Here is a 57,671-nt window from a genome sequence, read left to right as displayed (position 1 = left end):
CTCCGTCACTTCACGGTTGTCTGCCGGATCATAAGGTACACGGATATCATTTTCTGACAGTTTGGTCAATTCGGCCTCATAAGCAGTTTTTGCCATTGTACGTACCGCTTCTACCGGATATTTACCATAAGCTGTTTCACCACTCAACATCACGGCATCGGTACGATAATAGATCGCATTGGCAATATCAGTGATCTCAGCCCGTGTAGGACGGGGATTATTGATCATGGAGTGCAGCATCTGAGTAGCTACAATAACCGGTTTCTTATGATGGATGGCTTTTCTGATCAGTACACGTTGTATACCGGGAATTTTCTCCTGTGCGACCTCTATTCCCAGGTCACCCCGGGCAATCATGATACCATAAGCTGCTTCCAGTATTTCATCGGCATTATCCACACCTTCCTGGTTTTCAATCTTGGCTATGATTTTGATATGGCTTCCCAACTCGTCCAGGATCTCCTGTACGGCTTCAACATCTTCCCTGCTTCTCACAAATGAATGAGCCACAAAATCCACATCATTTTTGGCGGCTAATTCAAGGAATTTCTTATCCCGTTCAGTAATCGCAGGAAGATTGATACGTACACCGGGGATATTCACACTCTTACGGCTTCCGATCACACCATCATTCTTAGCACAACAAAGAAGAGAATCATTCGTGACCCCAATCACTTCCAAATCTACCTCTCCGTCATCAATCAGGATATCATCTCCTATATGCATCTCATCGGTGATATTCCGGTAGGTGATATATAAGGTCTCCCTTGACGATATCTTATCAGGATTCCCTACAATTTTTATTTTGTCTCCTATTTTCAATTCAATAGGATCTTCCAGGACGGTAGTACGAATCTCCGGGCCTTTGGTATCTACCAATATAGCAATCTGGTCGGAGACTGTCCGTACATTGTTAATAATATTGAGGAACCCTTCTTCATCGAGATGGGCCGAGTTAAGCCTTACAACATTCATTCCTGCATCATAGAGTTGTTCCAAAAAGGGTATGTCACAACGCTTATCGGAAATCGTAGCAATAATTTTAGTATGTTTATACATATATATTTATTTATATTCCAGATTCAAAATTCAAGATTCTGAACTTCTAACTTCTTATCTCTTATTTCTTATTTGACTTCGTCCATTTTCTGTCGTCACTCGGCAAAATGCAAACAAGTTTGCTTCTGTCCTCGTTCCTAAGAAAATTCTAACTTTACCAGCGCACTCAGTGCCAGGCGATAGGAGTCCATTCCAAAGCCGGCGATCACTCCAAGGCAGACGGCCGATATCATAGAGTGATGCCGGAACTCTTCCCGGGCATGTACATTGGAAATATGCACCTCTACTACCGGAGCAGGAATCGCTTTAATGGCGTCACGAATAGCCACGGAAGTATGGGTGTAACCACCCGCATTAAGAATAATACCATCACTCTCAAATCCAGCTTCTTGTATCTTGTTGATAATCTCTCCTTCCACGTTTGATTGAAAGTAATCGATCTCTATTCCTGCATGATCGCTTCTCAACTGATCCAGATAATCTCCAAAAGTCCGGCCTCCGTAGACTTCCGGCTCACGAACACCCAATAAGTTGAGGTTTGGTCCATTGATGATTTGAATTTTCATAACTGTATATCTATTTAGAGCACAAAGGTACATACAATCGGGGGCATTACAATAAGTAATACCCCCGAAAATATAACAGTTATGTCGTTACTTAGTTCGCTTCATCATCGATCGTCCCAGCGACCGGTCCTTCTGCTACCGGTGTAGCAAATGATGCTTCAGCCATACGTTTGTAAGAGCGATACCTCCACTGTGCATTCTCCTTTGCAGCAGCAAAAAGTTCATCTGCCTCCCTGGGGAATGATTTCATCAATTGGGTATAACGCACTTCACCGAGCAGGAAGTCTTTAAAGCGACTCCAGTCAGGTTCCTTACTATCGAGTTGGAAAGGATTCTTGCCTTCATCTTCAAGACGGGGATCATAGCGCCACAGATGCCAATATCCGCACTGTACCGCATCCTTCTGTTCAGACTGTGCATACCCCATTCCTCTTCTCAATCCGTGGCTGATACAGGGTGAATAAGCGATCACAATTGAAGGTCCATTATAAGACTCCGCCTCTTTGATTGCTTTCAGGGTTTGTGCCTGATTAGCCCCCATGGCCACCTGAGCTACATATACATATCCGTAGGTAGCAGCAATCATTCCGAGATCTTTTTTACGTATCCGCTTCCCGGCAGCGGCAAATTTAGCGACCGCAGCAGTAGGAGTAGATTTGGATGATTGACCTCCGGTATTGGAATACACCTCTGTATCAAGCACTAATATATTGATATTCTGCCCACTCGCCAATACATGGTCGAGTCCTCCGAATCCGATATCGTATGCCCAACCGTCTCCACCAAATACCCAGATCGATTTTTTGGAGAGGTATTTCTTTAATGAAATAATCTCAGTTGCGATGTGGTTATCCACACTGGCAAGAGAAGCAACGATTTTCGGTGCCAGTTCTTTTGATAATTCAGCATCCTCACCATTTTCGATCCATTCACGGAACAGCCCTTGTTGCTCTTCGTTAAATTCTCCAGAGACAAGCCCTTGTTGCATCAAGCTCCGGATACGATTACGCATGCTCATGTGGGCAATTGCAAAACCATATCCATATTCGGCATTATCCTCGAAAAGCGAGTTAGCCCATGCCGGTCCTTTTCCCTCTTCATTTTTCCTATAAGGGGTAGCCGGGGCAGAAGCACCATAGATAGAAGAACAACCTGTGGCATTGGCGATCATCATCCGGTCGCCATAGAGCTGGGTGATCAGTTTCACATAAGGTGTTTCACCACAACCAGAGCAAGCGCCGGAGAATTCAAACAACGGCGTGGCAAACTGGGTATTTTTCACATTCAGCTTCACGTCTACCAGATGGGCTTTACTGGTCACATGATTTATCATGTAATCCCAGTTCTTCTGGTTGTCATACTGTGTACCGATCGGTACCATTTGAAGCGCCTTTTGTCCTTTCTTGCCGGGACATACATCCACACAATTCTCGCAACCAAGACAATCAAGCACATCGACCTGAATACGATAACCCATATCCGGGAATTGTTTACCCTGCGCTTTCAATATTTCCACATCAGCACCCAATCCCTTCTGTTCTTCCTCAGTGAGTACGAACGGACGGATAGTAGCGTGAGGACAAATATAAGCACATTGGTTGCACTGGATACATGCTTCGGGGTTCCATACCGGCACTTTTGCTGCTACTCCACGTTTCTCGTAAGCAGTCGTGCCCATCTCCCAAGTACCATCCTCACGGCCACTGAATGCAGAAACAGGGAGGTCGTAACCGCGCTGGGCGTTCACCGGGCGAACCACTTTGCGGACAAATTCGGGAGCATCATCGGAAATATCGGCAGTGGTCTGGATGGATGCCCATTCAATAGGTACTTCCACCTGTTCAACGTCTCCCCCACGATCGACAGCAGCATAATTCATTTTCACCACCTCTTCCCCTTTTCTTCCGTAGGATTTCACAATGAATTTCTTCATTTGCTCCACAGCGAGTTCATAAGGAATTACATTGGATATCTTGAAGAATGCCGATTGCAGGATGGTATTGGTACGATTGCCCAAGCCGATTTCATTGGCAATTTTCGTCGCATTGATGATGTAGAACCTGACATTGTTCTCGGCAAAATATTTCTTGATATGGTCGGGGAGATGATTACCTACCTCTTCTTTAGGCCATACCGAGTTGAGCAGGAACGTACCGTTCTTTTTCAATCCGCGGGTTACATCATACAGGTGCAGGTAGGCCGGTACGTGGCATGCCACAAAATTGGGTGTATTCACCAAATAGGTTGAACGGATAGGATTGTCTCCAAAACGAAGGTGCGAGCAGGTAAATCCACCCGATTTCTTGGAGTCGTAGGCGAAATAGGCCTGCACATATTTATTGGTATTATCACCGATGATTTTGATAGAGTTCTTATTGGCTCCTACCGTACCATCCGATCCCAGTCCGTAGAATTTGGCTTCATAAGTAGTCTCATCTATCGTGATTTCCTCTTTCAAAGGAAGTGATTTGAATGTCACATCATCTACAATACCGATGGTGAAATCGTTCTTTGGTATATTCATCGAAAGATTTTCAAATACCGATACGATCTGTGCGGGGGTTGTATCTTTAGAAGAAAGGCCGTAAATACCACCTACAATCCCTGGAGCTCCTTCTTTTCCATAGAAGCAATCCTTGACATCGAGATAGAGCGGTTGTCCGGCAGCACCGGGTTCCTTGGTACGATCTAGAACTGCGATACGTTTCGCCGTTTCAGGAATGGCCGACAGGAATGCTTCGGCTTTAAAGGGGCGATAGAGATGGACTGCCACCATTCCCACTTTCTCACCTCTTTCGTTGAGATAATCCACCGCTTCACGGATGGTTTCCGTTACAGACCCCATGGCGATCACTACTCTTTCAGCTTGTGGATCACCGTAATAATCGAACAGGCCGTATTTACGGCCAGTCACTGCAGCCAGCTTTTCGAGGTATTTTTCCACAACACCTGGTACTGCATCGTAGAACGGGTTGGAAGCTTCACGCGCCTGGAAATAGATATCGTCATTCTGTGCCGTTCCCCTTGTAACAGGATTATCGGGATTCAGTGCACGGTCGCGGAAAGCCTTCAGTGCGTCCTGATTGATGAGCGGTGCAAGATCGTCATTCGTCAAAGCTTCTATCTTCTGGATCTCGTGTGATGTGCGGAATCCATCGAAGAAATGGAGAAAAGGAACACGGCTTTCTATTGCGGAGAGATGGGCTACTGCTGCCAAATCCATCACCTCCTGTACCGATCCGGTGGCGAAGAGTGCGAAACCGGTAGGTCTTGCAGCCATCGCATCCTGATGATCACCAAAAATAGAAAGGGCATGTGATGCCAATGCACGTGCCGAAACATGAAATACTCCGGGAAGTAATTCTCCCGCTATTTTGTACATGTTGGGGAGCATCAACAATAAGCCCTGTGAAGCAGTGAATGTGGATGTAAGTGCACCCGCCTGCAAAGAACCATGTACTGCTCCGGCAGCCCCGGCCTCCGATTGCATCTCCTGTACCAACACAGGCTGTCCGAAAATATTTTTTCTTCCGGATGCTGCCCATTCATCCACATATTCGGCCATGGTGGAGGAAGGGGTTATCGGATAGATCGCAGCTACTTCGCTGAACATGTAAGCGATGTGAGCGGCGGCCTGATTACCGTCGCAGGTTAAGTAAGTTTTTTGTTTTGCCATAATTATATGATGATATTACTAAATAATCTTAATTTCAATTAATATAGTATTAATTACTTGCCATCTGAGCTACGAAATTACTATAAAAAAGTGGAAACAACAAACCATACTCTTTTTTTGTTCACACGGGATCATGTAAAAAAAGAGCCCAAATAGCAAAAACAAGTTAAAATTTAATCTTTTATGGAAATAGGATGTTTCAGAGACCGATCCACTGTCCCCCGTCGACGTGCAGTACCGTGCCGTTGATGAACGCGTTTTCTTCCCGGCAGAGAAAAGCGACAGCGGCAGCCACATCCCGCGGTTCCCCCATCTTCGCCATGGCATTGGATTGATTAATTTTGTCTTTGGCAATATGGGCCAGGAGCTTTAATGTTCCTGAATTGATGCATCCCGGTGCCACGCAGTTGCAACGCACTCCTTTCCGACCATACTCGGCAGCAATTCCTTTCGAGAATGCCTCCGAGAACGCTTTCGTCCCGGCGTAAACACTTTGTCCCCGATAGACCTTCGATGCTGCTACCGAGGTGATGTTGACGATGACACCCGACCTTTTGGCACACATGGGTGGAATAATTGCCTTGCAGATTTTTACCAGTGCGGCAATGTTGACGGCAATCATCTTGTCGATCGACTCGTCCCTGGTTTGCGGAAGTAGTTCGGTAATCGTGCAGGCTGCCGCATTGACTAAAATATCTACATCGGTCAACCGGGAGATAAAGTGTTCCAGCGCGGCAGGCGAGGAAAAATCGGCCATCACGAACTCCGCGTTTGCCGACAGTTCATTCAACGGCAGTTCGTGCTTTCGGGTCCCCTGTAAAAGCATGGGTTTCCCGATTGTCGACAACTCTTCAGCGATTGCCCATCCAATTGCGGAGCTCGCGCCGGTAATGACAATTTGTCCCATAATCAGCCGGTAATATATCTCTTATTGGTATTTCTCAATGATGATGGCTGTGTTGTGCCCGCCAAACGACGAGTTCAACTTCAGCACGTATCTTATTGGCAAGGAAAGTGGTTTTCCGCGCACTACAAACAGCGGTGCTTCCGGATCACTCTCCGTGAAGTTCAGCGTGGGTGGTACCTCCTGCTCCCTGATGGAATGCATTACAGCAAGCATCTCAACGGCAGTGCACGAACCAACCAGGTGACCGGTCTGTCCTTTCATGGAATAGACAGGCAGCTCGGCCACACGCTCTCCAAACACCTGGCGAAGAGCCAGGTACTCGGCAGGAGCATTTTTCGGCGTTCCGGTACCGTGGAGATGAACACAATCGATCAACCCGGGTGCGAGGGCCGCGTCCTCCAGCGCCAAGCGGATGGCTTTTGCCAATTGCCGTGCCGACGGGTCAGGGTCGGTGATGGCATAGGCATCCATGGTGCAGCCGTAACCGACAATTTTGGCCAGTATCTCCTCTTCCCGTGCCAAGCTGCTCTCTTCAAGCAACAGCATGGCGGCACCCTCGCCCAGCACGGTGCCGCTTCTCCGGCGATCGAAAGGCTTGCAGGCGGTGGCCGGGTTGGGATCGGTGGACATGGCGCCAAGCAGATAAAAACCCATGTAGTTCACGTACGAGATCATCGAATCGCTGCCACCAGTCAGGATGGCGCGTTTCATCCCGCGCTTGATCATCCGGTAGGACAGCCCGATGGCTTGGGCTGATGCCACGCAAGCAGCTGTAAAGATGTTACAGCCTCCGGATACCTGCTTTTCGAAGGCCATTTTTTTAATTTGTGCCGCCGTTTTGTAGTACGTGGTTTCCGATCCCGGCGGTTGCCGGTATTCCCGATGGTTGAAAAAGGAAGCGATATCGATATAATCAATCCCGGTACCAATGTTCATGATCCGTTCGGCTGAGGTGTAGCGTGCATCGAGGGTGGTGTTTTCGATGAGCTGACTGAGTGCCCGCTCCAAAAAATAGACTTTCCTGTCAATATTCGACGGCGTTGCAACCACCTGCCCGTTTTCTCTCACCTCTCCGGCAGCCTTGAAGGGAAATCCTTCGGCATCGAAGCTTTGGATGTTTCCCACGCGGGAAAGACCGGCCTGGAGGCTGGCAAAGCTTTCTTCGCACGTACATCCCAACGGCGATTGTATTTCGTACCCGGTGATTACGACGGCCATACAGCGGGTGATTTTGAAGGTTGAAAAATTTCGATGGCATCTCCGGGGCTGTCGAGTAACGGGTGTGTCGCAAATTCGGCGGGCAATCCTTCGGCAAACCCGCATTCCACCGTTCCGTCAGCATACAATTTTCCGGCGCCAATAAGTACGGTACCCTCCGTTTCGGTGAACATTGCCGAATAAAGTAATCCGGACGCCGAGGCTAACAACACGCCATTATCCCCTTTCAATCCGTTTTCGATGGCCACTAAACAGGCGGTGGTGTTGCGCATCGTTTTGAACCGTTCCAGCGGAGAGATCAACACGGCCACATTCTCGACAAACCAGGTTGACCTGAAATCCTTTTCCACGCTGGTAATCCTGTCACCAATGCCGCGATAGAGATCAATCATTTCGGTTTCACCCGATGAGTAGAAAAAGGGCATGCAGGGGTCAGGAGCGCGCCCTTCAAACAGGCAGGCGACAGACACGACTGCAGCCATGGTCTCGCGGGTATAATATTTTACCAATTTCCGGTTTCGAGCGTAGTCATAAACCGGTATCTCCTCCTTGGGCAAATATTTCTTATATATCACTCTCATTTCTCCGAAATTACCCGCGCGTTACGGAAAGCCAGTGTCATCAGCCGATCGGTTGTTTTTTGCATTTCTTCATCCATGATGTCGTTTAAGAAACTGAAAAACAGTTCGCCTTCAGCGTATCGTTTCCCTTCGCACGTGGCTTTTACGGTTACCGTCGCGTACGCATCCGGGTAAAATGCTTTCACATCGGCACGGTAATGCAGGCAGTCTCCCGGGATAACAAGGCGACGGTATTTCATCCGGTTGACCAATGTCAACACGGCCCGTTTACCGGTTACCCCCTCTTGCTTGAGGCAGTATTCAAAAAATAATCCACTCATTTGGGCAAGGCCTTCCAGGATTAAGGAACCGGGAAAAACCGGGTATCCGGGAAAATGTTCGTCAAAAACATCGTCGCTCATCGAGATGAGCTTCAATCCCTCTACATATTTTGCCGGAGCAACTTCCGTAATCCGGTCGATTAAATAAAACCTCATGCTTCCTGTTTTGGCTTCTCTGTTTTCAACGCGATGATAGTGGACAAATCACCTACCGTGAAATTTTCGTAAATATCGCGTACGGATTGCCCTTCATGGAACTTATCGGTCTTGAAGTCGCGATTCAGTTTCTCGGCGATCACCTGGGTTACCTTGCCATCGACGGACGTATCCACCGAAGCATAGTCAACCATGGTGATTTCCTGTATCTGTATTTTCACCCCGAAATGGGTTTCAATAAGGTAAAGTATTTCAACAAAGTCGATGCTTTCGGCTCCCAGGTCGTTCACAAGCGCATGTGAAGGTTGTATCTCCTCGATGTTAGCAATGCCCAGCACCGGCATCAGTAATTCCCTTAATTTATATTCGATCTCCATGTTGCTTACAATTGTGATTCAACAAAACAGAAAGGAGCCGTTTTCAGAATAAAAACAACCCCTTCTTTCCGTTGTTTTTTTAGAAGAAGATGCTTACTCCGAGATTGACACCAAATTGGTTGTATTTAATTTTGGAGTCCATTTTTTCACCGCCGACTTTTATTTCACCTCCCGTAAGTTTGCCTCCATAACTGACCGATGGTTCAAGGGCAACCGACGGAGTCAGGAATATGGCATATCCTGCCTCAGCACGATATCCGATAATGGTTGTGCTGAGGTCATCTCCGCTCACCTCCATATCGTCAAAGTCGTCAAAATAGCCACCAATGTTTATCTTACCGTTATTTGCAAGCACACCTCCGCCCAGGAAAAATTTACCAATGTAATAACGGGCGCCAGCACCGATAGTGAAAAAAGAGACTTTGGTTGCATCATCACTTCCCAATTGTAATGACTGTCCGGCTACCTGAGCAAGAATAAACAGGTTGTCGGCAATGGCATAACCACCTGAGACGGATAAACCCAGTTGCGATAACTTCTCCCCATCGCTGGCATCACTATCGGAGCTGTTGATTTTCATGCTCTGATATGACACATTAAGCAACTGAGGATTAAGTAAGATTGCACCTCTTTTGGCAAAATCGCCACCCTCTGATTGTGCCTGGACACCTGCTACTGTAAAAAGTAATAAAGCGACAATTAATAAACTTAGCTTTTTCATTTTGTTGAATTTAAATTGATGAAATGATATTTGTAAAGTCAGATTTGTAAAATTCATTAGTCGAGAGCATTGGCCGTGACCGTTAGATAAAACTTCAATCTTACCGTGAAACTGACGGGAGTTGATGAGAGCGTTCCTTGGAGTGTTATCTGCTCTTGCTTGTTTTCAAGTAACGATTTACAGAGTTCGGAGATACCACTATTGTCGGTTGTCAGATTGGTTTCAGAGGTATTCGACAGGTCGATGGTGGCAGCACTTGCGATAGTTTTTCCGTTACCGGTCGCAACTTTTCCGTCGGTTAGCTTTATCGTGGCCGGATTGGCACCCGAGATGGAGTAAGTAACCTTATTCACCTTAAATTTTTTAATTTTTTTGGCATATTTCAACACGTCGGGGTCATTGGCTACGCTCAGCGTTTCGGAATCGGAATAAGACTTGCCCGATGGGGAACTGGCCGTTTCAATCACCGTGAAAGTAACCGGCATCGTGACGTCGAAATCAACGTCGTCAAGTTTTTCGATTAGGCTACATGATACTGCCAATAAGATCACAGGTATTAACCATAAAAATTTAATAATCGTTGTTCTCATAGTTTGCTTTATCTAAATTATGAAGTTAATAAATATTGTTCTCAAAAAACAAAAGTAAGGATGCAAAGCTAAATCCAACGGGCAAATTGTAAAAACATTCGGACAAAAGGTAAAACATCCGGACAAAAGATAAAAAAATAATTTATTATATTATTTTTTTGTAATTTTGCCTTGGGCTATTAGATATTATCAATATGTTCAAACTATTTCTCTTATTAAGTCCTCTCTATACCACCCTGTTTTGGGCGGTGGTGCTTAATATTGTGGAAAGGCGAGGAAACGAGCCGAAATGGTTCCTAGGTAAGTTTATGATCGTGTCGCTCATCATCTTCATATCTCACACATTGTACTATCTGCCCTTGCCTGAATTATATATCTATGCCGACTCTCTCTACTACCTTGCCCATTTACTGACCTTTCCTCTCTATTATATCTACGTACGGTTGCTGGCAATTGATCCCAGATTTTCGTTGAGGCAACACTACAAATTCCTGATACTACCGGTTGTTATTTTTCTACTCTATGGCATCGGGACACTTTTCATGTCGAAAGCGGATTACATCGGTTTCTTGTATCCTACTCTATCGGAACCCCCTGTCACCGGAATTTTCCTATACCAGAAAATTATGAGACATCTCGTCAATGTGGTATTTGTCACGCAAGGTATGGCATACATGTCGCTGTCGATCATAGCGGTAAGACGTAATAGCGAAAAGGTTGCCAATTTTTATTCCAACTCTGAATATTCGTTGCGTAAAGTGCAGTGGTTGAACGTTACTTTGCTGGTTACGATCTTCACCTGTATCGTTATGGAGATAATCAGCAAGGAGAATTTTGCCGGGAACAGTTCTTTTCTGATCGCGCCGTCGGTGATTTTGACAGGCATGCTGTTCTGGATCGGCTTGCTCGGAAACAGCCAGCGGCAAGTATTGCTTACCTGTGGAAAGGATGATGAGATGGACGAAGAGCCTCCGGCCAAAGGAATTACGGCACAGCAGCGTTCATTACAAATGAAGATAGAAACTCTTTTCACGGATAAGCAGATTTATCTGAATGAAAATCTTACCATTTGGGATTTAGTGCGGGAAATAGGTACAAACCGCACCTATATTTCACGGGTGATCAACAACGATATCGGCGTTAACTTCTCGCAATTCGTCAACGGCCACCGTCTTGCACACGCTCGTCGTCTTACCGCCGAACAGCCCGGTTTATCGAAAGAAGAGGTTGCGCTACAGAGCGGCTTTGGTAGTGCAAAGTCAATGAGACGGGCAGAGAAAAGAGAATGATCTACTTTATTGATATTACTTTTTCCGATTCATCCGATGGAAAAAGGGGTTCGTCTGTTTCTCTTCAGCCAGCGTGGAAGAGGGTCCGTGGCCGTAAAGGATGATCGTCTCATCCGGAAGCGGGTAGATCTTTTTTTGGAGATGGGCCAGCACCTCGCCATAACTGTTATTGACAAAGCCCAGGCTGCCTTTCACCAGCGCATCACCCGCGAACAGGTAAGGACCGCCCGGCACAAACAGGCAGACAGAACCATCGGTATGCCCCGGAATATGGATGACTCTCAGGCAGATTCCACCAAAAGAGAGTTGGGTGCTGTCGTCGTAATGATGATCTACTTGAAACTCTTCAACTGTCTCAAACTCATACATCGGTGCCAACGTCCGGGATAGCTGGAGTTCTTTTTCTTCAGCAGAGTGCATCCAACATTCACAACCATATTCTTGAATCAGGAATGGTACTCCGGCAACATGGTCAAAATGGCCATGCGTAAGCAATAGTCTCTTCGGATAGAGATTGTTCCGGGAGAGGAATCCGGTAAGCAATTCCTGCTCGTAGGGTGTAGAGCAGCCCGGGTCAACCAGCAAACACTCTCCTGCCCGGTTCCACAGCAGATAGCTGTTCTCTTTCTTGTTGTTGAAAACAAAGGAGTGGACAAATAATTCCATCGACATGATCATTTTAACGGGTAACCAATTGGAATGATAGCGCCGATTTCTTGTCCGGCAGAGAGTCCGGTAATCTGTGCTAACTCCTCACCGGCGATGAGCGGGCCGGTCATGTAACATGCACCCAATCCCAGGCTCTCGGCAGCCAGCAGAATAAGCATGGCTACACACGAAATCGACTTCACGGCATTGTCGCGCTCCCAACATTGCAGGGAGGGTGTCAGCCTGTCGCGCAAGAGAGATCGCATTACGGGTGCGACCCGGAATATGGGGAGCAATAAAGCGGAGACATCTGCGAACTGCGTGAAGTTTGAGACATAACGCCTGAACATCGACGCCATCTCCGGCTCCATGTCGGCCGCCATTTGTTCGGTTTGCCGTCGGATCGCCTCCACCATCTCCCGGCACACATCTCTATCTCTGATAACCAATATTTTCCAGTTCTTCCTGCCTGAAGCAAACGGTGACGTAGCGGCGGTCTCCAATATTTGCGCGATCATCTCTTCGGGTACCGGCTCGGGGCTGAATTTCCGGTGGCTTCTTCTACTTTGGCATAAGGCATGAAATGTTTCGTAACTGTTTCTCATTTTAATTTATATTATTTATCACTATTTTGTCCGTTCCATCCGCCGGAAGATCAAGACCGATAGCACCGCACCCTGGATGCACAGTGCCGCGAACTGCGACCACACATCGGCAAGCGAGAACCCTTTCAACGCTACCAGCCGCGAAGCATCGAGCATGAAATAGAGCGGGTTGACGAACCGCGTCGCCCTGGCCCAGCCAGGCATAGCATTCAGAAAGGAGAACATGCTGCTCATCAGGATAATCGTCAGGAGCACGAAGACCAGCAAGTATATCGCCTGCACCTGGTTCTTGGATATCGATGCAATACCAATACCAATCATGAGCATTGGCCACAGGAACGCTAATGCCAACAGCCAGAAAACATACCACCGTCCCGCCAAGGCAAAGCCAAAAAAAGAGTGGCATAGAAGTAGGCCGACACCCAGGACAAACAGGCCGGCCACCGCGAATACAACCATCTTCGAGACGATATAAACGGTAAGAGAAAGCGGCGTTGCCTGTAACTGCTCCCATATACCCGACTCTTTTTCGCTCACTATATCGAGGGTGACAAGGCAGGCACCGATAAGTGTGACCAGCAAAACCAGCAATGAGACAATAAACCACATCCGCCCGTCGAGGGAGGGGTTGAAGAGCAGGTTTTGGTGTAGCTGAGAGGGGATCTCCCCCTCGGAGAGATCATATTGCAGCATTTGCTCCAGGAAGGCAAAGTGGCTTTGGGCGTTCAGCGTGTGCGTACCATCAAGAGCGATACTCAGTGGTGCTGCCTCTACTTCTCCGGCGTCACGCTCCATCTTTTCGGGGAGTATCATCACCATATCACTTTTGTTCTCTTTGACCCGATCGAGCGCCTCTTCCACCCTCTCCATTTCCGTCACCTTCACGAAATAGGGAGAAGCTTTCACTCGATAGGTCATGATACGGCTGGCAGCACTATTGTCGCAATCAACAACGGAGAGGCTGATCTTCACCCGCTTCTCTATCGAAAACGGAATAATACCCATGATGAGCAATGGACTGGCACCAATGATCACCAGCAACGAAACATTGCGTTTCAGTTGCCTGATCTCTTTTTTTATGGCGGCAAACAATATATTCATCTGTATCCTCCCGACCGCTTCACCAGTCCTTTACGGGAGGCCAGCAAAAGCAGCACCAATTGAGATAGGAGTAATGCGAACGGCAGCGCATTGCCTTGCAACCCTACACCTTTAAAAACAATATTTCTATATGCTTCGATGAACGACGTGCCGGGTAGTATCCATGCGACCCACCGGAAAAGAGCGGGCATCGACATGAGCGGGAAAATGAAGCCCGACATGAAGACGTTCGGAATGAAAAGGAACAACCAGCAGATGATAGCCACTTCAAGCTGCCGATCCACCAGTGAAGCGATCAACAGGCCGAAGGCCATCGAGTTGACTGCGAACAGCAGGTTGAGCGCCAAGAAAAGTATCGGGTTGCCTGCTATATGGATATGAAAAATAAAATAACTGACACCCCACACCGAGAAGATGTGGAAAATCGTAATGGCGAGGTAAGGCAGCGATTTCCCCAACACGATATCGAAAGTTGAAAAGGGCGTCATCGCCAACATCTTGTCAGTCCCCCGCTCTTTTTCCCCGACAAAGCTGATGCTAAGCATGATAGAAGAAATAAGAATAAAAATAATCATCATCAACCCGGGAACCGACGCCGTCTCTTTCCGCAATCCGGGATTGTAGAGGAAGCGCGCTACCGGCTGCTTTTGCAGCGGCCTCATTTCAGGGAGCTCCTCCTGTACGAAAGCCGTTATTATCTTACGGGCGATACTCGTAGCCGCCAGCGCCAGCTTGGGATCGGAAGCATCAATAAAAAGAGATATATCGGGATATTGTCCGGTTGCTAATTGGCGGGTGAAGCCGCCGGGGGCGACGATCACCATCCGGATATCATCCCTCCCAAAGGCAGCGGCTATTTCGCCGGAATGGTGAAGCCGTTTCACTATATGAAAGCTGCTCGACGCCTCTATCTGGGCGAATAGCCGTTCTACGGCCGGCTCGTGCCGTTCGTTGATGACGGCGATATGGAGCTCTTTGATTTCGAAGGATAAAACAACACCGAAAACGAGGAGAATCAGCGCGGGTAAGAGGAAAAGAATCGCTACACTCAACTTATCACGCCAGATAAGAAGCGCCTCCTTTCGTACAATGGCCACTATATTTTTCCCCCTTTTCATGCTTCGTGATGAATAAAATAGTGTGTCAGCCCGTCGGCGCCTCCGGCGGATTTTACTGTTTCCGTCTTTCCGCATACCCTCACCTTTCCCTCCTCCAAGATGATGAGGCGGGTGCAGTAGAACGCTTCGTCAAGGTAATGGGTACTTACCATCACGGTCGTGCCTGTTCCGGCTTCCAGAGAGATGCGGTTCCATAGCTCGCGACGGCTGATGGCGTCGAGGCCGCTGGTCGGTTCGTCGAGGAAAACCACTTCGGGACGGTGCAACATCGCCGTTGAGAAAGCCAACATCTGTCGCCAGCCCGAGGGTAAGGTGGCTATCCGTTTATCGGCATAGCGTCCAATACGGAGATCGTGCATCAACTCGTTCATCCGGTTACGGGTTTCGCGGCGGCTCATCCCGTAAACGGCCGCATAGAATTCGATGTTCTCACGTACGGTCAGATCTTCAAACAGCGTCGATTGCTGCCCCATATAACCTATTTTTCGTCTGATCTTCGCTCCTTGCCGGACGATATCAAACCCTACCACTTCACCCCTTCCGGAAGTGGGCTTTACCAGCCCGCAAAGCATCCGTATCAATGTCGACTTGCCTGCGCCATTGGCACCCAGCAAGCCGATGATCTCACCCCGACCAGCCTCAATCGAGACATTATCGACAGCCCTGAGTGTGCCGAAATCGCGCGTCAGCCTATCGGTACGAATATTTAGCATGAGATGCTCCCTCCTCCATTCGTGGCCAGACAATCGATAAAGACATCTTCCATGTCGGCCGGGAGCTGTGCTATCTCCACTTTTTCGAATCCTTTTCCGGCAGCGAATACCCCTATCGTCTCAAGCAAAATATTTTCGTCAACGGTGATATAAACATGCTCGCCACGGATGTAACAGTTGATGACGCCCGGCAGCTCTTTCATCGAGTGAAACAATGGCTGTACGGGATACCCACCGAGGGTAAACAGCTGCCGGGGGTATGAAGCCACTATCTTATCAGGAGGACCGAGCTTCAGTTGTCGCCCTTCATGGATGAACAAAACACGGTCGGCAATAGCCGCCTCTTCGAGATAATGCGTACTGACAAGAATGGTCATCCCACTTTTCTGGAGCGATCTAAGCTCTTCCCATAACAGGTGGCGCGAAAAGGGATCAATCCCGGTGGTCGGTTCATCGAGCAGGAGCAGGTGCGGGTCATGCGCCAGGGCACAGCATACTCCCAATTTCTGCTTCATCCCGCCCGACAGGTATTTGGCCTGCTTGCGTGAAGAGGCCTCCAGATGGCGCCACAGGCCGGAAGAACGCTGATGTGCTTCGTATGGATTACAACCATAAGCCGACGCAAAAAAGGAGAGGTTCTCTGCAACGGTCAGCTCGCCATAGAGGGAAAACCGTCCCGGCACATAGCCGATGATCTCCCTCACCTGCCGTTTATTTTCCCGTACATTTACCCCGCGGATTTGGAGAAGACCTTCATATTCATCGTCAAGCGTGGCGATGATATTGAAGAGGGTCGACTTCCCCGCACCGTTAGCGCCTACCAGGCACAGGATCTCACCCTTTTCGACGGAAAAGTTCAAGTCGCACAGAACCTGCCGGCTGCGGAAATGTTTCGATATGTGTCGCGCCTCAATCATTCCTCAGGGGATAAATTCAGGAGATAAATCTCGGCCGGCATCCCCGGCTTAATCGTACCATCATTTGTCACGTTGATCTTCACATGATAGAACAATAGAGCCCGGTTTTGCCGGGTCTGCACCTGGCCTGGTGTAAATTCCGGTTTTTCGGCGATATGGCAGATCTTCCCGACATGATATTTCATTTTCCCGTAGGGATGGTCTATGGCCACTTTCACTTCGCCTCCGATTGAGAGTTGTGGAAGCAGCTCTCCCGGGAACCAACTATGGAGGGTCATTTCACCAGTGTCAATCAGTTTATAGAGTGGATGCCCGGAAGCGGTAAATCCGTGCCTCTTGGCAAATTGCAACGCCACTCTTCCCTTCTCGGGATTCACGATAGCGCACTCTTGGATGCGGTGCGTAGTGATATCGCGTTGCATTTCGAGTGCTTCTATCTGGGCGAGGATGGCAGCCGTTTCACGGTGCAGTGACGACAATGCGGCAGCAATCTGCCGGTCTACAAGCGCCAGCTCATCCTCAATCTGGTCCAGTTTTTTTCGGTCGGCAGCACCCGATTGCACCAATCTATCAACCCTCAGGTACTCTTTTTCAGCGACATTCTTTTTCTCTTTCAACGTCCCGATCTGTAGTCCCACATCCGGTAACGAGGCACGGAGATTCACAATTTGATTGTCGAGGTGGATCTTCTGCAGTGACAGTTCCGCGGTATCGATCTGACCGACCGGTTGCCCTTTCGTGAGCGCATCGCCCTCTTCTATGTCGAGCCAGAGGATTTTACCACTTCCGGCAGCGGAAACGATCCATTCACGTGCCTCGAAATGCCCATAAGCTGCCGGTCGATCTGCCTCCGAGCAACTCGACAAAATGATTATAAATGCGGCAAGCAGGTTCTGGAGTGCGTTTTTTCTCATTTTTCAGAATAATTTGAGTGGTTAACAAGCATACGGTTCCGTTTTATTGTCTCTTTCGTCTTGTGGATGGCATAGAGCTGGAGTTTGATCTTCGCAGCGGTTTCTTCGCCGAGGGCAGCAAGATAGTCCGACAAAGAGACTTCTCCCTCCCTCAGCAAGATCTCCATCTGTTGCCTGATTTGCCCCTTCTTTTCAAGGAGAATAATCTGTCGATTTTCAAGGGTCTCATACCGGTATATTTCTCCCGAATGTGCCGCTTTGATTATATCGCGCTTTTTTTGGAGGTTGTTGCGGTATATGCGTAACCGGTCCGATTCGATTTGCAGGATTTTTTCTTCGCGAGCATGATCGCGCCATACGGTGATAGGCACTTGTAGCAGCAGTCCTACACCGCCAAACCAATCGAAACGGTTTTCAAAAAAGTTCAGTCCGGGCTTGCCATAGCCCACCGAGCCGAAAAGACGGACTTTGGGCAGCGCTGCCGTACGAGAGAGATCACGTGTCAGTTCAATTTTCGCCTCTTGCAGATCGAGTTGAAGAAAAGCCGGATCGGTAAATTCTTCTCCTTGATCATCACAGACAGGGTCGACCAACCGGTCATCGGCGCCAATTTCCTGCCCCAGCAATTCCGAAAGTATCCGGCGGTATCTATGCTCTTCGGCTCTCAACTCTTCGATGCGGGTCTCCACATCAATCAATGCCATTTCGGCTTGGAGCAAATCTTTTTTAAGGAATTTTCCTTCTCCGACAAGCGACTGTACGTCGTTCCATGCCAGAGAAACGATCTCCCGTTGTGTTTCGAGCGCTTGCAATCCCTTATGGACAAGTATGATTCCGAAGAAAACCTCATCGACAAGATTGTCGATTTGCAGTAATGACTCTTCCGCCTTTTGCTCTTCTATATCTCTGTCCAATCTGATTTCTTCCTTCTTCAACCGGTACTCTCCTCCATCATATATCCGTTGGGAGAGGAACAGTCCGGCTTTGAGCCTTTCATGCGGAGCGGGAGAGACATCAAATGCATATTCGAAGGCAGCAGTGGGATCGGGTACTTCCGAGAGGTAAGCCCCGTAAGCGAAGGCCGACACATCCGGGGTGATCATTTTTTTCAGGAGCTGCTGTCGGAAGGCAGCCGATTGGGAGATCTGTTCTCTCTGCATTTCAGCCGAGAACACAGAGCGGGCCATCGCCCGACATCCCTCCAGCGTGAAGTCGCCCTGCGCATTTGCCGGGAAGAAGGTCAACGACAGGAGGAGAGCAATGACGGCCAGTTGCAAATATTTTGTGTTTCGTATTATACCAGTGAAAGGCATAGCGGGGAGGGATTTAATTGGAAATTTTGTGCATCGTTAATGTAGTCTCGTTACCGAAAACAGAGGTGCGCAGTATTAGCATGTCTTCTTTTCGGCTGATAATGGTAAAGAGATATCTCTCCCCGCTGGCGGGATCCGTAAGTGTGAGCTTGAACCCCTTCACTGAGAAATGCTCGGGACGACCGGTTATCAACAGCTCCCGGCTACTATCGTAAAGCTCGAACGATTTGTCCTCCTTAATATGGATGTAAGACTGGAAGTAACTGTCGTCAATGCGCGGCTCCGCTTTCTCAAGCACCCATTTCCCCAGATAAACCGGTTCTTCTTCGTCTCGGTCACAGGAAAACAAAAAGAGCAGGCATAGAAGTGCCACTATGGAGAATGATACCGTGAGTGTGGAAAATTTCATCTTTCTTTACCAATTTACAAACGAATGAGAGGTTACTCTTTTCAAAACATACATTTGAGATTAAAACCTCTCCTGTTTTATAAGAACGAAAGTAAGGTTTCGTGACAAAACCGAACGGGCAAATCGTAAAAAGTATCGGACAAAAGGTAAAAGCACACGCAGGGTATGCAATTTCAAGTCATAAAATAGCAAAAACAAGTTAAAATTTAATCTTTCATGGAAATAGGATGTTATAATCAATAAGCCAATCCCGGCCACTTGTCCCAATTTATCGGGAAATCGGGACAGGTTGTCCCCAATTTCGTGAAGCAGGGTCAATATATCAATGAGCCTTTGTGCTTGAATCTTGGCTCTAAAAGTCTTAAACAAAACATGAAGATAATAATTATAGCCAACAGGTTACCTGTTAAAATTGAGAGAGAAGAAGAGGGTTTTTGTATCGTCAGGAGTGAGGGAGGCCTCGCTACGGGTCTCGGATCATTAGAGACTGATTCCGACATATATTGGGTTGGATGGCCCGGCATTCACTCTGAGGATGAAAACGAGAAGCAGGAGATCTCGGAAAGACTGCATGAAATGAATTTCCATCCGGTTTTCCTCTCTGCCGATCAGATTGAAAACTATTACGAAGGGTATAGCAACAGTACGATCTGGCCTCTTTGTCATTACTTTTTCTCTTATATAGAATACAAGACAGAGTATTGGGAAGCATACCAGGAGGTAAACCGACTGTTCTGCAAAGAAACTATCCCTTTTATTGAAAAAGATGACATGATATGGGTGCAGGATTATCAGCTGATGCTATTGCCTAAAATGATCCGTACCGAAAAGCCGGATGCAAATATCGGCTATTTTCACCATATTCCTTTTCCATCCTACGAACTCTTCAGAGTACTCCCACAAAGGAAAGTGATACTGGAGGGTCTGCTTGGCGCCGATCTGATCGGTTTTCACACGCATGACTATATGCGGCATTTCATCAGTGCCATTTATCGTGTACTCGACCTGAACTGTAGTCTCGATGAGATCAACCTGCAAGACCGTATAGTACATGTGGATGCTTTCCCGATGGGTATCAATTATGAACAATACCATCACGCACCGGCCCTGCCGGCAGTGAGGGAAAAGTCGGAAATACTTCGCCAGGAGCTGGGCGACACCACTGTGATACTTTCGGTGGACCGTCTCGACTACAGTAAGGGTATCCTGCATCGTCTACAGGGATTCAAGCAATTCCTGGAACATAATCCGGAATATCACGAAAAAGTATCGCTGGCGATGATAGTGGTTCCATCCCGAGATAATGTGGATATCTATGCCGACCTGAAGACCAAGATCGACCAGACTATTGGCGAGATCAACGGTTTATATTCCAGATTGGAATGGACACCGATCCATTATTTCTACCGCGGCTTCTCCTTCGAGGAGTTGATCGCCATGTATGACGTCTCCGGAATTGCCTTGGTAACTCCTCTGCGCGACGGAATGAATTTGGTGGCCAAGGAATATCTGGCTACCAAGAACAGCCATAGCGGTGTACTTATCCTCAGCGAAATGGCCGGGGCTGCCATTGAATTGCAAGATGCCATCACCATCAACCCTAATGATAGCGACGAGATCGAGAGTGCGATTCTGGAGGCATTGCGGATGCCTGAACAGGAGAAGAAGGCGAGGCTGCAGAATATGCAGAAACGGATATCGAAGCAATCAGTCAAGAAATGGGCGAACGATTTTGTAAAAGAACTACAGTCCATAAAAACCCAAAATAAAGAAATACTGCAAAAGATTGTAGGAAAGCGGCAGCTCAATCAGATTAAGAAGGCCTATGATGATGCCTCCTCACGCTTGATCTTGCTGGATTACGATGGCACACTCGCCCCGTTCGTCAAAAAACCGGAAGATGCCATACCTTCAACCAAATTGTTAGCGCTTCTACAAGAGATGACTGCCGACAAGAAAAACAAGGTGGTGATCAACAGTGGCAGGAACCGCCAGGTGCTCGATCAATGGTTTCAGGGAGTTAACCTCGATTTTGCCGCTGAACATGGTATGTTTTACAAGGAAGAGGGGAAGTGGCATAAGAATATGCAGGAGGAAATAGAATGGGACGGCGAAATTATTGATATCATCCAGCATACGATCGACAAAACACCCCGCTCTCATCTGGAGAAAAAAGATACTTCACTGGTGTGGCACTATCGCAAGGTGGATGTTTGGCTTGCCGAACTGAGGGCACAGCAGCTGATCAACGCCTTGATCGGTCCCTGCTCCAGGTTGAACCTGCAGATTGTTCCCGGAAATAAGATCGTAGAGGTCAAACCACCCGATTTCACCAAGGGAAGTGAAGTGTTGCGCAGGCTTGAACACGGAGAGTATGATTTTGTCCTGGCTATGGGCGATGACACTACTGATGAAGATATGTTCAGGGTACTTCCTCCGGGTGGTATCAGCATCAAGGTAGGTAATTTCTCTCCTGCAGCGAAATATCGTCTCCCTTTACAGTCATCTGTAATTCCATTTTTATCCAACTTAATTAAATAACAATCTCCCTATGGATTTTATTGACCATCTTATCCCCAACAGTTCACTACGATACCCATTTATTGCATTGCTATTTATTGCATTATTCATCATACTGGTCCTTGTTTTTAATTTTATCATCAGGAAATGGAGGATTCGGACACAAAAAAGTAAAAGCCACATTGATGATTTTATTGTCCGCCTTTTCAGAGTTCCCGGGATATGGATCATTTTCGCTATATTATTAAATATATTCAGTACGCTGTTACAGGAAGATGCACGCACTTTTGAAGTCTTACAGAAAATAAGCCGGATATTGCTGATTCTCACACTCGGATGGATAATTGTACAGATTATCAGGGGTACCTTTCATTATTGGCAGAACAAGCTCGACATCAATAATCCCAATAATCTTGAAGCTAGGAAGAGGCTTACACAGATGAGTATGATCGAGAGGATCACGATCATACTCACAGCCTTTATCTTCTTTTCGATAGCACTGATGACCATCGATTCAGTCAGGCAACTGGGTGTCAGCCTGCTGGCTTCGGCAGGAGTGGCGGGGATCATTATAGGATTCGCAGCCCAACGTAGTTTCGGACAGATATTCTCCGGTATCCAGATTGCTTTTACACAGCCGGTCAGACTGGATGATGTAGTAGTCATCGAGGGAGAATGGGGGCGTATTGAAGAAATCAATATCACATACGCCGTGGTAAAGATCTGGGATGAGCGACGGTTAATCATACCTATCGATTATTTCTTGAACAACCCCATACAAAATTGGACAAGAACCACTTCCGATATATTGGGAACAGTATTCCTGTATGTCTCTTACGACCTGCCTCTGGAACCATTGCGTGAAGAACTGGCACGCATAGTGGAAGATGACCCCAATTGGGATGGACGTGTCCATAACATCCAAGTCACCGAAAGCAAGCAGTGGTACAAAGAGATAAGGGTATTGGTCAGCAGTAACAACTCATCCAGCAATTGGGATCTCCGGGTAGCTGTCCGCGAAAAACTGATCGATTTTATCAATCGGTACTATCCCGGTTCATTTGCAAAGATCAACTCTGCCGCTACGGGAGAAAAAGGGACTCCAGCTGTTACGGACGAATAAATTTGGAAAGGTGCTTCTCCTCCGAGAACAGCACTGCTGTGTTAATAAATGCAAGGTGTGAATAAGCCTGCGGGAAGTTGCCTAACTGACGTTTGGTCTTAAAATCGAGATCTTCACTGTAGAGTCCCAGATGGTTGGAATAGGATATCATCTTCTCAAATATTTCACGCGCCTCCTCTATTTCTCCGATCTTATAAAGCGCCTCGATCAGCCAAAAAGTGCAAATAGTGAATGAAGAGGTAGGCACACCGAAATCATCTTCTGCTTTATAACGGTACATAAGTCCCTCATGATAGAGGTGCTTTTTAATGGCTTTCACAGTCTTTACATACCGTTCGTTATCGGGTTCGATAAAGTCATAGAACTGCATAAGCAACAACGAAGAGTCGTAATCGGTATTACCATAGGCCTGCGTAAAACATTGCAATTCTTCGTTCCATCCCTTTTCATGTACTTCCGCCTTAATCATATCCGCTTCCCGGCGCCATTTCTCGGCATAGCTATCCCTGTGCAACAGTTCGGCAATCAGCGATGCCCTGTCAACAGCTACCCAACTCATCACTTTCGAAAAGACAAAATGCATCTTCCTTGTACGGAATTCCCAGATGCTTCTGTCCGGTTTGTCCCACGCAGCCAATACCGAGCGCACCAGATTCTTGATGATCTCCCATATCTCCTCTACTTCATCCAGCGTTCCCGGAAAATAGAGATAGTATTTATAAATGACATCCAGGAGATAACCGATAGAGTCGTTCTGTTCCTGGTAATAGGCTGCATTCCCGATCCTTACGGGGCGTGATCCCTCGTAACCGCTCAAATGGGGCAGTTCCTCTTCCGTCAGTTCACGTTCACCACGGATGCCATACATGATCTGGATGGTCTCGTTACGCGATGATTTCAGGATACGTTTCACAAAACCAATAAAACGCTCTGCCGTTGCCCGCTGCTTCATAAACAGCAGCGTATCTATCGACATAGAAGCATCTCGCAGCCAACAGAAGCGGTAATCCCAGTTCCTGTTTTCCCCGATGCTTTCGGGCAGGCTGGTAGTCACCGCTGCCAACATGGCTCCCGATTCCTGGTATGACAACAATCTAAGCACAAGCAGGCTACGTTTGATCATGTCGTTGTATTGCAGATAATCCCTGGAGCGATTCACGAAATTGAGCCAATACACTTTCGTGCGTTCATACTCCAACAGGATACGGTTGATATCCACAGTCATTAATTTCTGGTTATACGACAAAAGAAAGAAATGATGTCCGGTCAGCTCAATCTCCTCACGGCTGATCACTACTTCCGGATCAAAACTGCTATAGAGATAGATTTTATCTTCTGAATCTTCTGCTGAATGCGTTTTGATATAACTCCCCACTATTTCATGGCGGACTTCTTCGCGGGCATAATTGATCTTCGGATCATATATTATCCTGACCACAGGACGTCCTCTGGTGACGCGTATGTAGCGGTGAATCTCCGGCGGCATGTAATAGCGGTTTGCTTCAGTCTGATAACGGGGCATATAATCAAATACGATAAATCCGTTTTCAGGCGAATCAAATCTTGTCAATAGCATATTGGTATGGCCGTGATAACTCTGGGTAATGGTATATTCATCCGACACCTCAAAATGAAAACTACCTCCCTTTTCTTCGTCCAATAGTTTTGCAAAGACTGAAGGAGAGTCGAAATCAGGGAGACAGAACCAGTCAATACTCCCGGTTTTCGATACCAATGCCGCGGTGCGGCAATTCCCGATTATTCCGTAATCCAAATTTTTCATTCCAATCAATTTTACGGGTTCCTATATCTTCTCTATAAAACAAAGATAGAAAAACCCTCTTAGAAAAAGAAAAATGAAGGAACACAAACATATAAAACAAATTTTACTGATGTTACCCCCTTGTCATTATACTAATGAAGGTCATGTGACAGAGAGTAATCTCATATACTTAATGATGACGGGGAGTAAACGTTTATTTGCTTTTTTGCGGCATTCCGCCCGGAAAATAACAGGCTTATCTACTATTATTTGACTTAGCCTATTGGCTCTCGTTACCAAGGAGAACGGTTTAGTATCGAATTGAATGGTCGCGTGTCCGTTGCAACAAACGGCCAATCCCCCTCCTGACGGCTTCTTTCCGATTTGTAATGATAACTTCCGAATCCGATAATGGATTCTCCCACATTTTGGGGTCAAAACCTGTACAATCCTGCATCAGTTTCAAGAGATCAAAACTATCCTTTTTCTTTTGCTCCGTATCGGCAAACGAGTCGATAAACTCGTGAACATCTCCATTATGCTGTTTTGTCTTTAACTCTGCCATAAATTATCTTTTATTAATTTCTTACGATTCGCAACGATCTTTCTTCTACCAGTTCATCAACCAATAGATTAACCTAACGGAATATCGATTATTGTCAAGGATTGACTTCCCATATTTTATCGGAAACGGGCAAATATTCGGGTAACGCAGCGGAACCATACCAAGTGAAAATCTCAAAATTCAACAATCCGCTTTTGATAGCGGGATCAGTGAGTAATAACCCTCGCGCTTCCTCCGCTGAATCAATATTGTTCAGAATAAAAATTCCCCTGTAGCTATTTTCATTCTGCCCTAATGGGCCTGCCACAACCAATTTCCCTTCTTGCGTCAGTCTTTGGATATTATCTAAATGGCCTCTGAAATTTTCGCTAATAAAGTCTCTGTCTGTAGTAGTATTCGTCCCCGTCTTCAGGATAACAAAGAAGTAACTTTTCATCCCGTAGTCATCTGCACCCAACTTCACGGCCAATGCCTTGTCGTAATTGGAATTTGAGATTGTTGTATCTCTTTGCAATGCTACTTCACTGTTTTTTTGAGGATCGGATTGACCAAAAACCGCACTCACCAACAACAGTGTTATTGCTACAAATAAATATTTCATTGCCAACAATTTTATTCATCTATATATACAGAAATGAACGTACACTGTGCTAGATTGTTCACAAATTAACTACCGGAAAGTTTGATTTTAGCCTTCTTCTTCGGGTATTTATTTTCGTATAAGTGTTGCAATCTTTTCCGCTGTGATTTTATATCCTTCACTTGTCATGTGGATATAATCATTGCCATAGAGCCCCTCTCTGATTGTTTCGTTATCATCAACATACCAACCGGTAGGATTGACATATTCTAGCTGATGAAATGGGTATGTACTTAAGATGTCATGAACTCTATCACATTTAATACGTAATGCAGCCTGCTTTTCCTTACCGGCAGGATAAGGGCCTAAAAGGATAATATGAGAGTTGGGGAATTGTCTCCGGGCTTCATTCGCCACAGCTATAATCCCTTCTGCAGTATCTTCCGGAGTATCCGTCCCTCCTAAATTATTAATACCAATAGCTATGACCACATTCTCAGGCCTACAAACATTGTAATTGCCATGTTGGAGACGCCATAAGAGATGTTGGGTCCGGTCACCCGAAATACCGGCACTTTCCCATACCCCTTCACCGATGGCATCATCCATAGCCTGCTTGCCCTTAAAATTGGTAATGGCTTTACGTGTACCGCCCCAGGCTTGTGTTATAGAATTACCTAACAAAAGCAGTTTCAATTTCTTACCCTGTAAGGTCTCTGTGATCTCTTCAGCGACTCCATACCAATCTGCCCCTTCAACCCAACCCGCTGTCGTACGGAATTCATTTCCCGGGACAGGATGTACGCAATCATTTTTATTTCGTCCGGTAGCAGTAAGGATAAAACGGACAATCATTTCGGGGTTATTCAGGGAATGAGGATGATGTCCTACAGCCGGTTTATGAATTACAGTAATCGGAGCATTCAACTTATTCATCTGTTGTTCAAAAACAGCTGTATTTTCATCCACCGGCACTACTGCATCAGCATCTCCTACTACATGGATCACAGGAATTTTCGCTTTTGCTATGACCGAAGCGTAATCCAGCGGGTTACGCTTCCATGCAAGTGCTTCTCCTTCGTTTTTAAAACCGTAAGCAGCCAAAAGCTTCCGGGTATCATTTACCGATCCGGTAGATCCTCCTTTTCCCATCGGCCAGCTTTTAATATCCATTACCGGTGCATCGGCATAAATACATGCCACTTTATCCGCATTTTTTGCTGCCCAGTTATACACAATTAAACCGCCACGGCTCATTCCCTCAAGTACTACTTTCTTGTTAAATCCGGCTTTGACCATCTTTTTATAGAATCGATCCCATCGTCTAACAGCCTTATCGGATCCATACATATCTGTTACATCACAATAAGTGATATAGAACCCCTGTTCCAACAGATCGATATCTGTCTGAGGTTCATGATTCCAGAAACGTGCACGAATTACCCATGGCCTCCCTTCGGCTTCTATATATGGTTTGACCACTTTACAAAGTACACCTTTATCATAGAATTCATACCCCTGATAACCATGAAAGTTGAATTTTTGTGCATCACGCGGTACGACCGACTCAATAGATTTTGCCTGAAGAGAAGAATTCAAAGTGAGGAAATTATATATCTTCTTTGCCATGACTCCTGCTCCGATAGATGAAGGATGTAGTTTATCAGGCATAAGATAGGATTTCCAATCATCCCCAAATATATTGAACATGTTGATGATCTCCAGATCATTTCTCCAGGCCAGTTCTTCAAGCATGGGGCGCACTTCTTTCTCTATCAGTTGTGAGTTGATAGAAGAGCCCTCCGGCAAGAAACAACGTACCGGCGTAAGTAAAACAACACGGGGATGAGATCCCAACGCCCTATAACTATCAATAAGTGTCTGATAGTCTTTTAGAAAATCCTCTTTGTACTTCCAATTCTGGGGTTTAGTGTCGTTAGTCCCTAACTTAATCAGAACTATATCCGGTTGATAAGATAAAGATTGTTGGTAAGCATCCGTCTCTATATAAGGGTGATCACCTTTGGAAAGAGTTGTCCTGCCAGATACTCCAAAATTTCTCACTTCCCAATTATCACCCAGATATGCCTGGAGTTGTGCAGGATAACAATTTTTTTCACGGTTTATAATTCCGGCACCATAGGTGATACTATTACCCACACAGGCTACTTTGACGGGCTTTTGTGCTGCCAGATCCGTTATGCACAATAAGAATGTCAGTGTTAAAATTAAATATCTCATTACAATCAGTTTTATATTCATTCCCCTCTTCCAAGAGTGAATCACTTGTTGTCTTACTCAACTTTCGCAAATCGGCTTGGCAGATGTATTCGACTAAACCATATAACTTGCTTTATGTTGTTTGAAATTGAGCTTTTTAAATAATAGTGTCATTATTAGTTGTTGATCATTTTTGAAGTTCATTATTTATTGCCATGATATTTATCTCTCGTTCAATTGAATAAGTATTATCTTTCAAACTACAGAATCTATAAAGCTGCAATGCTTTCTCCAAATATTTCCTGGAACTCCCGTATTGGGCATTAAAACCTATTTCTGCCATAGCATTTGCCAAGGATTCTATATTTTCAGTATTGAAGCCGTCAAAACCCAATAAATATTCACTTGTTTTTTCATCGTTTAGATGCAGAAACATCTCCAGGTCAAAGTTAATTTCGTCCAGAAGCATCCCCTTTGCTTCATCCACTTTATTCTCTATAGTTATTGCAAGATTCTCCCCATCTCCAAAAAGCATATTCCGGAAGGCACTTATTATCAGTCCAAACTTTTTTATTTCACGGATTATATAGTCTTCATGTTGCATATTCCTGAACTACTTCGATGAATCTCCCCTATCCTGGCAATAAATATACAACATAATTTTCACCCCATATCTAATAACCCAAATATTTCACATAAATTCCTTATCCTCTCACCGTCAATTCACCACGGAGGGAGACAGACATCAGGCGGCTTACTTCGGCCGGCGTTTTACCCTCCCCGAAAAGGATCATCAGCTTGGCAAGAGCAGCTTCGGTAGTGATATCGTGTCCGCTCACTGCACCCAATTTCTCCAGACGTTGTCCGTTTTCATAACGATGCATCTCTACACCTCCATAGAGGCACTGGGTAACATTCAAAATCACAATACCCCGCTCTATTGCATCCTGCAATAAGTCCGTAAACCATGGATGAATAGGAGAGTTCCCTGTGCCATATGTTTCCAATACAACCCCTTTCAGGCCGGGAATTCCGAGATGTGCCCGCACCGACTCCTCGGAAATACCGGGAAATAGTTTCAGGATCACCACATGGGAATCCATCGCATAATTGAAGTATACCGGCTTTTCGTAATCGGGCTTGAGGATGAATTGGTCATTGTACCGGATATCCAGGCCCGCCTCGGCCAGATAAGGATAGTTGGGACTATTGAAAGCACTGAAGTGATCGGCATTGACCTTAGTAGTACGGTTTCCCCGCATCAGCAGGTTTTGCATATAAATGCACAGCTCAGGAACGATAGGACGGCCGATAGCATTTTTGTCGGCTGCAATCTCAAGAGCGGTAATAAGATTCTCCTTCCCGTCCGTCCGGAGTTTACCGATAGGAAGTTGTGATCCGGTCAGGATTACCGGTTTGGTAAGATTACCCAGCATCAGACTTAGTGCTGAAGCAGTATAAGCCATCGTATCTGTACCATGAAGAATCACGAATCCGTCATATTCATCATAATGATCTTCAATCACTTTAACTATTTGTTGCCAGATCGAAGGAGACATATCCGATGAATCAATGGGAGGATCAAACAGGTAGGTTTCCACATTGAAATTCAATCGCTTTATCTCCGGCATGTTAGAGCGAAGATGACTGAAATTAAACGGTTCGAGAGCACCTGTTTCTACATTTTCTACCATTCCGATAGTCCCGCCTGTGTAAATAAGGAGTACATTCGTATTTCTATCAATCATATCTACATAATTTTTATACAAAAATAGCAATTTGCAATTAAATGATTATCTTTTTGACATAAATTTAATCATAATAACGAACTTAACACCTTAAAAATTTACTTTTTCATCTTCCGAACCAAAAGGGAAAATAATTTGTTTTAATTAGATAGTTGGATAATCATTAAAGAGAGAGCTAAAATGGCAATGCATTCTATTCAAACAGTTTGGAGAAAAAATAATATTTTCGATACCGAGATCGACGGACACAAGATTACTATTGATCTGGCGGAAGAAGCAGGAGGCAATGATGAGGGGCCAAGGCCGAAGAGGTTACTTTTGATTGCAGCCGCAGGATGTACGGGACTGGATGTGGTGGAAATTGTCCGCAAGATGAGAATCGACCTGAAGAGTTTTGATATACGTATCGACGCAGAAATGAGCGAAGAACATCCTAAACAATATACATCACTAAAAGTAATCTACGAATTTGAAGGGGATAATCTTCCGAAAGAAAAACTGGAACGGGCATGTAAACTCTCGTTCGACAACTATTGCGGTGTATTGGCCATGTATAAAAAAGCGGTACCTGTAACCTGCGAAGTGGTGATAAAGAACTCCTGAATTTTCCCTACAGCTATTATGGAAAAAATTCCATATTTTTTGTAACTTTGCACTTTATTCGGCATTGCCGTAATTGGGTTATTTCGCAAAACTTTTTATAAAATATACTGAACTATGCAAACAATGGACACTTTTAATTTTGCCGGTAAAAAGGCATTTGTGCGTGTGGACTTCAATGTTCCTCTCGATGAGAATTTCAACATCACCGACGATACACGTATCCGCGCTGCTATTCCTACATTGAAAAAAATTCTGAAGGATGGAGGCAGTGTAATCATAGGATCGCATTTAGGCAGACCGAAAGGACCAACCGATAAATTTTCGCTCAAACATATCCTTCCCCGTGTATCGGAACTGTTAGGAGTGGATGTACAGTTCGCCAACGACTGCATAGGTGAAGAAGCCGAAGCCAAAGCCGCTGCATTACGTCCCGGTGAAGCATTGTTACTCGAAAATCTCCGTTTTTATGCGGAAGAAGAAGGCAAACCCCGCTTAGCCGCAGACGCTACTGAAGAAGAAACTGCGAAAGCAAAAAAAGAGGTGAAAGAATCTCAGAAAGAATTCACCAAAAAATTGGCTTCTTATGCCGATGTATATGTAAATGACGCTTTCGGGACAGCACACCGTGCCCATGCTTCCACAGCACTGATTGCCGACCATTTCGACGCCAACAATAAGCTGTTCGGATACCTGTTGCAAAACGAAATCACTGCTGTTGAGAAAGTGATGAATGAAACACAACGTCCTTTCACAGCTATTATGGGAGGTTCAAAGGTATCTACCAAAATAGAGATTATCAAGAACCTGCTGGATAAGGTAGACAATCTGATCCTCGCCGGAGGAATGACCTATACTTTTGCCAAAGCATTCGGAGGAAAAATCGGAGACTCTATCGTAGAGAACGATAAACTGGATCTGGCGAAAGAACTTGTGGAACTGGCAAAAGAAAAAGGTGTAAACCTGGTACTGGCTACCGATGCAAAAATTGCGGACAGCTTCAGTAATGACGCCAAGACCGGTTTTGCATCCGTAAAAGAGATACCCGACGGGTGGGAAGGCCTTGACATCGGCCCCGAATCGGAAAAAGCTTTCGCCGAAGTGATTAAAAACTCCAAAACTATCTTATGGAACGGACCGGTCGGCGTATTCGAATTCGACAATTTCGACAGAGGATCACGCGCTGTTTCCGATGCCATTGTAGATGCCACCAAAAAAGGAGCTTTCTCACTGGTAGGAGGTGGCGACTCTGTAGCTTGCGTCAATAAATTCGGACAGGCAGATGAAGTATCGTATGTTTCTACCGGCGGCGGTGCCCTGCTCGAAATGATCGAAGGCAAAGTGCTTCCGGGAATCAAAGCAATAAGGGGGTATTGATCTTCCCCATTAGTAGTACTTCAAAATAGTGCACTATTTAGAAAAACAAATGAACAAAGCCTTGTAGCAAAGAAATCAGTCTTGTATCTTGATTCTTGGCTCTTGTTTCTTAAGAGTAAAGATAATAAGGGTGGAACTCTCCGTGAGCTTCCACCCTTTATTGTTTACGGAAATGAACTCTCGGAGCCTCCTCTTCTTTTATGTGCAAGTATCATCATGATTTCGGTATTCGAAAAATCAGGTTGCAATGTGTAATATACGGGGGCGTCGGGCGAAGCAGTCCTCAACTTCTCCTCGGCCAGACGCAACCGTTCCCGTGGAATAAAGTCGGTAATGACCAACTCGCCTGTCTCCACATATTTTGCAAGATGCGTACCGATAGTAGATACAGCCAGATTTCGTTCTTCGGCTATTCCTTCAATGGTTTTTCCGGAACGGAACATTTCCAAACTAAGTCGCCGGCTGTCACCTTTCTTTTTCTTTTCTTTTTTCTCTTTCTTTTCCTTTTGCTTTCGCCTGGATACTCCTTTCTCCGCTAAACGCAACTCTAAGCCGTGCCTTTTACAATAATCCTGAATGATCGATAAGAAAGCCGGCCCATATTTCTCTACTTTGGCCGGCCCGAATCCGCTGATTTGGAGTAGTTCCTTTTTATTTTGAGGCAAATATTCCGCCATCTCATAGAGCGTCTTACTGCCAGCTACCAAATAAATTGGCAGGTCCCGTGGTCCACAGATATTATTCCGTTCCTCTACCAGCAGACGGTATAAACCGGGATGCGACAGGCCGGATTTTGTGGAGGCCGATATAGCATAAGCATTCACACTAAAGGAGGGAAGCCTGAAATTGTTTTTCGCTTCAAAATAGGCCTCAATTGTTGTATCGGATTTGAATTTACCGAGTAGATGCTTCTTCAATGCCAGATCGGAAAAAACATCCTGTATTGCTTCGTTATACTCGGCGGCATGTGCACGGCTATCGGTCGAAGCAGGAGATTGCCGCAGTTCCTCTATCAACAGGTCTATCTTCTCCATAAAGAAATCACCAGCAGCGCTTAACCGGTCTTTTAAATAGTCTTCCCTAAGGGGCTGCTGACGAATAATTGAGTTCAACTGTACCTGAAATTTAGCCGCTACCTGCTCTGTCTCTTCCAATTGTTGTTGGATATTTCGCAAGTAGGACTGCGTCTCATCGTTGAAGGACTCTCCCCACTCCTTGATTTTCGACGACAAACGCCTGACTTGTGTCAAAATGCCCATAAAATCGAAAATTGACAACAAAAGATGGGAACGGTAAGCATTGCGCGACTCTTCCAACTGGTTTTCAAGCACATCAACGGTCAGCTTATTCTTCTCATGGTCTATAATCTGATGGTCATTACGGATACTATCAGGATGTATCTTGCTCAATAGTACAATGCCTTCCAACGAGCGGCACCGGCTCAATGCCACATATATCTGCCCCGGTGCAAAGGCTTGTCCGGCATCGATCATCACTTTGTCAAAGGTAAGCCCCTGGCTTTTATGGATCGTAATAGCCCATGCCAGACGTAAAGGATATTGTATAAAACGCCCCAATGTGTTTTCCTCTATCTGTTTTGTCTCGGGATTGGCCGAATAACCGATATTCTCCCACTGGGTACGTTCCACCTCGATATACTCATTCCCATCACAACACACAATAATAGTGTCTCCATCAATTCTATCGACCACACCTGTTTTACCATTATAGAAACGAGCTGTCTCGGTATCATTCCTAAGGAACATCACCTTTGCACCGGGTTTCAGTTCCAATTCCGGCTCGGTGGGGTAGTTCTTCTCGGGGTAATCACCTTCGATCTTGGCAGAAAACTTATGGGCTTTCCCCTTTAATTTCACCAATTCACGGGTATTGATCTGATCCGCTTTGTAGTTATGTGTAGTGAGGACAATATAGTCATCTTCATCCCTGGGTGTAAACAGCGGATCATAACGACTTTCGAGCATCCGGAAGCTTTCAGGGGAAAGACAATCGTTCCGGATCTCATTTAATACCCGTATAAAATCGCTGTTTGTCTGACGGTAAATTTTCTCAAATTCAATATAGACAGGCGGGTCCTGCATAATCGCCCGGCTATGGAAGAAATAGGGACTCTGATAATATTCCGATAGTAAACGCCACTCATCTTCTTTCGCTACAGGTGAGAGCTGGAACATATCACCGATAAAAATGACCTGTACCCCGCCAAAAAGCTGGTCACTCCTGTATCGGAAATGGCGCAAGGAAGCATCAATCGCATCCAGCAGATCGGCCCGCACCATACTTATCTCATCGATCACCAGCAATTCCAACTCCTGTAATACCCGCCGTCGATGTCCCCGCATCCTTGTTTGGCTGATCAATTGTTTCCGTCCTTCAGGTGTGGGAAAGAAAGGGGTAAGCGGCAATTGAAAAAAAGAATGGATAGTAGTCCCACCCGCATTGATCGCCGCTACGCCCGTAGGCGCCACCACCGCCATTTGCTTTCCGGATATCTCTTTCAGGCGACGAAGGAAAGTAGTTTTTCCCGTACCTGCTTTTCCGGTAATAAACAAATTACGATTGGTGTGAAGTGCAAAATCAAATGCTAATTTGTTATTGTCCATTTGCAGTTGTTTTTTTCATCAAAAACTCCTTTTCCAATAGAATATCATTTTCTCAACCCTACATGTCTCCAACTCTATATGCGACATAAAAGAGGGATTGGACCTGTTAATCCAACAACTCTTGTATCTCCGTCATTGAGAGTTGCGGCTTGACAAGTGCATCCGTCAATGCTTTTTTATACCGTTGCAGCCGCTGAATTTTTTCTTCGATCGTACCCTTTGTGATAAACCGGTAAAGGGTCACTTTCCTCTCCTGCCCAATTCGATGGGCACGGCTTACCGCCTGCATCTCTGCCGCCGGATTCCACCACGGGTCTATGATAAATACATAATCCGCGGCAGTCAGGTTCAACCCGGTTCCTCCCGCTTTGAGCGAGATAAAGAACGCCCTGACATCTCCATCAGAATTAAACCGGTCAATCACCGCCTCCCGGTTGACCGTGCTCCCGGTCAGCCACGCATAGCGCCATCCACGGTTATCAAACCGGCTGGCAATAATTTCAAGATGCTTCACAAACGAGGAAAAAATCAATACTTTATGATTCTCCGAAAAAAGTATATCCGACTGCGCCATAACCTGTTCCAGTTTGGAGGAAGATCCTTCATAATCCGGCATCGATATCTTTGGATGATTGGCAAGAAGCCGTAAACGCATAAGGCTACTCAACGCGGCTGTGCTATACAATCGGTTGTCCTCCTTATATTGTTCCATCAGTAAATTCCGGATCTTGTTCTTTTCCTCGTTATAAAGCAGGGCCTGGTCATCCTCCATCTCACAGTAAATAATTTCATCGGTCAGGGGCGGTAGTTCCGGTGCGACCTCTTCTTTAGACCGGCGCAAGATAAAAGGATCAATAATTTTCAGCAACTGTTGCCGCTCCCACTCATCATTCACCACATCTGCTTCCCGGAAACGCATCTTGAATTCTCCCTGTTTTCCAAGAATGTTATCATTCAGAAAATCCATTTGTGCCCACAAGTCCGAAAGAGAGTTTTCAACCGGCGTTCCTGTCAAAGCGAGTTTATAGGCCGAAGATAGCCGCTTGACAGCAGAAAAAATCTGAGAAGAGGGGTTTTTGATATATTGGCTCTCATCCAGGATCAGGTAGTGGAAGGGATAATCGGATAAGAAATGAATGTCCTGCCGGATAATCCCGTAAGTGGTTAAGACGATGTGGTTATCGGAGACGGATTTGGCAAATCTATCCCCTTGAAGACGGGTATTCCCGGTATGGACATACACGTTGAGGGATGGAGCAAATTTCTCCAACTCATTCATCCAGTTGTGGATTAGTGAAGTGGGCATTACAATTAACGAAGGCGGGATCCTGTCTCCCACACAGTTTCCTTTATGTTCCCGGTCTCTCCGGCCTTCCCGGTCTTCCCGGTCTCCCCGTTCTCCCACATCTCCCACATCTTCCCAGTCCCTCCCGTCTCCTCGGAAAAGAGGTTCATCAAAGAGGGAAAGCTGCCGTGACACCTTCTCCTTTATCTTCGCCATTACAGGCGCTTTGTCATAGATATGAAGCAATAAAGCAATGGTTTGCAATGTTTTTCCCAATCCCATATCATCTGCGAGACAGCCTCCGAATCCGTTCTCATACAAATAAACCAACCAATGGAAACCGGTTTCCTGATAGGGCCTCAAAGTGGCTTTCAGTTTTTTCGGCATTTCTATGACGTGCTGTGGCCGCCACTCTCCGTTTTTGTCTGAAAACCGGCCGTTTTCCACCAGTTCTTTCACGCGAAAGTAATAATTGGAAAGACGAATATCATTATCTGAAACGATACCGTACCTGAACATTTCTCTAAAACGCATGAACCACTCCCGGGGCAGTATGGCGATCCGTCCGTCCGGTAAAACATATTCACGGATGTCATTAAGAATAAGATCCTTAAACTTTACAAAAGGTATTGCCACCTCACCAAAACATGCCACACAATGAATATCGAACCAATCGTTGGTGTCATTGACATCCATTTGTAACCCGATCTCACCCGTATAATATAGTAGCTTGCCGAACGACTGCCTTAATTCGAAATTTTTCAGCAAGTCGCTGTGCAGGTTCAACCACTCCACCACTCCTGAAGGCCCGGTATCATTTTTATCTGTATGATCCAATCGATCAGGGAGATTTGCGACCATTGCTGTCGTCACAAAATGTCCGGTGGGAGTTTTATATAATCCTGAATCGGTGAGCATTTGTATATGCCTCTCTTCCCAATCTCTATCACGATAATACCAGCCGATAGAAAAGTCTCCTTCATTATCATGTAGTTCCACCTCTTTCTTATAGGGCTTATCGATAGAAAAAAGTTTATCGCCATATTGAAACCGCAGATTGAGCACGGGGAGCAAATCCATTCCTTTCTCAAGTGTCAACACCGCTACCGGGTTATGTTTCTGCTCGAAAATAGTCACCCCTTCCCCTATTGTCTCATAGTTTTTCACACATTGCACTACAAACTTGCGAATATAATCAGCTACACTGTTCGCCGGGACTTCTATCTGTTTTTTACTAAAAAAGGGGATCAGCTTTTTAGCATCAATATCCATAAAATGATGCAATTGACTACCGATCACCGCAAGGGCGGGGCTTGAGACAAGCGGGGCAAAAAAACGGCCATCGAGTGTAATCTCTGATTTTCCATTCTGCACTTTGGCCGTATAGGTGAATGTTTCCTTGTTCCGAAAAATAAATACCATCCGTGAGGGCGCTTTCATCAACTCCAACGCTTGGTTTATACGGAAATCCCGGATTTGTATCTTGTTACGGATAAAGACCGGGATATTTGTTTTCAGGATCAATGCCCTAATCTCCCTATGCCGGTGTTCTATAAACGGACGGATATAGAGGTCGATATCCTTTTCTGTCACCTTTTGCAGGAAAGCGGCTTCACTTTTCTCACGTGAATAGGATAACATTAAGTTTTTATCGGCATACCGTTCAGCACTCTTCACAATCTCCTGCTCATCATTGCCCAATAAGGAAAAAGCCGAAGAGGAAGTGCTTGCTATTTCAACAATGGTATATACTTCAGTTTCATGCCGGAACAATGCAAACGAAGGTTGAAGCATATAACCGAATTTGGGATGATGGATCAAGGTTATGATAAGCGACTCAGCCATGCCTCTATTCGTCATTATATGATTGTTTTCATTTATATCTACAAGTCAGGCGAAAAATACCGCCGTCAAACGACACTCAACGCATAGAAAAAACAAAGTTAGCAAAAAATTAACTGACTTTGGTTTCGCATATAAATTTACGAATGTTTCGCACTTGTTTGTAAATACAAAACTCCGGACCTCTTCCAGTGTAAAAAATATACGCACGATATACTTATTAAAAACCGCCCTGGATATCCGGGGCGATAGTAGTCAAGAATCGTAGGGTATAATAATTAAACGACTTGAACTTGACTTAGATTCTTAGCGAAATCCTGAATAGAACTGTCTATCTTCTCAATTGTCCTTTTACTTGGATTACGTGTTCCATTCACGTAATGGCTCAACTGTCCCTGATTAATACCTGTCAGACGGGATAATCCGGCGAGAGTGAAGTAGCTGCTATAGAACTGGATAAACGATGCCGTATCATATACATATTCGAATCCAGCTTCCACAAACTCCAGACCTTTATTCCTATAAAACTCTTTCATTGTTTTATATGCTGATATAAAATCTTCAACAGCCTCTCTTGCAGTCCTGCCAGTACCATGTATTCCGTAATTCAGCGATTTCTCGTTTAAATCTACATACACGCTGTAACCGCCCTCAGAAGACCTCTCTATAAATGCTTTTACTGTTTTCATACTATTCTTCTTTAATGGGGATTAAAATTTAATGTTCCCAAAGCCACTTCCTGTTTATCGTGATGGCTCATTTTGAAATACTTTCCGGTTATAGGACTGTACCATAACGGATGCCCGTTCATACTACCTGCCGGATAACAACCTGCTTTCTTCAGTTTCTTTTCAAGTTCATGGTACTTCATTTCTTCTGTCGCTTAATTATTACTGCACAAAGGTAATGATATTGGTTTTAATATCAAAATATTTTTTGTAACTTCAGGATTCCTCATCTCTTCCGGTTTAATCTGACGCAATTTTATAAAACACAAGGATTTTCTTCACAGAAAAAAATTTCCTATATCATTGCAAGTAAAAAGCAGAGTGATTTCGACATAATATTAGATAAGTTCTACAATCATACGACATACGAAACTTGAATTAACTGAAAGTTTCATTCATATTTCGGTTATGGTGGTGTGGCAATCATTGACTAATCTGAAATCTTGAATCCAAATATAGAGAGGTTATCGCTTTTTTTTGTAATTTTGAACCTTATTTCAAAAAGAATCAGGATTCCGGATTTTAACAGGTTGATATTGATTTAAAACAGATTGAAAAACCAAACGATCATCAATCTTTTTCAATCTAAATCAATCTAAATCAATCTGAATCGATCTAAATCAATCTGAATCGATCTGTATCAGTAAGATTTAATCTGTTTTAATCCGCATAAATCCCATTGCAATTTTAGAAGAATGAACATTTCGTACAACTGGCTCAAAGAGTACCTTCAATTTGATTTGTCGCCACAAGAGACAGCCGATGCACTCACCTCCATAGGACTGGAGACCGGGAGTGTGGAAGAGATACAAACCATCAAAGGGGGATTGGAAGGTTTAGTGATCGGGGAAGTGCTGACATGCGTATCCCACCCTGACTCAGACCATCTGCACCTGACAACCGTAGATATCGGCAACGGTGAAGAACCATTGAAAATCGTCTGTGGTGCACCCAACGTGGCAGCCGGCCAGAAAGTAGTGGTTGCCACCATCGGCACGAAATTGTATTCGGATGATGATGTGTTCACGATAAAGCGTTCCAAGATTCGTGGAGAAGAGTCGTTCGGCATGATCTGTGCCGAAGACGAGATCGGGATAGGCACTTCTCATGATGGTATTATTGTCTTGCCTGATGAAGCAAAAGTAGGAATGCCTGCTAAAGAGTACTATAATATAAAGAGTGATTATGTACTGGAAGTAGACATAACCCCCAACCGTATAGATGCTGCCTCCCACTTTGGCGTGGCACGCGACCTGGCAGCATGGTTGGAACAGGCAGGTAAACCTTATAAACTTACAAAACCGTCTGTGGAAGAATTTGCCGTTGACTCTCAGGAAGGCGGTATCGAAGTGATCGTGGAGAACAGGGAAGCCTGCCCACGTTACTCGGGACTGACTATCCGTGATGTGACAGTGAAAGAAAGCCCCGACTGGCTGAAGAATAAATTATTATTGATCGGGCTTCGTCCCATCAACAATATCGTAGATATCACCAATTTCGTACTCCACGAGACGGGACATCCGATGCATGCATTCGATGCTGCATATATCACCGGAAACGAAGTGGTGATACGCACCATGCCCGAAAAGACCAAATTCATCACATTGGATGAAGAAGAACGTGAACTGAGCGGGAACGACCTGATGATCTGTAATGCGGAAGAGGGAATGTGTATTGCCGGCGTCTTCGGAGGATTGGAGTCGGGCGTAACCGAAAAGACGACCGATATATTCCTGGAATCAGCCTATTTCAATCCCACATGGGTACGGAAAACTGCCCGTCGACATGGGCTGAACACCGACTCTTCATTCCGTTTCGAACGGGGTACCGATCCGGCCAATACAGTCTATGTATTGAAACGGGCAGCCATGCTGGTAAAGGAACTGGCAGGCGGTACAATAGAGGGTGAAGTAAGGGATATTTACCCTGTACCTGTTGAAAGAGCACAGGTAAGCCTCCCTTACGATAAAACAAACAAGCTGATAGGAAAAGAAATACCGAAAGAGACAGTCAGAAATATCTTGCACAGTCTGGAGATTGAAATAGAAAACGAGACAGAGAACGAACTCACCCTACGTATCCCCACTTACCGTGTGGATGTAACGCGCGATGTGGATGTAATTGAAGATATCCTCCGCATCTATGGATACAACAATGTGGAGATCAGCGACTCATTAAAGGCGAATCTTTCCATTCAAATGCCTGCGGACCGCAAGCAGAAATTGCAGACACTCATCTCTGAACAACTTACGGCAAACGGATTTAACGAGATATTGAATAACTCTCTTACTAAAAAAAGTTATTATGAGAGCTTCGAAACTTATCCTGCCTCACACTGCGTACCGCTGGTAAATCCGCTAAGCAATGACCTCAACGTGATGCGACAGACATTACTTTTCGGGGGATTGGAGAGCATTGCTTACAACCGCAACCGCAAACATGGCGACCTCCGGTTCTATGAATTCGGCAACTGCTATTTCTTTAATGCCGCCAAAAAGAGCGAAGAGAATGTTCTTGCCCCATATTCCGAAGAATTTCATATCGGACTATGGATATGTGGTAAACGTACCCATAAGAATTGGGCGGCAGCCGGTGAACAAAGTTCCGTCTTCGAGTTGAAAGCGCATGTGGAAAATATCCTGAAAAGAATGGGGATCAGTGGGAATCAGGTGTTCTTTGAAACAGAACGAAACGAACTCCTTTTTGCCGGTATGAGTGTCAAAACACACAAACGCACCATAGGTTTCTTTGGCATTGTTTCTCCTAAGATATGCAAAAAGTTCGATATCGATACGGAGGTATTCTTCGCCGAGATGAATTGGGATTTGCTGATGAAAGAATCCGAAAAACAATCGGTACGCTTTTCCGAAATAGCCAGATTCCCGGCCGTAAGCAGAGACCTGGCACTGCTGATCGACAAAAAGATCACCTTTGCCCAAATCCGCCAGATTGCCCTCAAATCGGAAAAGAAACTGCTGAAACAGGTATCACTCTTTGATGTCTATGAAGGAAAAAACCTGCCTGAAGGCAAAAAATCCTATGCGGTCAACTTCCTGTTACAGGACGAAGAAAAGACGCTTAACGATAAACAGATCGACAACGTAATGCAGAGGATCCAAAAAAGTCTGGAAGAGGAATTGGGGGCTCAGTTGAGATAGGACTGGGGAGACTTGATGATTGGGAAAAAGGGAGAAAAATGAAGAGTGAAGAGTGAAGAATTAAAAGTGAAAATTTCTGGTAAAATTGGTAATTGGTAATTAGTAATTGGTAATTAGAATTTTAATACTATTAGATAAAAGGATATATAAACAATATGGGAAGAGCATTTGAATATAGAAAAGCGACCAAGATGAAACGCTGGGGAAATATGGCCCGCGTATTCACTAAATTAGGGAAACAGATCACTATTGCCGCCCGTGAAGGTGGCCCTGATGCCGATACCAATCCCCGCTTACGTGTGTTGATACAGCAGGCGAAGAAAGAGAATATGCCGAAAGACAACGTGGAGCGTGCCATCAAAAAGGCGACCGACAAGGATCATTCTGATTATAAGGAAGTGGTATATGAAGGATACGGGCCTTATGGCATCGCGATTGTAGTGGAAACAGCAACCGACAATCCCACGCGTACCGTGGCGAACGTCCGCAGCTATTTCAATAAACATGGGGGTTCATTGGGTACTTCCGGCAGCCTGGAATTTTTATTCGACCATAAGTGCGTATTCAAAATTGCACCTAAAGATGGTATTTCGTTGGAAGACCTGGAACTGGAACTGATCGATTATGGTGTGGATGAGGTAGAGGCTGATGAGGAGGATATTCTTCTCTACGGCGACTTCAAGTCCTATTCCGAAATCCAGAGTTATCTGGAAGAAAACGGCTTTGAAATTCATTCAGCCGAGTTCGAGCGCATTCCGCGCGACACCAAAGATCTCAACGAAGAGCAACGTGCTCAGATCGAGAAATTACTGGAAAAATTTGAGGAGGACGAGGATGTCCAGAATGTGTTCCATAATATGGCGGAAGGGGAGTAAAATGAAAAAATATCGGGCATCGACACATTATCCGGAGAAGTAGCGCACAGCGGAATCGAACCGCTATTCATTGCCTGAGAAACAATTCAAAATATTTGTCAAGCGCTTCCCTGGCTGCGATAAAGGAGCTTTTCCGGTTACCAAGGACATCATCCTCCAGTTTTTGTAATAACCGGTCAATCTCCGGATCACGGTAAAAGCTGTTCCTCAACTGCTCGTTAATGGTTTCATACATCCAGTATTTCGCCTGTTGTTGCCGTTTACGTTCGAAATAACCGTTTTCCCTCACAAAATCGATATACTTGTGCACCATCTCCCATACTTCCGCAATACCCAGGTTATAGTATCCGGAATAAGTCAGCACTTTGGGTACCCACCCCGAATCCGGAAGTGGAAAAAGGTGCAGCGCATTGCTGAAATGACGCTGGGCCATCTTGGCTTTTTCAATATTGTCTCCATCAGCTTTATTAATCACAATGCCGTCGGCCATCTCCATGATCCCACGTTTGATACCCTGTAACTCATCACCCGTACCGGCAAGCTGGATCAGTAAAAAGAAATCCACCATGGAGTGGACTGCTGTCTCCGACTGCCCTACTCCCACGGTTTCCACAAATACATAATCAAATCCGGCCGCTTCACAAAGGACAATCGTTTCGCGGGTCTTGCGCGCCACACCTCCCAGGGATCCCGCTGAAGGAGAAGGGCGGATAAAGGCATTCTGCTCTAAAGAGAGTTTCTCCATCCTTGTCTTATCTCCAAGGATACTCCCCTTCGACCGCTCACTCGAAGGGTCAATAGCCAGTACCGCTAATTTATGTCCGTTTCGCAACAGATGCATCCCGAATGCATCAATAGAGGTACTTTTCCCGGCTCCGGGAACGCCTGTTATACCCACACGGATTGAATTACCGGCATAAGGGAGACACTGTTCAATAATAGCCTGCGCTTTCTCCTGATGTTCGGGTCGTGAACTCTCCACCAGTGTCACAGCCTGACTGAGCACTACCCTGTTGCCTGACAAAATACCTTCTGCATATTCCGTCACAGAACGCTCATGTTCTTTTGTCCTTTTCTGTAAATAAGGATTCACACTGGGCGGGCGGACAACACCTTTATTGACAATAAGTCCCTTATATCTCGGATCATTCTCGGGATGTTCCATCATATTGTAAGCAAATTAAAAAACCGAATGAACTCCTGCAAAGATAGCTCATTCGGCCTGTATTATCAATCGAAGCGGCATTTATTGTTTGGGCGTTACGTTCCCTTTAATAGTGAGTACGTATACCGTATCGGGAACATTCGTGTACACTCTGATCGTTTTGTTAAATGTACCTGGACGACGTACGGTGGAATAAGTGGCGGAAATGGTTCCCTTTTTACCCGGCAACACCGGCTCTTTTGTATAACTGGGAGTGGTACATCCGCACGATGCCGATACCCGTTGTATAATAAGAGGACTCTTGCCTGTATTGGTAAATTCAAACTGCGTGGAAACCGAGCCTATCTCTTCTTTGATAGTCCCGAAATTATGTTCTGTTCTCTTAAAATCCATTTCCGGTTTCTGCTGTGCAAAAGCCATGCCACTCACCAAAACGGCAAATAATACTATTAAACTTACCTTCTTCATCATATGATCATTTTATTTTTGTTTCGGTGTATGGAACCTTTATTCAAAATATATCAGTTTCATCACCCTCTTCATTTTGAGAATTGCAATTTTCTCAATATCTAAAGACACAAAAGTAACAAATTCGTTTAAAGCTTGTTTATTCTTTAACAATAATTCTCATTCCGGCGGTATGTGAGGTGAACTCAGGGGCATACATACTCTGAATGGTGGTGATGCCGTTGGAATAGCTGCCCGGCCGGCTCACATACACCGCATACTCAAACAGATAGGTACCCCGGGGCAGGTTATCGAAATAGAAGCCGGTAGAGGCGTCTTTCGATGTCTGATAATAGGGAATCCCGTTCTGCCACCTCATAGCTGAAATCTGGTTGACCGGCTCAAAAGCAGCTGCACGCATATCTTTCAAATGGACAAACTCCAGATCGCGATCGCTCCGTAGAGTCAGACGTACAACCACCTTATCTCCTACCTCCAATGGGCTATCCTCCGTAATCTGCACCAATTGCGATCCGAATACGGTAGTCTGCTCCACGAAGAGTTGTTTTTCGATGTCGAGAGAAGCATCGGTTTTTTCGATCTTGTCCATATCTTCGAAATATTGCCAGTAAAGTGCGCCCCATGCAGGAGTATTTCCCTGATGCGCCACCGTAACCTTACCCATTTCAGGAGTTACCTCGGTACGGTACCACGACTCCTTAAAGTAGCCACTACCCAGATCCTTGTTCTCAGGTTCCACACGCAGTTTACCCAATGTAACGGTTGTTTCTCCTTCTGTAGAGAACCAATCGCTTCCGGTATTCAATAGCGTATATACGGCATCTGCCGTAGCATGGGTAGTTTCCCACAACTGTGTCTGTTTCTGTTTCAGGAGCCAACGCTTCATTTCGTCCATTTCATAGGCTTTAGCTCCTCCGATACGGAAAGCGTCCATGATAAAGGTATGCACCGAAACAGCCGATTGCGACATAAATACCCGCGCACGATTATTTGCCCAATACATGCCCATCTCCTCCGAATTGGCAGCGTGTTCACGAAAAGATTTCAAAATACTTTCCACCACACCCGTTTTCCCTTGCCGACCCATCAGCATGGCAATCAATGAGCGCTCATATAATCCGTATTGTGTCCAGTTCTTTTCGACGACAGAAAGATAAAAGTCGGTCATCTCTTTCCCTTCCTTGTCCAACGGATACGCGGTATAACCGGAGCGCACATAGAGATACTCAAGGTCGGTGGTGGAAATGGTTTTGATATTCTTCCACTCTTTATTGTATTTCTTCAGCGCCTCGAAGCGGCGTTGGGCTTCAGTATCGATATAAAAAACTGCTTTCTCCTGCATTGAAAGGATCTCTTGCGAGAACTCCGCAGCATCCAGTTCTTTTAACTGATAAAATCCGTAAAGGATATATTGCGTAATGCTTACACTCGGATTGAAGCCCTTGAACCAACTCCATCCGCCCTGATTGGTTTGCAGATCCTGCAGTTTGCCAATAGCCGTCGTGGTAAGGTTGCGGCTACGGTTCAGGTCGAACAGCAACGACAGTCGCTCTTTCTGTTCTAATTCGCTCCGGGCTTCCAGCACCCAGGGAGTTTCTTCCAGTAACACGCTCTTTAACTCCTGATTCTTCTCAAGGTTTGAGAGGAGCGTCTCTTTACTGCCACCCTGTTTTTTCCATGCCTCTATCATCGCTTTCACCTTCGGAAATGCCTCTCCGATATGTGCACCCAATGAATTGGCATAATAGGAGGCAAACCATGAGACCGCATTGTCGCTCTCCGGTTCTCCCAATACAGGCAAAGCCTGTACCGCATACCAGGCGGGATTGGAGGTAAACTCAAGCGTCAACCGGTAATCTTGTATGGTGTTGGACGATCTGTCGATCAACCTGTCCATGGTGAACTCTTTCGTCTGCTCCCCGCTCAGATCCATCCGCATGCTTTCGGTCACCAGCATCCGGTTGGGGAGCACCGCCAACGCATGTTGCTCGCCGTCGCTGAACTGTTCGCTTCGTGCTACGATCCGGATACCAAGAATATCGATATCGGTCGGCACATCAAATGTCCACCATGCATCGGAAGAGGCGCCTTGCTCTAAGGAAAATGCCTGTTCCCGGTTCTCAAACGATATATCATTGATGATCTCTTCTGTGAGAGGATTGAAGAATTCCAGCTTCACGCTACCGTTAATTGCACCATCCGAAAGATTGGATATCTTGGTAGAAATTGCCGTCCTGTCGCCGTGACGTAGGAAACGCGGCATATTGGGCGTCACCATCAGCTCTTTTTGAGACACGGTAAAAGCTTCCGCTTTTCCGGTATTCAACTTCTTATCGTGTGCCAATACACGGAAACGCCACTTTGTATTGCTCTCAGGGACTGTAAAAGCAATTTGCGTCTCCCCTTTCTCATTGGTTCTAAGATGGGGGAAGAAGAAAGCGGTTTCGTTAAAATTGCGCCGTATCTGAAGGGCTTCATTTTCTTGCCCGGGCTCTCCGGAGACAGGTGCGGGAGGTGCAGGAGGCGGCGGAGGTGTGGAATAACGAGCCATTATTTCTATTTCTTCTTCAGCCAACACATCCTGAACCATCAACGCTTCGTCTACGGACTTTGCTTGTAGCGAATATGCCTGTGTTTGTACTGCTCCTGTTCTGGCTCCTCTCAGCATAATCCTCCCGGAGTAGAACAGCGAGTAACCGAACCAGTTAAAACGGTCGAACTCAAAAGCTGTAACATTCTTCCACTGCACGGGTATATTACTATGGGCCGTAACGGCATGGAACGATTGATCACTCGTGAATCCCATCCTCGAGAAATAGCGTGTATACGAGAAGGGATAGAAATTCCATGTTTGTGATGGAGAAATATTGTCGAGCGAAAAATCATACATCGACGCCAGCACCTCTGCCAATGCGGGATTATTATCCGCACCGGTTACCGTGATCCGCCATTCCTCTTCCGCGCCGGGGCGGATCTTGTCACGGAACACATCTAATTTCACTTTTAGTTCCTTCTTCTCTTTTTCAGGAAGGAGATCCACCTTATGGGCATAGAACTTTCCATCCTTTACATAGGTAAGCATCAGGGTGACACCTTCCTTGTATTGTTCTTTATAGGGGATCGAAAAGAGCCGGTTTTCATTATCCAATCCGATCCATTTCCGATCCAGCAATTTATCCTCCTGCCATAATTCATACAAGACATGCACTTTGTCAGATACTCCCAGTATCATTTCCGCGTCTTTCTCGCGTGAGAAATTGCTGTTTTTTTGTATAAACCATTCGTTGGTTTTTATTGGCGGGCGCTTATCGGAATAAGAAAAGAGAATAATATCTTTTTCTGTCTCAATGGAATTTCCCCTGTCGTCTTTCGATTCCAGTTTCACACGGTATTTTCCCGATGGCAAACCCGTCAGTCGTTTTTTCAATTCCGGCTGGTCACCTGTCTTGAATTCCCCCTCTGCTTCCGATTGACGGATAGAGTCATTCTCCTGAAGGGAAAAAATCCGGTAAGTTCCGCCGGCTACCACATCGTTATCATCCAGATTTTTGGCTGAAATAATGATCTTTTCATCACTTTCCTTTGCCCACCTATCGGGTATATCCAGCGATAACATCATGGAGACATCTCCCACCGTCACTGTATAAGAAGCCGTTTGTGTTTCGCCGTTAATATCGGTCACCGTAACTGCCACTTCAAACGAATAAACCACTTTAGAAGAAGATTGGCTATCAGGTTTTTCCGGAGTAAAAGTAATCTCAAAACCACCATCCTCCCCGGTGGTTACACTGCCTGACGTATAGTGGTCTATAGTTCTTCCATTCCATATCCTCCACCACATTTGCATTCGCGTAATATCATACTCCACATTCGCTTGTTGAAGGCTGATACCTGAAAAACTTACTGCTTTTCCTTTGAGTGTGATCTCCTCACCGAATTTATATGTTTTCTCTATTTTATCGAATCTCACCTCAAAGGTAGGGCGTTTGTATTCCTCTACCCGGAAACCCACAGTTCCCTCTCCGGATCCGATCGTAAAATGTCCCGGCAGTACACCTTGCGGTAACACAAATTCACCTGCTATAGAACCAAATTCGTTCGTCGTTATGGTTTGCTTCGATATTTCCCTGCGATTGGCATCTCTCAATACAATCTCAATAGGTTTACCGGTAATAACGGATTGCTCACCGGCACCTCCCCGAACCTGTATCGCCTTAAAATAAACTGTCTGTCCCGGCCTGTAGAGGCTTCGGTCAGTGAAAATATTTGTCATTTCCCGCGATTCGATCTTCCGGTCGGAGTAACTATAAAAAGCCGATGGCAATCGATTCAATGCGGAGCCTTTGTCATTCCCTGAAACAGCATGATAAAAGACATCGTTATTGGGAATTTTTTTATTATACACAGCCAATCCTAATTCATTGGTAATGATTGATTGATCCAACGTAAGCTGCGAATTGTTCCAGTTACCCGGCAGTTTATAAATATCGACTTTGGCATTAGGAACAGGAATACCGGTCGTTCTGTCCACCACGAAAAAATCATATTGATTATCAGAAGATCCTCTGGTGAAAACAGCCATATCAGAGACTGAAAAATAATAATCTGATCCTCGGGCATCATTGGTTTCAGGTGAAGAACTGAAAGTCAACATATAGCTACCGAAACCTCCGGGATTGACCGTAAACGTTGTTTCTCCATGCCAGTATTCAGGTGTATCCGGCAAAGATATAGGTATTTCCTTGATCAATACACGTTTTCCGGCTATCTGGCCTCGCACTTTCGATTTCTCTTCCAACATCTCTATGGGTGAGTTAATGCGATACAGCTTTGCGGTGAGTGACCGTATATTTTTGAAATTCACTTTTAACTCTTTATTACCCTCTTTAGGGAAAGTACCCGCTCCTGTAACTGTAAAAGCCGGCTGTGTAAGTTGCGATAACCTGTTTTGAAGTATCGATATCCGTTCGTATTTCGGGAAATCCGCTATTGTTTTTTTCAGTAATTCATATACCTCTCCTGTCTTCTCTCTCCGTTGAATTGTATCTTCTGCATTGGTCAGATCGACTTCGTGTAAATAAAATTGAGATAGCTTGTCGATAATTTCCACACTCATTTCGTTCCCTTCCCATTTTGCCAGTAACTTCTCCAATGCCGGGCGTGCCAGAGAAATATATGTAGAATAATAGAGACCCCTCAAATAATCCGATTTTTCCAGTTCGACCAGCAAAACCGAACTATCCATATTTCGCTGCAACAGGGAACTCAACAGCTTTTTATAATTTTCGAGTACCAATAATCCATATTCTGCCTGTTGGGGAGTGAACGACAATTTCACAAACTCATCTGCCGGAGCAAACAACGACTCCTGCGAGATATTCTTCCTTGCCAGCACACGGTTCAGGTCTTCATCCTGATTGACTTGCCCCGATAGTTCTATGGCACGCCGCGCCAAAAAGTCATACATGGTAGGGTAAAACCGTCTCGAAGCCTTGCCCAATTCTACCACAGCAGCATAAGATTCCACTTTCGCCTCCACCAGTTCCTCCTCAGCAGCAACAGAAGCATCCAAGTGTTCCACGGCTTTGTTGAAGAAGATATTGCGTGTCCACTCCTTCATGTCGGCCGGCACAAAATCCCCTAAATAGGTACGCTGGTCGATATTCCACCGGTCTTTTTGATAGTATTGCAGGTACAACTCTGCCAGCATGGAGTGCAATACCGATTTTTCTACTACACTGCCGCTTTTCCCCAGCATTTCATTCAGATTCCGGAAGATAAGCGTATCATTTTGTGCATCCAGCGTCAGGTCATACTTTCCCTGATGGATCAAGGCCTTGATGATTTGAGGACTGTTTTTATCCTTTACAGCCTGTTGCAAAATAGCATTTACGGTAGCCGAAGCTGACCGGGGAAGTGATTTCTTTTCAAATTCGGCTACTTTTGCCCATTCGTTTGTATAATGGTCTCTGTTCATTGGTCGGTTAGTCTGGGAAAAAACTCCTGAAGCAAGTGCCACAAGGAGCAGTGTGAGGAAAATTTTATTCATAGGGGTGTTGTTTGCGAATAATTGGATCAAGAATCAACTATCCATTTAACAATTTCAGAAACTTTTTGTTTTGATTAAAAAGGGGATAGGGCAATGAAGGGGAGTGACCGGCAAAAACCGAAAACCGGTATCTTCTTCCATAGCATGCATTGAAAGAAGATACCGGTAAAGTAAAAAATAAACTTTTTATTATTCTGTTTCCACTGTCAACGGAGCTACACAGAGTCCGGTTTTACCATCTGCCGTAAAGGCGATCCAGTAAGTATCGGGAGTTCCTTCTTCATCGTCTGCTGGTTGAGCTTGCAAAAGGCTCCAAGCAGTCACGTCGTAATCAACGGGATCTTCCCCTTCCACCGTTACTGTGAGTTTCCCTACCGGTTCGGAATTTTCCGCTTTTACAGAAGCAGTTTCTTCTCCATCACCGTTACCGCCTATTTTGTCTTCAGCGTCAGTAAATATCAGTACCAAAGACTCATTTTCCTCTTCATTCGTCCATGAATAAGTAACAGTTTTGGTTTCAGCGTCCTTAGTAAGCGTAAAAGTTCCCTCATCCGTACCTTCTATCTTCTCATAGGTATCCCATTTGATCCGTACGGTGGCATCTTCTTTTTCTTCCTCATAGGGATCCGCTTTCACGGCAACGGCTATGACAGCCTCCAGGCCGTTCTTATCGGTCACCTTTACCGTGGTATTGCCTTCTTTTAGACCCTTGATAGTTATATCACTGCCACTTACCGTTGCTTCGGCAACCGTTTCATCGGCCGGCGTCGCTTCATAAGGAGCTACCCCGCCGCTCACTTTCACGGCATCTTCCTCACCAATAATCACTTCAACGCTATTCTTATCGAAAGTCAATTTGCCATTACTTTCATCATCGTCACATGCCACGAAAAACGCGCCTGATACCATCAGGCTCAATAGATAAATAGAAATTCTTTTCATAATAACTCTCTTTTTTAATAGTTAAAAAATAGTGTAATCTGTGTGGTTTGAGATCTCGTGTACACATAAGGAGAGACGAATACAGACATGGAAACGTTGCATGGTTACATAAATTTTAACCACAGATAACCCACTCTTAACTCCTGTTAACGGCAAAAATCAGCTCGATTTCATTCCGCAACAATCTAACTATCAAAACATAAAGCCAAAACAAATCATTTTCCCGGTTTCATCACTACTCCCGCTCTTTTTTTACCATTTATTTTGATGACCACCGGCTGGTCGAAATGTACCTGACGGATAAATTCCGTCTCATAGACGGAGGATTGCGAATTGAGAAATTCCTCATCAAAAAATCCATCATTTTCGGCAAAGGGATTCACTGTAAAATATCCCACGCCAAAGGAAGTTAGATTCTGGAAAAAATGAGTCCCCTGGCTCGGTTCTATACGGTAATTCTCCATTCCCGACTCCACAATTACCCTTGCCTGACTAATATGCGGCCATTTCACCGGGATACCCAGCCAGGGATCGGAAGAACCCCAGCGACCCGGACCAACCAGCACATAATTGGTTCCTTCAGCTGCGAACCTGCTATTCAGGGACTCAATCTCACGAGCTATCAGTGGATTCCTGGAAGCGTTAAAAGCCGCAGTTTTCACATAAACCACGTCATATACATCGTTTGATATTCCGTTTCCAAGGGCATTCTTTGAAAATAGTATAGTATTGGCTATTTCCACCTCTTCGAGGTTCTCATGCACCACCTCCTTGTTGTCTACAATGGGTCGGATCTGTAATACATAAAAAGAAGCAAACTGATTGTCCTCAATATCCACGGCAAATTCTATCTCTACGGGACGCCCCATCTCCTTCTGTCCTGCTTTCAGGAGTTTATCCAGGATCTCCGAAAGTGGAAACATTTCATGCTGTAGAATATTGGCAAAGGAGATAATCTTACGACCTCCTTCATAATATCCATCCCGTATAATCTGATCCTGAGGATCATAAGTAGAAGCCACATACCTGAGTGGCCCTTCTTTTTCTGCCTCTTTGAGTCGAAGTTTCAAAAGATTAAAACCATCATCAATCATAAAATCCTTTATCTCCGAATTCAGGTCAAGGGCATAGAAACGGGTCTGGGTATCACTCAACGCCAGATCGAGCGAGCTCAATTGCAGAATATTAGATGCATGGAGTGGGGAAAAACGGAGTCCCATAAGCCCATCCATAATATATTTCCCCAATCCAAATGCCATACTCACAATACCATCTTCCGGTTTTTCATTGCCGATAGGATAATAGTTAAGGGAACGGGCTACCCCTGAAATGGCAGGATAGAACAGGTTTCCGTATTGCGATCCCACCACCTCCTGCAGGACAATCGCCATCTTCTCCTGATCGATCAGGTTTTGCGTTGCAGACATATAGGCCTTGCTATCCTTATAGAAAACAGAAGCATATACTGCCTTGATAGCATTGCTGAGTAGACGCACCATCTCATATTTATCATTCACATAAGGGATCATGTAAGTGGAATAAATACCGGCGAAAGGCTGATACTGTGAGTCCTCCAGCAAACTTGAAGAACGGATGGCAATAGGCGTCTCTATCGCATCAAAGAACACAAGAAAATCACTCACCAACCGCTTCGGAAGTTTGGCAGCAAGAAAATGCTTCAGGATCATCTCGTCTTCCAGATCCGCAAGGGCCATCGGATAGAGATTATTGGCCTCCATGAATTCATCGAAGATATCGGTACAAAGCACCACCGTCTTCGGAGTAGTCACAGGAAAGTTGTGATTATTATTTAACTCCAGATGGGTTTTCACCATATAACCGATAAAAGCCAATCCTCTTCCTTTACCCCCGAGTGAACCCTCTCCGATACGGGCAAAGTTCGAATACTGGTCGAATCGGTCTTTCTCGAAAACAGCTACCACTCCGGTATTCTTCATACGCCTGTATTGCACGATAGTGGCATAAATAAGTTCTCTTGCATCATGCATATTGGCATATTCCGAAACATCTATCTTCTTGAGCATCTCCGCTACGGGAAACATGGCACGGGAATAAAAAAACCTGGAAAAATGATTTCTTGAAAGGTGGTAATATAAAGCATCATCAGGAATATTACGGATATTCATTTGCAATTCCTTCAGATTCTTGATCCGGAATATCTCTTGTTTGGTAATGGGATCGGTTATAATGAAGTCTCCAAAACCCAGATTCTCTTTGATTGCTTTACGCAGATCCTGTGGAAAAGTCTTGGAATTTTTATCAATAAATACAGCATCCACATCGGCTGCATATTTCCGGTTTTCCGACTCCGAAGAAGCATAAATAATCGGGATATAACGGTCTTTCTTCCTGATCCATTCACCGAGCCGCTTGCCGGCTAATTTATCCTTCTCCCCTTCAATATTGAAACTCATATCACTGATCACACCCAGCATATTATCACCATACTTTTTGTAATAGGTGATTGCCTCCTCATAGTTACGGGCAAGCAGTATCTTTGGACGTCCGCGCATGCGGAGCATTCTCAGGTGGTCGTTGAGGGCCTCCTTCGAGAACTCTTTCGATTCACTGAGCACAAACTTATAAAGCAATGGTAATGCCGTTGAATAGAAACGAACGGAATCTTCCACCAACATTACAGTCTGTACACCGACCGTCTTTACGTCGTGTTCCACATTCATCCGGTCTTCAATAATCTTGATGATAGCCAACAACAGATCCGTATCCCCCAACCAACTGAATACGTAATCGATACCGCTCAGATCTGACTTCCGTAACGATTGTGTGACCGCTTTGGAGAAAGGTGTGAGCAACACTACAGGAATATCCGGGTAGCGCGCTTTGATTTGCTTCGCCAGATCGAAAGTATCACTATTGTCCATGTTGGGCATGCAGATGATCAACTCATAACGATTCTGTTTCAACTCTGCCAGTGCCTCCTTACTGCTCCCAACCTGTGTAAAACGCGGCGGATAGCGGAGGTTGAGTGAGGTATACTCATTGAAAATCTGTTCATCGACACGACCGTCGTCTTCCAGGATGAACATATCATACCTGGAAGCCACCATCAATATATTGAAAATACGTTTGTTCATCAACTTCACAAACGGGGTATCCCGGAATCTGAACCGGTTTATATCATGTGCCTTAATTACTGACCCTGGCGTTTTTAGTTTCATATTCTTTTAGAATAAAGCAATAAAGTTATTATTCGATTGTTATTCAGTTGTTGCTCTGTTGTTAAACATAAGCAGAGCGAATGAATATCGGCAAAGCCGAATAACACGAAGTGCGAATATATATGAAAAATCTGAGTTCTCACTGCTCATTTCCAAATTTCCAAAAAAACGATTATCTTTGTTCTACTCAAAAATATACCGGCACCCACTCGCCGGAAAAATATTATAAGAATTCACAAAGCTAAATAAAGAATGAAGAAATCGGCACTATTGATCTCTTTCTCAATATTGATAATAGGATTGGGGGTATTATTCATAGCCCTCACATCGGGAAATAACATCGAGAAAACCGAATCGGAAAGACCATTGGTACTCTCCATGACAGCCTCGGTAGCCATTCCGGAAAGTATGGAATTTGCAGGAGAACAGATCACTTTTGACCGCTATGATAAACGGGAACGGATGGACCGGGAACTGAATAGTTTCACCTACTTCCATTCCACCACCCTACTCCTTTTCAAAAGGGCCAACCGCTTCTTCCCGATCATTGAACCAATCCTTAAACAACAAGGGGTTCCCGACGACCTGAAATATCTGGCGGTAATAGAAAGCAGCCTCGATCCCAGGGCAGTCTCCCCCGCCCGTGCGGCAGGACTTTGGCAGTTCCTCCAAAGTACGGGCAAACAATACGGTCTTGAAACAAGGACTGATGTCGACGAACGTTATCACGTAGAAAAATCGACTGTGGCCGCCTGTCGCTATCTGAAAGAGGCCTACCGCAACCACGGTTCATGGAGTGCCGCCGCCCTGTCATATAACGGAGGACAAGCGCGTATCACTAACGGGTTAAGAGACCAGGGGGTAGACGATTCGCTCGACCTCTGGTTGGTGGAAGAGACTTCCCGCTATTACTACCGCATGCTTGCCATCAAACAGATCTTCGAAAATCCGCAGCAATACGGATTCGTTATAAGGCCGGATCATCTCTATAAACCCATGCAGTTCAAAGAGGTGAAGGTATCTTCCTCTATACCCGACCTGGCAACTTTTGCCAAACAACACAACATCACCTATGCGCAGTTGAAAGACTTCAACTCATGGCTACGAAATACCAGCCTGAGCAACCCGTCGGGCAAGACCTACACCCTGCTTATTCCCACACAGGAAGACCTGTACTACAAGAAAGGGGAAAGCCCTAAGGTTCATAATCCGGCATGGGTAGTGAAATAAAAAAGATTATGGCATCCGAAACTGAACAGATAATAGAGGTGTACGGCGCACGCGTACATAACTTAAAAAATATTGACGTAACGATCCCCCGCGACTCTCTCACGGTAATCACCGGATTGAGTGGCAGCGGGAAATCATCGCTTGCATTCGACACCATCTTTGCCGAGGGACAGCGTCGCTATATAGAGACTTTCTCGGCTTACGCCCGTGGATTTCTGGGCAAGATGGAACGTCCTGACGTGGACAAGATCACAGGCTTAAGCCCGGTCATTTCCATTGAACAGAAGACCACCAATAAAAATCCACGTTCTACCGTTGGTACCACTACTGAAGTATATGACTTTCTCCGCCTGCTTTATGCCCGTGCCGGTGAAGCATACTCCTATATCACCGGAGAGAAAATGGTGAAATATACCGACAGCCAGATACTGGAACTGATATTAGAGAAATATATCGGTAAAAAGATCTATATCCTCGCTCCGGTGGTGAGAAACAGGAAAGGACACTATAAGGAGCTGTTTGAACAGATCCGGAAAAAAGGATATCTCAATGTGAGGGTCGACGGTGAAATCAGGGAAATCATGCCCGGCATGCGTGTGGACAGATATAAAAACCACAATATCGAGATACTCATCGATAAGCTGGTTGTATCCAATAAGTTTGCAGATAAATTGCAAAGCAGCGTACGTACCGCCATGAAGCAGGGTTCCGGCCTGATCCTTATACAGGATGTAGAAGCCGGGGAAGTGCGCCATTACAGTCGCAGCCTTATGTGCCCGACCACCGGTCTTTCGTATAATGAACCTGCACCCCATAATTTTTCTTTCAATTCACCACAGGGAGCCTGTCCCCGCTGCAAGGGTATCGGTTCGGTCGATCAGATCGATGTCGAAAAGGTCATCCCCGATCCCAATCTCAGCATTGCAGGAGGAGGTATTGCACCACTCGGGAAGGAACGAAGCAACCTGCTCTTCTGGCAAATCGCAGCCATCTGCGAGAAATATGGGGTGACACTGAAAACACCGATCAAAGATATCCCCCAGGAAGCTATCGATGAGATCATGTATGGTACCGATGAGCGACTCAAAATAAAAAACGAGTCGCTGGGAAACTCCAATTATATGGTCTCCTACGAAGGGGTCACCAAATATATTGAGATGCAGCAGGAAGATGAAGCTTCGGCTACCGCCCAAAAATGGGCAGGCCAGTTCATCACCACCTCGGTCTGCCCCGAATGTCACGGGCAACGGCTCAACAAGGAAGCACTCCATTTCAAGATCAACGGAAAAAATATTGCCGAGTTGGCAGAAATGGATATCCAATCGCTGTATCAATGGATTATTTCTTCAGAAACAGATATAACGGAGAAGCAACGCCTTATCGCCGGAGAGATCAAGAAAGAGATCCTTTCACGTCTCCAGTTCCTGCTGGATGTGGGACTGGGATACCTGTCTCTCTCCCGTTCATCGGCATCCCTATCCGGTGGTGAGAGCCAGCGTATCCGTCTGGCTACCCAGATCGGATCGCAACTGGTAAATGTGCTTTATATACTCGACGAGCCCAGTATCGGGCTCCACCAACGCGATAACCACCGCCTGATCGACTCGCTGAAGAAACTGCGGGATTCGGGTAACTCGGTGGTAGTGGTGGAACACGACAAAGATATGATGCTGGCATCCGATTATATAGTCGATATGGGGCCTTTTGCCGGTCAAAAGGGGGGTGATGTGGTATTCGAAGGCCTTCCTTCAGAAATGCTGAAAAGAAACACACTTACCTCCAACTACCTGAATGGCAAGTTAGAAATCGCCATTCCCGAAAAAAGGAGGGAAGGAAGTGGCAAGAAACTCATTATCGAAGGAGCATCGGGTAACAACCTGAAAAATGTGACGGCAATGTTCCCCCTCGGTACTCTTATCTGCGTAACCGGCGTTTCCGGCAGCGGGAAATCGACATTGATCAACGAGACACTGCAACCCATTCTCAGCCAGAAATTTTATCGCTCGTTAAAAGATCCCCTGCCCTATAAATCTGTGAAAGGGATCGAACATCTCGACAAAATAGTAAGTGTAGACCAGTCCCCCATAGGCCGTACGCCCCGCTCCAACCCGGCAACCTACACCGGAGTCTTTTCCGATATCCGCCTGCTGTTTGCCGGAATGCCCGAAGCCAAGATCAGAGGTTACAAACCGGGACGGTTTTCCTTTAATGTGAAAGGAGGTCGTTGTGAAAAATGCGGCGGGAACGGATATAAAACCATTGAAATGAATTTCCTGCCCGATGTAATGGTCCCCTGCGAAGAGTGTCATGGTAAACGGTATAACCGTGAAACACTGGAAGTACGGTTTAAAGGAAAATCGATAGCCGATGTACTGGACATGACCATCAACGAGGCAGTGGATTTTTTCGAAA

43 protein-coding genes (2 of these 43 running past the window's edge) are annotated in these 57,671 nt (G+C 45.4%); 9 read left to right on the top strand and 34 right to left on the bottom strand.

Going from position 1 to position 57,671, the window contains the following annotated elements:
* The 10 genes from pyk to PSM36_RS02790 all read right to left on the bottom strand — a co-directional run.
* Positions 1-1,059 carry the 5' portion of a pyruvate kinase gene (gene pyk / locus PSM36_RS02835; protein ID WP_076928697.1) on the bottom strand. The gene continues 414 nt to the left of window position 1, outside the view, so 1,059 of the gene's 1,473 nt are visible here — the first part of the coding sequence; the start codon lies at positions 1,057-1,059; the stop codon falls past the left edge of the window.
* A gap of 137 nt (positions 1,060-1,196) precedes the next feature.
* Complete coding sequence (aroQ, locus tag PSM36_RS02830; protein ID WP_076928696.1) at positions 1,197-1,625, bottom strand: type II 3-dehydroquinate dehydratase; 429 nt, start codon at positions 1,623-1,625, stop codon at positions 1,197-1,199.
* Between the two features lie 91 nt (positions 1,626-1,716).
* Complete coding sequence (nifJ, locus tag PSM36_RS02825; protein WP_076928695.1) at positions 1,717-5,301, bottom strand: pyruvate:ferredoxin (flavodoxin) oxidoreductase; 3,585 nt, start codon at positions 5,299-5,301, stop codon at positions 1,717-1,719.
* 199 nt (positions 5,302-5,500) lie between these two features.
* Entirely contained in the window at positions 5,501-6,208 is a 708-nt protein-coding gene (locus PSM36_RS02820) for an SDR family NAD(P)-dependent oxidoreductase (RefSeq protein WP_076928694.1), read from the bottom strand.
* A gap of 21 nt (positions 6,209-6,229) precedes the next feature.
* On the bottom strand, positions 6,230-7,426 hold the full coding sequence (locus tag PSM36_RS02815) for a beta-ketoacyl-[acyl-carrier-protein] synthase family protein (RefSeq protein ID WP_076928693.1): 1,197 nt from the start codon (positions 7,424-7,426) through the stop codon (positions 6,230-6,232).
* Positions 7,414-8,007: a hypothetical protein gene (locus PSM36_RS17280; protein ID WP_154670950.1), complete on the bottom strand. Its 594-nt coding sequence runs from the start codon at positions 8,005-8,007 to the stop codon at positions 7,414-7,416. Before PSM36_RS17280 ends, PSM36_RS02815 begins: the two co-directional genes overlap by 13 nt.
* Positions 8,004-8,483 (bottom strand): 3-hydroxyacyl-ACP dehydratase FabZ family protein, encoded by a 480-nt coding sequence (locus PSM36_RS02805; RefSeq protein ID WP_076928691.1) that lies wholly within the window; start codon positions 8,481-8,483, stop codon positions 8,004-8,006. Before PSM36_RS02805 ends, PSM36_RS17280 begins: the two co-directional genes overlap by 4 nt.
* The gene (locus tag PSM36_RS02800) at positions 8,480-8,860 is read right to left on the bottom strand and encodes an acyl carrier protein (protein WP_076928690.1); all 381 of its coding nucleotides are present in this window, start codon (positions 8,858-8,860) and stop codon (positions 8,480-8,482) included. The genes PSM36_RS02805 and PSM36_RS02800 overlap by 4 nt, the downstream gene beginning before the upstream one ends.
* A gap of 79 nt (positions 8,861-8,939) precedes the next feature.
* Entirely contained in the window at positions 8,940-9,581 is a 642-nt protein-coding gene (locus PSM36_RS02795; protein ID WP_076928689.1) for a PorP/SprF family type IX secretion system membrane protein, read from the bottom strand.
* 56 nt (positions 9,582-9,637) lie between these two features.
* Positions 9,638-10,171 carry a hypothetical protein gene (locus PSM36_RS02790; RefSeq protein ID WP_154670949.1) on the bottom strand — a complete coding sequence of 178 codons (534 nt, stop codon included), beginning with the start codon at positions 10,169-10,171 and terminating at the stop codon, positions 9,638-9,640.
* Positions 10,172-10,365: 194 nt separating this feature from the next.
* Between PSM36_RS02790 and PSM36_RS02785 the strand changes: the two genes are divergently transcribed.
* Positions 10,366-11,460, top strand: coding sequence for a helix-turn-helix domain-containing protein (locus tag PSM36_RS02785; RefSeq protein WP_076928687.1), 1,095 nt, complete (start codon positions 10,366-10,368; stop codon positions 11,458-11,460).
* A gap of 15 nt (positions 11,461-11,475) precedes the next feature.
* On the opposite strand, the gene PSM36_RS02780 is transcribed toward PSM36_RS02785, so the two are convergent.
* The 9 genes from PSM36_RS02780 to PSM36_RS02740 are packed head-to-tail and all read right to left on the bottom strand — an operon-like array spanning position 11,476 to position 19,198.
* Positions 11,476-12,126, bottom strand: coding sequence for an MBL fold metallo-hydrolase (locus PSM36_RS02780; RefSeq protein ID WP_161947545.1), 651 nt, complete (start codon positions 12,124-12,126; stop codon positions 11,476-11,478).
* Positions 12,127-12,134: 8 nt separating this feature from the next.
* Positions 12,135-12,713, bottom strand: a complete 579-nt coding sequence (locus tag PSM36_RS02775) for a nitroreductase family protein (RefSeq protein WP_076928685.1) — start codon at positions 12,711-12,713, stop codon at positions 12,135-12,137.
* A 21-nt stretch (positions 12,714-12,734) separates the two neighbouring features.
* Positions 12,735-13,814: an ABC transporter permease gene (locus PSM36_RS02770; RefSeq protein WP_076928684.1), complete on the bottom strand. Its 1,080-nt coding sequence runs from the start codon at positions 13,812-13,814 to the stop codon at positions 12,735-12,737.
* On the bottom strand, positions 13,811-14,932 hold the full coding sequence (locus PSM36_RS02765) for an ABC transporter permease (protein WP_076928683.1): 1,122 nt from the start codon (positions 14,930-14,932) through the stop codon (positions 13,811-13,813). The genes PSM36_RS02770 and PSM36_RS02765 overlap by 4 nt, the downstream gene beginning before the upstream one ends.
* The gene (locus tag PSM36_RS02760; RefSeq protein WP_076928682.1) at positions 14,929-15,645 is read right to left on the bottom strand and encodes an ABC transporter ATP-binding protein; all 717 of its coding nucleotides are present in this window, start codon (positions 15,643-15,645) and stop codon (positions 14,929-14,931) included. Before PSM36_RS02760 ends, PSM36_RS02765 begins: the two co-directional genes overlap by 4 nt.
* On the bottom strand, positions 15,639-16,562 hold the full coding sequence (locus tag PSM36_RS02755) for an ABC transporter ATP-binding protein (protein WP_076928681.1): 924 nt from the start codon (positions 16,560-16,562) through the stop codon (positions 15,639-15,641). The genes PSM36_RS02760 and PSM36_RS02755 overlap by 7 nt, the downstream gene beginning before the upstream one ends.
* Positions 16,559-17,476 (bottom strand): HlyD family secretion protein, encoded by a 918-nt coding sequence (locus tag PSM36_RS02750; protein ID WP_076928680.1) that lies wholly within the window; start codon positions 17,474-17,476, stop codon positions 16,559-16,561. Before PSM36_RS02750 ends, PSM36_RS02755 begins: the two co-directional genes overlap by 4 nt.
* Positions 17,473-18,753: a TolC family protein gene (locus tag PSM36_RS02745; protein WP_161947544.1), complete on the bottom strand. Its 1,281-nt coding sequence runs from the start codon at positions 18,751-18,753 to the stop codon at positions 17,473-17,475. The genes PSM36_RS02750 and PSM36_RS02745 overlap by 4 nt, the downstream gene beginning before the upstream one ends.
* Before the next feature lie 49 nt (positions 18,754-18,802).
* Complete coding sequence (locus PSM36_RS02740; RefSeq protein ID WP_076928678.1) at positions 18,803-19,198, bottom strand: hypothetical protein; 396 nt, start codon at positions 19,196-19,198, stop codon at positions 18,803-18,805.
* Positions 19,199-19,570: 372 nt separating this feature from the next.
* Here PSM36_RS02740 and PSM36_RS02735 point away from each other — a divergent pair, with 372 nt between their 5' ends.
* A complete protein-coding gene (locus PSM36_RS02735; RefSeq protein WP_076932005.1) occupies positions 19,571-21,739 on the top strand; it encodes a bifunctional alpha,alpha-trehalose-phosphate synthase (UDP-forming)/trehalose-phosphatase in 2,169 nt (722 codons plus the stop codon).
* A 10-nt stretch (positions 21,740-21,749) separates the two neighbouring features.
* Positions 21,750-22,841, top strand: a complete 1,092-nt coding sequence (locus PSM36_RS02730) for a mechanosensitive ion channel family protein (protein WP_019538539.1) — start codon at positions 21,750-21,752, stop codon at positions 22,839-22,841.
* On the opposite strand, the gene PSM36_RS02725 is transcribed toward PSM36_RS02730, so the two are convergent.
* The 6 genes from PSM36_RS02725 to PSM36_RS02700 all read right to left on the bottom strand — a co-directional run bounded on the left by PSM36_RS02725 (position 22,828) and on the right by PSM36_RS02700 (position 29,716).
* Entirely contained in the window at positions 22,828-24,624 is a 1,797-nt protein-coding gene (locus PSM36_RS02725; protein WP_076928677.1) for a glycoside hydrolase family 15 protein, read from the bottom strand. The two genes, PSM36_RS02730 and PSM36_RS02725, sit on opposite strands and share 14 nt — an antisense overlap.
* 289 nt (positions 24,625-24,913) lie before the next feature.
* Entirely contained in the window at positions 24,914-25,168 is a 255-nt protein-coding gene (locus PSM36_RS02720; RefSeq protein ID WP_197684914.1) for a hypothetical protein, read from the bottom strand.
* Positions 25,169-25,262: 94 nt separating this feature from the next.
* Positions 25,263-25,769: a YciI family protein gene (locus tag PSM36_RS02715; protein WP_076928676.1), complete on the bottom strand. Its 507-nt coding sequence runs from the start codon at positions 25,767-25,769 to the stop codon at positions 25,263-25,265.
* Between the two features lie 108 nt (positions 25,770-25,877).
* Complete coding sequence (locus PSM36_RS02710) at positions 25,878-27,989, bottom strand: GDSL-type esterase/lipase family protein (protein ID WP_076932004.1); 2,112 nt, start codon at positions 27,987-27,989, stop codon at positions 25,878-25,880.
* A 166-nt stretch (positions 27,990-28,155) separates the two neighbouring features.
* Positions 28,156-28,572 carry a hypothetical protein gene (locus PSM36_RS02705; protein ID WP_076928675.1) on the bottom strand — a complete coding sequence of 139 codons (417 nt, stop codon included), beginning with the start codon at positions 28,570-28,572 and terminating at the stop codon, positions 28,156-28,158.
* 100 nt (positions 28,573-28,672) lie between these two features.
* Positions 28,673-29,716, bottom strand: a complete 1,044-nt coding sequence (locus PSM36_RS02700; RefSeq protein ID WP_076932003.1) for an asparaginase — start codon at positions 29,714-29,716, stop codon at positions 28,673-28,675.
* Between the two features lie 180 nt (positions 29,717-29,896).
* Here PSM36_RS02700 and PSM36_RS02695 point away from each other — a divergent pair, with 180 nt between their 5' ends.
* Positions 29,897-30,319 carry an OsmC family protein gene (locus PSM36_RS02695; protein ID WP_083710902.1) on the top strand — a complete coding sequence of 141 codons (423 nt, stop codon included), beginning with the start codon at positions 29,897-29,899 and terminating at the stop codon, positions 30,317-30,319.
* Positions 30,320-30,433: 114 nt separating this feature from the next.
* The gene (locus PSM36_RS02690; protein ID WP_076928673.1) at positions 30,434-31,693 is read left to right on the top strand and encodes a phosphoglycerate kinase; all 1,260 of its coding nucleotides are present in this window, start codon (positions 30,434-30,436) and stop codon (positions 31,691-31,693) included.
* Between the two features lie 164 nt (positions 31,694-31,857).
* Here PSM36_RS02690 and PSM36_RS17815 read toward each other — a convergent pair whose 3' ends face one another.
* The 4 genes from PSM36_RS17815 to PSM36_RS02670 form a co-directional block, all read right to left on the bottom strand.
* A complete protein-coding gene (locus PSM36_RS17815) occupies positions 31,858-34,317 on the bottom strand; it encodes a helix-turn-helix domain-containing protein (RefSeq protein WP_076928672.1) in 2,460 nt (819 codons plus the stop codon).
* A 106-nt stretch (positions 34,318-34,423) separates the two neighbouring features.
* Entirely contained in the window at positions 34,424-37,462 is a 3,039-nt protein-coding gene (locus tag PSM36_RS02680; protein ID WP_083710901.1) for a DEAD/DEAH box helicase, read from the bottom strand.
* Between the two features lie 260 nt (positions 37,463-37,722).
* Entirely contained in the window at positions 37,723-38,133 is a 411-nt protein-coding gene (locus PSM36_RS02675) for a type II toxin-antitoxin system HicB family antitoxin (protein ID WP_076928670.1), read from the bottom strand.
* An 11-nt stretch (positions 38,134-38,144) separates the two neighbouring features.
* Positions 38,145-38,315 (bottom strand): type II toxin-antitoxin system HicA family toxin, encoded by a 171-nt coding sequence (locus PSM36_RS02670; protein ID WP_076928669.1) that lies wholly within the window; start codon positions 38,313-38,315, stop codon positions 38,145-38,147.
* Between the two features lie 552 nt (positions 38,316-38,867).
* On the opposite strand from PSM36_RS02670, the gene pheT reads away from it, so the two are divergent.
* Positions 38,868-41,330 carry a phenylalanine--tRNA ligase subunit beta gene (pheT, locus tag PSM36_RS02665; RefSeq protein ID WP_076928668.1) on the top strand — a complete coding sequence of 821 codons (2,463 nt, stop codon included), beginning with the start codon at positions 38,868-38,870 and terminating at the stop codon, positions 41,328-41,330.
* Between the two features lie 155 nt (positions 41,331-41,485).
* Positions 41,486-42,205, top strand: coding sequence for a YebC/PmpR family DNA-binding transcriptional regulator (locus PSM36_RS02660; RefSeq protein ID WP_076928667.1), 720 nt, complete (start codon positions 41,486-41,488; stop codon positions 42,203-42,205).
* 67 nt (positions 42,206-42,272) lie between these two features.
* On the opposite strand, the gene meaB is transcribed toward PSM36_RS02660, so the two are convergent.
* From meaB to PSM36_RS02635, 5 genes are all read right to left on the bottom strand, one after another.
* On the bottom strand, positions 42,273-43,370 hold the full coding sequence (gene meaB / locus PSM36_RS02655; RefSeq protein WP_076928666.1) for a methylmalonyl Co-A mutase-associated GTPase MeaB: 1,098 nt from the start codon (positions 43,368-43,370) through the stop codon (positions 42,273-42,275).
* A gap of 81 nt (positions 43,371-43,451) precedes the next feature.
* Positions 43,452-43,841, bottom strand: coding sequence for a DUF1573 domain-containing protein (locus tag PSM36_RS02650; protein WP_173823106.1), 390 nt, complete (start codon positions 43,839-43,841; stop codon positions 43,452-43,454).
* Positions 43,842-43,977: 136 nt separating this feature from the next.
* Positions 43,978-49,887 (bottom strand): alpha-2-macroglobulin family protein, encoded by a 5,910-nt coding sequence (locus PSM36_RS02645; RefSeq protein ID WP_076928665.1) that lies wholly within the window; start codon positions 49,885-49,887, stop codon positions 43,978-43,980.
* 189 nt (positions 49,888-50,076) lie between these two features.
* On the bottom strand, positions 50,077-50,829 hold the full coding sequence (locus PSM36_RS02640) for a hypothetical protein (RefSeq protein WP_076928664.1): 753 nt from the start codon (positions 50,827-50,829) through the stop codon (positions 50,077-50,079).
* A gap of 215 nt (positions 50,830-51,044) precedes the next feature.
* Complete coding sequence (locus tag PSM36_RS02635) at positions 51,045-54,029, bottom strand: PEP/pyruvate-binding domain-containing protein (protein ID WP_076928663.1); 2,985 nt, start codon at positions 54,027-54,029, stop codon at positions 51,045-51,047.
* Between the two features lie 252 nt (positions 54,030-54,281).
* Between PSM36_RS02635 and PSM36_RS02630 the strand changes: the two genes are divergently transcribed.
* Positions 54,282-55,259 (top strand): lytic transglycosylase domain-containing protein, encoded by a 978-nt coding sequence (locus PSM36_RS02630; protein ID WP_076928662.1) that lies wholly within the window; start codon positions 54,282-54,284, stop codon positions 55,257-55,259.
* An 8-nt stretch (positions 55,260-55,267) separates the two neighbouring features.
* Positions 55,268-57,671, top strand: the 5' portion of a protein-coding gene (uvrA, locus tag PSM36_RS02625) for an excinuclease ABC subunit UvrA (RefSeq protein ID WP_076932001.1). Its footprint extends 419 nt past the window's final position; the window shows 2,404 of its 2,823 coding nt (coding positions 1-2,404); its start codon is at positions 55,268-55,270; its stop codon lies beyond the right edge, outside the window.

It is taken from the genome of Proteiniphilum saccharofermentans, assembly GCF_900095135.1.
Lineage (GTDB): Bacteria > Bacteroidota > Bacteroidia > Bacteroidales > Dysgonomonadaceae > Proteiniphilum > Proteiniphilum saccharofermentans.
The sequence above is the reverse complement of the archived record's forward strand: the minus strand, read 5'-3'. Positions and strand labels throughout refer to the sequence as shown.

What these genes read in the sequence shown, in the direction of transcription:
- PSM36_RS02770 (WP_076928684.1), bottom strand. Translation starts at nt 13,814, where the DNA reads ATGAATATATTGTTTGCCGCCATAAAAAAAGAGATCAGGCAACTGAAA.
- PSM36_RS02630 (WP_076928662.1), top strand. Translation starts at nt 54,282, where the DNA reads ATGAAGAAATCGGCACTATTGATCTCTTTCTCAATATTGATAATAGGA.
- meaB (WP_076928666.1), bottom strand. Translation starts at nt 43,370, where the DNA reads ATGGAACATCCCGAGAATGATCCGAGATATAAGGGACTTATTGTCAAT.
- PSM36_RS02820 (WP_076928694.1), bottom strand. Translation starts at nt 6,208, where the DNA reads ATGGGACAAATTGTCATTACCGGCGCGAGCTCCGCAATTGGATGGGCA.
- PSM36_RS02725 (WP_076928677.1), bottom strand. Translation starts at nt 24,624, where the DNA reads ATGAAAAATTTGGATTACGGAATAATCGGGAATTGCCGCACCGCGGCA.
- PSM36_RS02690 (WP_076928673.1), top strand. Translation starts at nt 30,434, where the DNA reads ATGCAAACAATGGACACTTTTAATTTTGCCGGTAAAAAGGCATTTGTG.
- PSM36_RS02635 (WP_076928663.1), bottom strand. Translation starts at nt 54,029, where the DNA reads ATGAAACTAAAAACGCCAGGGTCAGTAATTAAGGCACATGATATAAAC.
- PSM36_RS02705 (WP_076928675.1), bottom strand. Translation starts at nt 28,572, where the DNA reads ATGCAACATGAAGACTATATAATCCGTGAAATAAAAAAGTTTGGACTG.
- PSM36_RS02795 (WP_076928689.1), bottom strand. Translation starts at nt 9,581, where the DNA reads ATGAAAAAGCTAAGTTTATTAATTGTCGCTTTATTACTTTTTACAGTA.
- PSM36_RS02730 (WP_019538539.1), top strand. Translation starts at nt 21,750, where the DNA reads ATGGATTTTATTGACCATCTTATCCCCAACAGTTCACTACGATACCCA.
- PSM36_RS02715 (WP_076928676.1), bottom strand. Translation starts at nt 25,769, where the DNA reads ATGAAATATTTATTTGTAGCAATAACACTGTTGTTGGTGAGTGCGGTT.
- nifJ (WP_076928695.1), bottom strand. Translation starts at nt 5,301, where the DNA reads ATGGCAAAACAAAAAACTTACTTAACCTGCGACGGTAATCAGGCCGCC.
- PSM36_RS02720 (WP_197684914.1), bottom strand. Translation starts at nt 25,168, where the DNA reads ATGGCAGAGTTAAAGACAAAACAGCATAATGGAGATGTTCACGAGTTT.
- PSM36_RS02765 (WP_076928683.1), bottom strand. Translation starts at nt 14,932, where the DNA reads ATGAAAAGGGGGAAAAATATAGTGGCCATTGTACGAAAGGAGGCGCTT.
- pheT (WP_076928668.1), top strand. Translation starts at nt 38,868, where the DNA reads ATGAACATTTCGTACAACTGGCTCAAAGAGTACCTTCAATTTGATTTG.
- PSM36_RS02660 (WP_076928667.1), top strand. Translation starts at nt 41,486, where the DNA reads ATGGGAAGAGCATTTGAATATAGAAAAGCGACCAAGATGAAACGCTGG.
- PSM36_RS17280 (WP_154670950.1), bottom strand. Translation starts at nt 8,007, where the DNA reads ATGAGAGTGATATATAAGAAATATTTGCCCAAGGAGGAGATACCGGTT.
- PSM36_RS02735 (WP_076932005.1), top strand. Translation starts at nt 19,571, where the DNA reads ATGAAGATAATAATTATAGCCAACAGGTTACCTGTTAAAATTGAGAGA.
- PSM36_RS02680 (WP_083710901.1), bottom strand. Translation starts at nt 37,462, where the DNA reads ATGACGAATAGAGGCATGGCTGAGTCGCTTATCATAACCTTGATCCAT.
- PSM36_RS02805 (WP_076928691.1), bottom strand. Translation starts at nt 8,483, where the DNA reads ATGAGGTTTTATTTAATCGACCGGATTACGGAAGTTGCTCCGGCAAAA.
- PSM36_RS02650 (WP_173823106.1), bottom strand. Translation starts at nt 43,841, where the DNA reads ATGATGAAGAAGGTAAGTTTAATAGTATTATTTGCCGTTTTGGTGAGT.
- PSM36_RS02700 (WP_076932003.1), bottom strand. Translation starts at nt 29,716, where the DNA reads ATGATTGATAGAAATACGAATGTACTCCTTATTTACACAGGCGGGACT.
- PSM36_RS02670 (WP_076928669.1), bottom strand. Translation starts at nt 38,315, where the DNA reads ATGAAGTACCATGAACTTGAAAAGAAACTGAAGAAAGCAGGTTGTTAT.
- PSM36_RS02775 (WP_076928685.1), bottom strand. Translation starts at nt 12,713, where the DNA reads ATGAGAAACAGTTACGAAACATTTCATGCCTTATGCCAAAGTAGAAGA.
- PSM36_RS02800 (WP_076928690.1), bottom strand. Translation starts at nt 8,860, where the DNA reads ATGGAGATCGAATATAAATTAAGGGAATTACTGATGCCGGTGCTGGGC.
- PSM36_RS02780 (WP_161947545.1), bottom strand. Translation starts at nt 12,126, where the DNA reads ATGGAATTATTTGTCCACTCCTTTGTTTTCAACAACAAGAAAGAGAAC.
- PSM36_RS02785 (WP_076928687.1), top strand. Translation starts at nt 10,366, where the DNA reads ATGTTCAAACTATTTCTCTTATTAAGTCCTCTCTATACCACCCTGTTT.
- PSM36_RS02740 (WP_076928678.1), bottom strand. Translation starts at nt 19,198, where the DNA reads ATGAAATTTTCCACACTCACGGTATCATTCTCCATAGTGGCACTTCTA.
- PSM36_RS02790 (WP_154670949.1), bottom strand. Translation starts at nt 10,171, where the DNA reads ATGAGAACAACGATTATTAAATTTTTATGGTTAATACCTGTGATCTTA.
- PSM36_RS02760 (WP_076928682.1), bottom strand. Translation starts at nt 15,645, where the DNA reads ATGCTAAATATTCGTACCGATAGGCTGACGCGCGATTTCGGCACACTC.
- PSM36_RS02710 (WP_076932004.1), bottom strand. Translation starts at nt 27,989, where the DNA reads ATGAGATATTTAATTTTAACACTGACATTCTTATTGTGCATAACGGAT.
- PSM36_RS02755 (WP_076928681.1), bottom strand. Translation starts at nt 16,562, where the DNA reads ATGATTGAGGCGCGACACATATCGAAACATTTCCGCAGCCGGCAGGTT.
- PSM36_RS02750 (WP_076928680.1), bottom strand. Translation starts at nt 17,476, where the DNA reads ATGAGAAAAAACGCACTCCAGAACCTGCTTGCCGCATTTATAATCATT.
- PSM36_RS02645 (WP_076928665.1), bottom strand. Translation starts at nt 49,887, where the DNA reads ATGAATAAAATTTTCCTCACACTGCTCCTTGTGGCACTTGCTTCAGGA.
- PSM36_RS02815 (WP_076928693.1), bottom strand. Translation starts at nt 7,426, where the DNA reads ATGGCCGTCGTAATCACCGGGTACGAAATACAATCGCCGTTGGGATGT.
- PSM36_RS17815 (WP_076928672.1), bottom strand. Translation starts at nt 34,317, where the DNA reads ATGGACAATAACAAATTAGCATTTGATTTTGCACTTCACACCAATCGT.
- PSM36_RS02640 (WP_076928664.1), bottom strand. Translation starts at nt 50,829, where the DNA reads ATGAAAAGAATTTCTATTTATCTATTGAGCCTGATGGTATCAGGCGCG.
- PSM36_RS02675 (WP_076928670.1), bottom strand. Translation starts at nt 38,133, where the DNA reads ATGAAAACAGTAAAAGCATTTATAGAGAGGTCTTCTGAGGGCGGTTAC.
- PSM36_RS02695 (WP_083710902.1), top strand. Translation starts at nt 29,897, where the DNA reads ATGGCAATGCATTCTATTCAAACAGTTTGGAGAAAAAATAATATTTTC.
- aroQ (WP_076928696.1), bottom strand. Translation starts at nt 1,625, where the DNA reads ATGAAAATTCAAATCATCAATGGACCAAACCTCAACTTATTGGGTGTT.